This window comes from Streptococcus infantis (assembly GCF_001579645.1).
GTDB classification, from domain to species: domain Bacteria; phylum Bacillota; class Bacilli; order Lactobacillales; family Streptococcaceae; genus Streptococcus; species Streptococcus infantis_E.
Genome location: NZ_KQ970824.1, coordinates 63595 through 106246 on the forward strand (window position 1 = coordinate 63595; position 42652 = coordinate 106246).

The 42652-nt window shown below is 40.6% G+C and carries 42 protein-coding genes and 1 pseudogene; 31 read left to right on the forward strand and 12 right to left on the reverse strand.

Annotated features, from left to right (window positions below; translation table 11 throughout):
* A pseudogene (locus SINDD18_RS09035) lies at window positions 1-210 on the reverse strand (GH92 family glycosyl hydrolase); the annotation flags it as partial.
* 172 nt (window positions 211-382) lie between these two features.
* Between SINDD18_RS09035 and SINDD18_RS09040 the strand changes: the two are divergent.
* The 10 genes from SINDD18_RS09040 (at window position 383) to SINDD18_RS09085 (ending at window position 13830) form a co-directional block, all read left to right on the forward strand.
* Window positions 383-1663, forward strand: coding sequence for a glycoside hydrolase family 125 protein (locus SINDD18_RS09040; RefSeq protein ID WP_061863883.1), 1281 nt, complete (start codon window positions 383-385; stop codon window positions 1661-1663).
* 76 nt (window positions 1664-1739) lie between these two features.
* Window positions 1740-4385 carry an alpha-mannosidase gene (locus SINDD18_RS09045; protein WP_061863884.1) on the forward strand — a complete coding sequence of 882 codons (2646 nt, stop codon included), beginning with the start codon at window positions 1740-1742 and terminating at the stop codon, window positions 4383-4385.
* Between the two features lie 84 nt (window positions 4386-4469).
* Window positions 4470-5339 carry an ROK family protein gene (locus SINDD18_RS09050; protein WP_061863885.1) on the forward strand — a complete coding sequence of 290 codons (870 nt, stop codon included), beginning with the start codon at window positions 4470-4472 and terminating at the stop codon, window positions 5337-5339.
* Window positions 5333-7213: a beta-N-acetylhexosaminidase gene (locus SINDD18_RS09055; RefSeq protein ID WP_061863886.1), complete on the forward strand. Its 1881-nt coding sequence runs from the start codon at window positions 5333-5335 to the stop codon at window positions 7211-7213. Before SINDD18_RS09050 ends, SINDD18_RS09055 begins: the two co-directional genes overlap by 7 nt.
* Before the next feature lie 205 nt (window positions 7214-7418).
* Window positions 7419-8348, forward strand: a complete 930-nt coding sequence (locus SINDD18_RS09060; RefSeq protein ID WP_001032156.1) for an ABC transporter permease — start codon at window positions 7419-7421, stop codon at window positions 8346-8348.
* A 13-nt stretch (window positions 8349-8361) separates the two neighbouring features.
* Complete coding sequence (locus SINDD18_RS09065) at window positions 8362-9282, forward strand: carbohydrate ABC transporter permease (RefSeq protein WP_006149055.1); 921 nt, start codon at window positions 8362-8364, stop codon at window positions 9280-9282.
* A gap of 109 nt (window positions 9283-9391) precedes the next feature.
* The gene (locus SINDD18_RS09070) at window positions 9392-10879 is read left to right on the forward strand and encodes an ABC transporter substrate-binding protein (protein ID WP_061863887.1); all 1488 of its coding nucleotides are present in this window, start codon (window positions 9392-9394) and stop codon (window positions 10877-10879) included.
* A 158-nt stretch (window positions 10880-11037) separates the two neighbouring features.
* Window positions 11038-11727 carry a CPBP family intramembrane glutamic endopeptidase gene (locus SINDD18_RS09075; protein ID WP_061863888.1) on the forward strand — a complete coding sequence of 230 codons (690 nt, stop codon included), beginning with the start codon at window positions 11038-11040 and terminating at the stop codon, window positions 11725-11727.
* Window positions 11728-11858: 131 nt separating this feature from the next.
* Window positions 11859-12845: an oxygen-dependent tRNA uridine(34) hydroxylase TrhO gene (locus SINDD18_RS09080; RefSeq protein ID WP_061863889.1), complete on the forward strand. Its 987-nt coding sequence runs from the start codon at window positions 11859-11861 to the stop codon at window positions 12843-12845.
* Between the two features lie 124 nt (window positions 12846-12969).
* Window positions 12970-13830: a DUF4299 family protein gene (locus SINDD18_RS09085; protein ID WP_061863890.1), complete on the forward strand. Its 861-nt coding sequence runs from the start codon at window positions 12970-12972 to the stop codon at window positions 13828-13830.
* 63 nt (window positions 13831-13893) lie between these two features.
* On the opposite strand, the gene SINDD18_RS09090 is transcribed toward SINDD18_RS09085, so the two are convergent.
* From SINDD18_RS09090 to SINDD18_RS09120, 7 genes are all read right to left on the reverse strand, one after another.
* Window positions 13894-14907, reverse strand: a complete 1014-nt coding sequence (locus SINDD18_RS09090; RefSeq protein WP_061863891.1) for a DUF6574 domain-containing protein — start codon at window positions 14905-14907, stop codon at window positions 13894-13896.
* A gap of 50 nt (window positions 14908-14957) precedes the next feature.
* On the reverse strand, window positions 14958-15902 hold the full coding sequence (locus tag SINDD18_RS09095) for a DUF4097 family beta strand repeat-containing protein (RefSeq protein WP_061863892.1): 945 nt from the start codon (window positions 15900-15902) through the stop codon (window positions 14958-14960).
* Complete coding sequence (locus SINDD18_RS09100) at window positions 15895-16488, reverse strand: DUF1700 domain-containing protein (protein WP_061863893.1); 594 nt, start codon at window positions 16486-16488, stop codon at window positions 15895-15897. The genes SINDD18_RS09095 and SINDD18_RS09100 overlap by 8 nt, the downstream gene beginning before the upstream one ends.
* Window positions 16475-16801, reverse strand: coding sequence for a PadR family transcriptional regulator (locus SINDD18_RS09105; protein WP_006149048.1), 327 nt, complete (start codon window positions 16799-16801; stop codon window positions 16475-16477). The genes SINDD18_RS09100 and SINDD18_RS09105 overlap by 14 nt, the downstream gene beginning before the upstream one ends.
* 173 nt (window positions 16802-16974) lie before the next feature.
* Window positions 16975-17400 (reverse strand): hypothetical protein, encoded by a 426-nt coding sequence (locus tag SINDD18_RS09110; protein WP_061863894.1) that lies wholly within the window; start codon window positions 17398-17400, stop codon window positions 16975-16977.
* A gap of 41 nt (window positions 17401-17441) precedes the next feature.
* Window positions 17442-18938 carry a hypothetical protein gene (locus SINDD18_RS09115; RefSeq protein WP_061863895.1) on the reverse strand — a complete coding sequence of 499 codons (1497 nt, stop codon included), beginning with the start codon at window positions 18936-18938 and terminating at the stop codon, window positions 17442-17444.
* A 586-nt stretch (window positions 18939-19524) separates the two neighbouring features.
* Complete coding sequence (locus tag SINDD18_RS09120) at window positions 19525-20691, reverse strand: CynX/NimT family MFS transporter (protein ID WP_061863896.1); 1167 nt, start codon at window positions 20689-20691, stop codon at window positions 19525-19527.
* Window positions 20692-20910: 219 nt separating this feature from the next.
* Here SINDD18_RS09120 and SINDD18_RS09125 point away from each other — a divergent pair, with 219 nt between their 5' ends.
* The 4 genes from SINDD18_RS09125 (at window position 20911) to SINDD18_RS09140 (ending at window position 24920) form a co-directional block, all read left to right on the forward strand.
* The gene (locus tag SINDD18_RS09125; RefSeq protein ID WP_061863897.1) at window positions 20911-21741 is read left to right on the forward strand and encodes a glycosyltransferase; all 831 of its coding nucleotides are present in this window, start codon (window positions 20911-20913) and stop codon (window positions 21739-21741) included.
* A gap of 70 nt (window positions 21742-21811) precedes the next feature.
* Entirely contained in the window at window positions 21812-23662 is a 1851-nt protein-coding gene (locus SINDD18_RS09130) for a nucleoside-diphosphate sugar epimerase/dehydratase (protein WP_061863898.1), read from the forward strand.
* Window positions 23663-23925: 263 nt separating this feature from the next.
* Window positions 23926-24351, forward strand: a complete 426-nt coding sequence (locus tag SINDD18_RS09135; protein WP_061863899.1) for a DUF805 domain-containing protein — start codon at window positions 23926-23928, stop codon at window positions 24349-24351.
* A 152-nt stretch (window positions 24352-24503) separates the two neighbouring features.
* On the forward strand, window positions 24504-24920 hold the full coding sequence (locus SINDD18_RS09140) for a DUF805 domain-containing protein (RefSeq protein ID WP_081108301.1): 417 nt from the start codon (window positions 24504-24506) through the stop codon (window positions 24918-24920).
* A gap of 86 nt (window positions 24921-25006) precedes the next feature.
* On the opposite strand, the gene SINDD18_RS09145 is transcribed toward SINDD18_RS09140, so the two are convergent.
* From SINDD18_RS09145 to sdaAB, 3 genes are read right to left on the reverse strand one after another with little or no spacing between them, the layout of a single operon-like run.
* Entirely contained in the window at window positions 25007-25648 is a 642-nt protein-coding gene (locus SINDD18_RS09145) for an HAD hydrolase-like protein (protein ID WP_061863900.1), read from the reverse strand.
* 23 nt (window positions 25649-25671) lie between these two features.
* The gene (gene sdaAA / locus SINDD18_RS09150; RefSeq protein WP_061863901.1) at window positions 25672-26544 is read right to left on the reverse strand and encodes an L-serine ammonia-lyase, iron-sulfur-dependent, subunit alpha; all 873 of its coding nucleotides are present in this window, start codon (window positions 26542-26544) and stop codon (window positions 25672-25674) included.
* Between the two features lie 8 nt (window positions 26545-26552).
* Window positions 26553-27224, reverse strand: coding sequence for an L-serine ammonia-lyase, iron-sulfur-dependent subunit beta (sdaAB, locus tag SINDD18_RS09155; RefSeq protein WP_001191178.1), 672 nt, complete (start codon window positions 27222-27224; stop codon window positions 26553-26555).
* A 241-nt stretch (window positions 27225-27465) separates the two neighbouring features.
* Here sdaAB and SINDD18_RS09160 point away from each other — a divergent pair, with 241 nt between their 5' ends.
* Window positions 27466-28074, forward strand: coding sequence for an aggregation-promoting factor (locus tag SINDD18_RS09160; protein WP_061863902.1), 609 nt, complete (start codon window positions 27466-27468; stop codon window positions 28072-28074).
* A 51-nt stretch (window positions 28075-28125) separates the two neighbouring features.
* Here the strand turns inward: SINDD18_RS09160 and SINDD18_RS09165 are convergent, their stop codons facing one another.
* Window positions 28126-28989, reverse strand: a complete 864-nt coding sequence (locus tag SINDD18_RS09165; protein WP_061863903.1) for a helix-turn-helix domain-containing protein — start codon at window positions 28987-28989, stop codon at window positions 28126-28128.
* A gap of 889 nt (window positions 28990-29878) precedes the next feature.
* Between SINDD18_RS09165 and SINDD18_RS11450 the strand changes: the two genes are divergently transcribed.
* The 16 genes from SINDD18_RS11450 to rplD form a co-directional block, all read left to right on the forward strand.
* Window positions 29879-30094 (forward strand): hypothetical protein, encoded by a 216-nt coding sequence (locus SINDD18_RS11450; protein ID WP_153014456.1) that lies wholly within the window; start codon window positions 29879-29881, stop codon window positions 30092-30094.
* Window positions 30095-30251: 157 nt separating this feature from the next.
* Complete coding sequence (gene mnmA / locus SINDD18_RS09170; protein ID WP_061863904.1) at window positions 30252-31373, forward strand: tRNA 2-thiouridine(34) synthase MnmA; 1122 nt, start codon at window positions 30252-30254, stop codon at window positions 31371-31373.
* Window positions 31374-31392: 19 nt separating this feature from the next.
* A complete protein-coding gene (locus tag SINDD18_RS09175) occupies window positions 31393-32007 on the forward strand; it encodes a MarC family protein (RefSeq protein ID WP_061863905.1) in 615 nt (204 codons plus the stop codon).
* A 145-nt stretch (window positions 32008-32152) separates the two neighbouring features.
* Window positions 32153-32608: an NUDIX hydrolase gene (locus tag SINDD18_RS09180; protein ID WP_061863906.1), complete on the forward strand. Its 456-nt coding sequence runs from the start codon at window positions 32153-32155 to the stop codon at window positions 32606-32608.
* 8 nt (window positions 32609-32616) lie between these two features.
* Entirely contained in the window at window positions 32617-33048 is a 432-nt protein-coding gene (locus tag SINDD18_RS09185) for an NUDIX hydrolase (RefSeq protein ID WP_061863907.1), read from the forward strand.
* On the forward strand, window positions 33038-34954 hold the full coding sequence (gene mnmG / locus SINDD18_RS09190) for a tRNA uridine-5-carboxymethylaminomethyl(34) synthesis enzyme MnmG (protein ID WP_061863908.1): 1917 nt from the start codon (window positions 33038-33040) through the stop codon (window positions 34952-34954). The genes SINDD18_RS09185 and mnmG overlap by 11 nt, the downstream gene beginning before the upstream one ends.
* Window positions 34955-35150: 196 nt before the next feature.
* A complete protein-coding gene (locus SINDD18_RS11570; RefSeq protein ID WP_261673714.1) occupies window positions 35151-35285 on the forward strand; it encodes a hypothetical protein in 135 nt (44 codons plus the stop codon).
* 44 nt (window positions 35286-35329) lie between these two features.
* Window positions 35330-36883, forward strand: coding sequence for a hypothetical protein (locus SINDD18_RS09195; RefSeq protein ID WP_061863909.1), 1554 nt, complete (start codon window positions 35330-35332; stop codon window positions 36881-36883).
* A gap of 118 nt (window positions 36884-37001) precedes the next feature.
* Window positions 37002-39209, forward strand: a complete 2208-nt coding sequence (gene nrdD, locus SINDD18_RS09200; protein ID WP_061863910.1) for an anaerobic ribonucleoside-triphosphate reductase — start codon at window positions 37002-37004, stop codon at window positions 39207-39209.
* An 11-nt stretch (window positions 39210-39220) separates the two neighbouring features.
* Window positions 39221-39361 carry a hypothetical protein gene (locus SINDD18_RS10915; RefSeq protein ID WP_000521611.1) on the forward strand — a complete coding sequence of 47 codons (141 nt, stop codon included), beginning with the start codon at window positions 39221-39223 and terminating at the stop codon, window positions 39359-39361.
* 37 nt (window positions 39362-39398) lie between these two features.
* Window positions 39399-39899, forward strand: a complete 501-nt coding sequence (locus SINDD18_RS09210; RefSeq protein ID WP_061863911.1) for a GNAT family N-acetyltransferase — start codon at window positions 39399-39401, stop codon at window positions 39897-39899.
* 4 nt (window positions 39900-39903) lie between these two features.
* A complete protein-coding gene (gene nrdG, locus SINDD18_RS09215) occupies window positions 39904-40500 on the forward strand; it encodes an anaerobic ribonucleoside-triphosphate reductase activating protein (protein ID WP_061863912.1) in 597 nt (198 codons plus the stop codon).
* On the forward strand, window positions 40497-41120 hold the full coding sequence (locus SINDD18_RS09220; RefSeq protein WP_061863913.1) for a uridine kinase family protein: 624 nt from the start codon (window positions 40497-40499) through the stop codon (window positions 41118-41120). The genes nrdG and SINDD18_RS09220 overlap by 4 nt, the downstream gene beginning before the upstream one ends.
* A 264-nt stretch (window positions 41121-41384) precedes the next feature.
* Window positions 41385-41693: a 30S ribosomal protein S10 gene (rpsJ, locus tag SINDD18_RS09225; RefSeq protein WP_061863914.1), complete on the forward strand. Its 309-nt coding sequence runs from the start codon at window positions 41385-41387 to the stop codon at window positions 41691-41693.
* Window positions 41694-41775: 82 nt separating this feature from the next.
* Entirely contained in the window at window positions 41776-42402 is a 627-nt protein-coding gene (rplC, locus tag SINDD18_RS09230; protein WP_000160197.1) for a 50S ribosomal protein L3, read from the forward strand.
* Window positions 42403-42426: 24 nt separating this feature from the next.
* Window positions 42427-42652, forward strand: a 226-nt coding sequence (gene rplD, locus SINDD18_RS11455; RefSeq protein WP_241497368.1) for a 50S ribosomal protein L4, incomplete at its 3' end; no start/stop codon positions are given.

The following is a 42652-nucleotide window of genomic DNA, read 5'->3' on the forward strand; positions in this document are numbered from 1 at the left end:
CCAAGGGCTAGGCTGATGGGTTAGTCGAATACCCTGAAAGATAGGAAGATGGGGATCAAAAAACCAAGACCCTTCCTGGTCACTAGTTTGTGAAACAAAGTAATTCATCCCAAAAGGCACTCCAGCGTAAGGTAGTGTATTTCCCCGAGAAAAGGCATGCTTGCTCGCGGTGCCAAAGCGGGTATCAATGGTTTCAAGTATAGGTTTCATAGCGATTTCCTTCAGTAGTTTTCTACATTATATCAGAAAAAGGATACTTTTAGAAAATGACTTCAAAATATAACAATTTTGTAGAATAATGACTAACATTTGTGTATATATTTTCTGGGCTAAAAGCTATATACTGAAAATGAAAATTTGTTTGAAAGAGGCAAAATAGTTTATGGTTTATTCAAAAGAAATTGTCAGAGAGTGGCTAGATGAGGTAGCGGAGAGTGCCAAAGAACATCCTGAATGGGTGGATGTCTTTGAGCGTTGCTATACAGACACTTTAGACAATACAGTTGAAATTTTAGAAGACGGCTCGACCTTTGTGCTAACTGGGGATATCCCAGCTATGTGGCTTCGGGACTCGACTGCTCAGCTTAGACCATACCTTCATGTGGCAAAAAGAGATCCTCGTTTGCGCCAGACCATTGCTGGTTTGGTTAAACGCCAGATGACTTTGATTCTCAAGGATCCCTATGCCAACTCTTTCAATATTGAGGAGAACTGGAAGGGTCACCACGAGACCGACCATACAGATCTCAATGGCTGGATTTGGGAACGTAAGTATGAAGTGGATTCGCTTTGCTACCCATTACAGTTGGCTTATCTCCTTTGGAAAGAAACTGGCGAGACTAGTCAGTTTGATGAGACTTTTGTTACAGCGACCAAGGAGATTCTCCATCTCTGGACGGTGGAACAAGACCACAAGAACTCACCATACCGTTTCGTCCGTGATACCGATCGTAAGGAAGACACCTTGGTAAATGACGGCTTTGGTCCTGACTTTGCCGTGACAGGAATGACCTGGTCAGCCTTCCGTCCAAGTGATGACTGCTGTCAGTACAGCTACTTGATTCCATCAAATATGTTTGCGGTGGTTGTTTTGGGTTATGTCCAAGAAATCTTTGCAGAATTGAATCTAGCTGATAATGAAAGCATCATTGCAGATGCAAAACGCCTGCAAGCTGAAATCCAAGAAGGGATCGAAAATTATGCCTACACCACTAACAGCAAGGGCGAGAAGATCTATGCCTTTGAAGTGGATGGTCTAGGAAATGCTAGCATCATGGATGACCCTAACGTACCAAGTTTGTTAGCTGCTCCATATCTTGGTTACTGTGATGTCAATGACGAAGTGTATCAAGCAACTCGTCGCACCATTCTCAGCCCTGAAAATCCCTACTTCTACCAAGGTGAATACGCTAGCGGTCTCGGAAGCTCTCATACCTTCTATCGTTATATCTGGCCGATTGCCCTATCAATTCAAGGCTTAACAGCTACAGATAAAGCTGAGAAAAAATACTTGCTAGACCAACTAGTTGCATGTGATGGCGGAACAGGTGTTATGCACGAAAGCTTCCACGTAGATGATCCGACTCTCTACTCTCGTGAATGGTTCTCATGGGCCAACATGATGTTCTGCGAATTGGTCTTGGATTACCTAGATATTCGCTAATGAGCCTTAGCTCAATAGGTTCTTGCAAAGAATCACAAATATATTTTTAAATTTAAGTTAGAATGAGGTTTTACTCATGGAAAATGTTGTTGTACATATCATCTCTCACAGTCACTGGGATCGTGAGTGGTATCTACCTTTTGAAAGTCACCGTATGCAATTGGTGGAACTTTTTGACAATCTGTTTGATCTTTTTGAAAATGATCCTGAGTTCAAGAGCTTCCACCTAGATGGACAAACCATTGTCCTCGATGACTATTTAGAAATTCGCCCTGAAAACCGTGACAAGGTGCAGCGTTATATCGACGAAGGCAAATTGAAGATTGGGCCTTTCTATATCTTGCAGGATGATTACTTGATTTCCAGTGAAGCTAATGTCCGCAATACCTTGATTGGACAAGCGGAATGTGCCAAATGGGGCAAATCTACTCAAATTGGTTATTTCCCAGATACTTTTGGAAATATGGGGCAGGCTCCTCAAATCCTTCAAAAATCAGGTATTCACGTAGCAGCCTTTGGTCGCGGTGTCAAGCCAATCGGATTTGACAATCAAGTCCTTGAAGATGAACAGTTTACCTCTCAATTTTCTGAGATGTACTGGCAAGGTGCTGATGGTAGCCGTGTACTCGGTATTCTCTTTGCTAACTGGTACAGTAACGGGAATGAAATTCCAGTGGATAAAGATGAGGCCTTGGTTTTCTGGAAGCAAAAATTAGCAGATGTGCGTGCCTACGCTTCGACCAATCAATGGTTGATGATGAACGGTTGTGACCACCAGCCTGTACAGAGAAATATTAGTGAAGCGATTCGTGTGGCAAATGAACTCTTCCCAGACGTGACCTTTATTCACAGTTCTTTTGATGAATATGTTCAAGCACTGGAAAGTGCCCTTCCTGAACACCTATCAACGGTGACAGGTGAGTTAACCAGTCAGGAAACGGATGGTTGGTATACTCTTGCCAATACTTCTTCTTCACGCGTTTACCTCAAACAAGCCTTTCAAGAGAATAGCAACTTGTTAGAGCAGGTCGTGGAACCATTAACGATTCTTACTGGCGGTCATAACCACAAGGACCAATTGACCTATGCTTGGAAAGTACTTCTGCAAAATGCACCGCACGATAGTATCTGTGGTTGTAGTATTGATGAAGTTCACCGTGAAATGGAAACTCGTTTTGCAAAGGTTAATCAAGTCGGGAATTTTGTTAAGACTAACCTTCTCAACGAGTGGAAGAGCAAGCTAGCTACTCAAAATGCGCAAAGCGACCACCTCTTTACCGTTGTCAACACAGCTTTACATGACAAGGTTGATACAGTTAGTGTTGTAGTGGATGTTGTGACTTGTGATTTTAAAGAATTGCATCCGACTGAAGGTTACAAGAAGATGGCAGCCGTGACCTTACCAACCTACCATGTTGAAGATTTGGATGGCCATGTCCTTGAAGCCAAGATTGAAGACTTGGGAGCAAGTTTTGGCTATACTTTGCCTAAGGATAAATTCCGCCAACCCTATATTGCTCGCCAAGTGCGCGTGACAATCCCAGTTCACCTTGCTCCTCTTTCTTGGGCAAGTTTCCAATTGGTTGAAGGTCAAGTAGATTACCGAGATGGTATTTATCAAAATGGAGTCATTGATACACCATTCGTAACTGTCAGTGTAGATGAAGGAATCACAGTCTATGACAAGACAACAAACGAAGCCTACGAAGATTTCATCCAATTCGAGGACCGTGGAGATATTGGTAACGAGTACATTTACTTCCAGCCGAAAGGAACTGAGCCAATTTATGCTCAACTGAAAGGTTATGAAGTCTTAGAAAACAATGCTCGCTATGCCAAAATCTTGCTCAAACATGACTTGACTATTCCAGTTAGTGCAGATGAAAAATTGGATGCGGAACAAAGAGGTATCATCGAGTTCATGAAACGGGATGCAGGTCGTTCAGAAGAGTTGACAACCATTCCTCTTGAAACGGAGATGACCGTCTTTGTGGACAATCCACAGATTCGCTTCAAGACTCGCTTTACTAACACAGCCAAGGATCACCGCATCCGTCTCTTGGTGAAAACTCATAATACTCGTCCAAGCAATGCTTCTGAAAGCATCTATGAAGTTGTGACAAGACCAAATAAACCAGCAGCTTCTTGGGAAAATCCTGAAAATCCACAACACCAACAAGCTTTTGTCAGCTTGTATGATGATGTAAAAGGAGTGACAGTATCTAATAAAGGATTGCACGAGTATGAAATCCTTGGAGATGACACCATGGCTGTAACCCTTCTTCGTGCTTCAGGCGAACTTGGTGACTGGGGTTACTTCCCAACGCCGGAAGCTCAGTGCTTGCGTGATATCGAAGTTGAATTTGCAGTAGAATGTCACCAAGCAGGGGAACGCTTCTCAGCTTTCCGTCGTGCCAAAGCCTTTCAGGTGCCATTTACAGCTCTTCAAGTTGCAAAACAAGAGGGTAGCGTTGCAGCAACGGGTAGCCTCTTTAACAATCCGGCACTCAGTTTGCCACAAGTCTGCCCAACAGCCTTTAAGGTGGCTGAGAATGAAGAAGGTTATGTCCTTCGTTACTACAACATGAGTCAAGAAAATATCCGTGTGTCTGAAAAACAACAAACCATTCTTGACTTGTTGGAACGCCCATACCCAGTCCATTCAGGACTATTGGCACCACAGGAAATTCGTACAGAATTCATTCAAAAAGAAGAAATTTAATTTCAAAAAGAAAACATAAACAGAAAGGAGGAGCGAAAAAGTAAGAACCAACTACTGACTCGCTCCTTTTTACAGGTGAAAGCAATGACCATTGCAACAATTGATATCGGAGGGACTGGCATTAAGTTTGCTAGTCTAACTCCTGATGGAAAGATTTTAGATAAGACCAGCACCCCAACTCCAGAAACTCTAGAAGATTTATTGGCTTGGTTGGACCAACGCTTGTCAGAACAGGACTATCGTGGGATTGCTATGAGTGTTCCAGGAGCGGTCAATCAAGAAACAGGAGTGATCGAGGGAATTAGTGCCATTCCTTATATTCATGGTTTTTCTTGGTACCAGGCCCTTTCTCATCACCAACTCCCTGTCCATCTAGAAAATGATGCCAACTGTGTTGGACTTAGTGAACTGCTAGCTCATCCTGAGATTGAAAATGCAGCCTGTGTTGTGATTGGTACAGGGATTGGTGGAGCCATGATTATCAATGGAAAGCTTCACCGAGGTCGTCATGGCTTGGGCGGTGAGTTTGGCTACATGACAACCATCGAACCAGCAGAAAAACTCAATAACTGGTCACAACTAGCTTCTACAGGAAATATGGTTCGTTATGTGATTGAAAAATCAGGTCAGTCAGACTGGGATGGCCGTAAGGTTTATCAAGAGGCTGTAGCAGGCAATGCCCTTTGTCAAGAAGCTATTGAGCGCATGAATCGTAATCTAGCTCAAGGACTACTCAATATCCAGTATCTGATTGATCCAGATGTCATTAGCCTAGGTGGCTCTATCAGTCAGAACCCAGATTTTATCAAAGGGGTGCAAAAAGCGGTAGACGTCTTTGTGGAAAGATATGAAGAGTATACAATTGCGCCAGTCATCCAAGCCTGCACCTATCAGGCAGATGCCAATCTCTACGGTGCCCTTGTCAACTGGTTACAGGAGGAAAACCAATGGTAAGATTTATAGGACTTAGTCCCAAACAAGCCCAAGCTGTTGAAGCATTAAAAAATCACATTTCTCTATCAGATGTAGAAGTGGCAGTCACCCAGTCTGATCAATCTTCTATTTCTATCAAGGGTGAGGGCGGAAACTATCAATTGACTTATCGCAAACCTCATCAGCTTTACCGTGCCTTATCGGTTCTCGCAACAGCATTAGCAGAAGGTGATAAGGTGGAGATTGAGGAGCAAGCGGCTTATGAAGATTTAGCCTACATGGCGGATTGTTCCCGTAATGCGGTTCTAAATGTTGCATCAGCCAAACAGATGATTGAAGTCTTGGCTCTCATGGGTTATTCAACCTTTGAGCTCTACATGGAAGACACCTATCAGATTGAAGGGCAACCCTATTTTGGTTATTTCCGCGGGGCTTATTCAGCTGAAGAATTACAAGAAATTGAAGCCTACGCCCAGCAGTTTGACATGAATTTTGTACCTTGTATTCAGACCTTGGCCCACTTGTCAGCCTTTGTCAAATGGGGTGTCAAAGAAGTGCAAGAACTCCGTGATGTAGAGGACATTCTCCTCATCGGCGAAGAAAAAGTTTACGACCTAATCGACGGCATGTTTGCTACTTTGTCTAAGCTACAAACTCGCAAGGTCAATATCGGCATGGACGAAGCTCACTTGGTTGGTTTAGGGCGTTATCTTATCCTGAACGGTGTGGTGGATCGGAGTCTCCTCATGTGTCAACACTTGGAGCGCGTGCTGGATATCGCAGACAAGTATGGCTTCCACTGCCAGATGTGGAGCGACATGTTCTTCAAGCTCATGTCAGCAGACGGCCAGTACGACCGTGAGGTGGAAATTCCAGAGGAAACGCGTGTTTACCTAGATCGTCTCAAAGACCGTGTCACCTTGGTTTATTGGGATTATTATCAGGATAGCGAAGAAAAATACAACCGCAACTTCCGGAATCACCACAAGATTAGCCAGGATATCGCCTTTGCAGGTGGTGCTTGGAAGTGGATTGGTTTCACACCACACAACCATTTCAGTCGTCTCATCGCTATCGAAGCAAACAAAGCCTGCCGTGCCAATCAGATCAAAGAAGTCATTGTGACTGGATGGGGAGACAATGGTGGTGAAACAGCCCAGTTCTCTGTCCTACCAAGTTTGCAAATTTGGGCAGAACTCAGCTACCGAAATGATTTAGAGCGTTTGTCTGCTCATTTCAAGACCAATACAGGTCTATCGGTTGAGGACTTTATGCAGCTTGATTTGGCCAATCTTTTACCAGACCTACCAGATAATCTCAGTGGTATCAATCCCAACCGCTACGTCTTTTATCAGGATGTTCTCTGTCCAATTCTTGATAAGCACATGACTCCTGAACAGGACAAGCCTCACTTTGCCCAAGCAGCTAAAACTCTCTCTGACATTAAAGAGAAAGCTGGGAACTATGCCTATCTCTTTGAGACTCAGGCCCAGTTGAATGCTATTTTAAGTGGCAAGGTTGATGTGGGACGACGCATTCGTGAGGCTTATCAAGAGGATGATAAAGACAGCTTGCAACAAATCGCTAGAGAAGAACTGCCAAAACTCAGAAGTGAGATTGAAAACTTCCACAAGCTCTTTAGCCACCAATGGTTGAAAGAAAACAAGGTCTTTGGTTTGGATACGGTCGATATCCGCATGGGTGGGCTCTTGCAACGCATTAAGCGAGCAGAAAGCCGTATCGAAGATTATCTAGCTGGTTCTATCTCTCGTATTGACGAACTAGAAGTAGAGATTCTTCCATTTACTGACTTCTACGCAGACAAGGACTTCGTAGCTACAACAGCCAACCAATGGCATACCATTGCGACAGCTTCGACCATTTATACGACCTAGAAAAACTCTATTCAGGAAGAAAGTTTCTCGTGAAACACACTTCTTATTATAAAAAAGTTCTCCACATAAAATAATTTGTGGAGTTTTTTCTATAATTAGTAGTTTAAACTATCCTTAAAATAGGAGTATACTATTTTTGTAAACGTTATCAAGTCTAAAAATTGTGAGATTATCAAGTTTTAGAAAAATAAAAAGGGAGGAAATTATGAACAAGTTTTCAAAAACTTTGAGAGATAATTGGATATTTCTCTTAATGGTTTTACCAGGGACACTTTGGTTGATCTTATTCTTCTACATCCCAGTATTTGGAAATGTGGTTGCCTTCAAAGACTACCATATGACTGGTGAAGGATTCGTTCACAGTATTATAAATAGTAAATGGGTTGGACTAGATAACTTCAGATTCTTATTTAGTTCAAAAGATGCCTTTGTCATCACTCGAAACACTGTCCTTTACAACCTTGGATTCATCTTTATTGGTTTGATCGTATCGGTTGGGATTGCCATTATCCTTAGTGAACTTCGCTCTAAGCAAATGGTTAAAATCTACCAAACTTCTATGTTATTCCCTTACTTCCTATCTTGGGTTATCATCAGTTTCTTTACAGATGCTTTCCTAAATATCGATAAAGGGCTTATCAATCACACCTTAGAAGCTCTTGGTATGAAGGGAATTAACTTCTACGCTGACATCAGTATCTGGCCTTATCTTCTCCTCTTCCTAGGAATTTGGAAAGGCTTTGGATACAGTAGTGTTATGTACTATGCAACAATCATGGGTATTGATCCAACCTACTACGAAGCAGCGACAGTGGACGGTGCTAGCAAATGGCAACGTATCCGCAACGTAACCATCCCTCAGTTAACACCACTTGTGACAGTATTGACCATCCTTGCAGTCGGAAACATCTTCCGTGCAGACTTCGGTCTCTTCTACCAAATCCCTCACAATGCTGGTCAGCTCTATAGCGTAACAAACGTATTGGACGTCTACGTCTTTAACGGTTTGACTCAGACAGCAGATATCGGTATGGCATCAGCAGCCGGTCTCTATCAGTCAGTCGTTGGTTTGATTCTGGTTATTCTATCAAACTTACTTGCAAGACGTGTTGATCCTAACTCAGCACTATTCTAGAAAGGAGGAGCATATGGCAAAAAAAATTCAAAAAGAAAAAATTGATAATGTTGGCATACACTCCTTCAGCAAGAAAGCAGATATCTTCTTTAGTATCATTTCTGGTTTGCTGGCCTTCTCTTGTATCTTGCCTTTCATCTTTGTAATCATTATCTCAGTTACAGATGAGAAGAGTATCGTTCAATATGGATATAGCTTCTTCCCATCACAGTTTGGATTAGATGGTTTTGAGTTTTTGGCTCAGTTCAAAGATAAGATTTTACAAGCGCTCTTTATCTCAGTGTTTGTGACAGTTGTCGGTACATTGACAAACGTCTTTATCACGACAACTTACGCTTATGCCATCTCACGTTCAACATTTAAGTATCGTAAATTCTTTACAATCTTCGCTCTTCTTAGTATGTTGTTCAACGCTGGTTTGGTACCAGGCTATATCGTAGTGACACAATTGCTTCACCTTGGTGATACCATTTGGGCCTTGATTGTTCCAATGCTTCTATCACCATTCAACATCATGTTGATGCGTTCTTTCTTCAAGAAAACCATCCCAGAAGCAATCCTCGAATCAGCTCGTATCGATGGAGCTAGTGAAGCTCGTATCTTCTTCCAAATCTGTTTGCCACTGTCACTACCAGGTATCGCAACGATTACACTATTGACAGCGCTTGGCTTCTGGAATGACTGGTTTAACGCCCTTCTTTACATCAAGAGTGATAACTTGTATCCGTTGCAATATTTGCTCATGCAAATCCAGAACAACATGGATTACATTGCTAAGTCAGTTGGTATGTCAGGACAACTTGCGGTTGCCCTACCAAAAGAAACAGGTCGTATGGCCATGGTCGTTGTTGCGACTGTTCCGATTGCGATCCTCTACCCATTCTTCCAACGCTACTTTGTAAAAGGTTTGACTATCGGTGGTGTTAAAGAGTAAGGATATTTAAGAAACAATGTTTCTTTTCTAACTCTGATTTTTCTGGCAAAGGAAAATTAAGAATCTAATTTTGTTAATAACTTTAAAAATAAAAAAAGGAGTTTTTATAATGAAAAACTGGAAAAAATATGCTTTTGCATCTGCTAGCCTTGTCGCTTTAGCTGCTAGCCTTGCAGCTTGTGGAAACCTTAAAGGAAACAACCAAAAAGCTGCTGAATCATCATCATCAGGTGATACAACTGTTATCAAAATGTACCAAATCGGTGACAAACCAGATAACTTGGATGAATTGCTAGAAAATGCAAACAAAATCATCGGAGAAAAGGTTGGCGCTAAATTGGATATCCAATACCTTGGTTGGGGTGACTACAGCAAGAAAATGTCAGTTATTACTTCATCAGGTGAAAACTATGATATCGCCTTTGCAGATAACTATGTCGTAAACGCTCAAAAAGGTGCTTATGCTGACTTGACAGAATTGTACAAGAAAGAAGGTGCTGAGCTTTACAAAGCGCTTGACCCAGCTTACATCAAAGGTAACACTATAAACGGTAAGATTTATTCTGTTCCAGTTGCAGCTAACGTTGCATCTTCACAAAACTTTGCTTTCAACGGCCCACTTCTTGAAAAATATGGAATTGATATCTCAGGTGTAACTTCATATGAAACACTTGAACCAGTATTGAAACAAATCAAAGAAAAAGCTCCAGACGTAATGCCATTCGCTGTTGGTAAAAACTTTATCCCATCAGAAAACTTTGACTACCCAGTTGCAAATGGTCTTCCATTCGTTATCGACCTTGAAGGTGACACTACTAAGATCGTAAACCGTTACGAAGTTCCTCGTTTCGTAGAACACTTGAAGACTCTTCACAAATACTATGAAGCAGGATACATTCCAAAAGACGTAGCAACAAGTGAAACTTCATATGACCTTACTCAAGATACTTGGCTTGTTCGTGAAGAAACAGTAGGACCAGCTGACTACGGTAGCAGCTTGCTTTCTCGTGTTGCTAACAGAGACATCCAAATCAAACCATTTACTAACTTCATCAAGAAAAACCAAACAACTCAAGTTGCAAACTTTGTAATCTCAAACAACTCTAAGAACAAAGAAAAAGCAATGGAAGTGTTGAACCTCTTGAACACTAACCCAGAACTCTTGAACGGGCTTGTTTATGGACCAGAAGGCAAGAACTGGGAAAAAGTTGCAGGTAAAGAAAACCGTGTTAAAGTCCTTGACGGATACAAAGGAAACACTCACATGTCAGGATGGAACACTGGTAACAACTGGATCCTTTACATCAACGAAAATGTTACAGATGAACAAATTGCACAATCTAAGAAAGACTTGGAAACTGCAAAAGAATCTCCAGCGCTTGGATTCATCTTCAACACTGACAACGTGAAATCTGAAATCTCAGCTATTACTAACACTATGCAACAATTCGATACAGCTATCAACACTGGTACTGTAGACCCAGAAAAAGCTATTCCAGAATTGATGGAAAAACTTAAATCTGAAGGTGCTTACCAAAAAGTATTGGATGAAATGCAAAAACAATACGACGAATTCTTGAAAAACAAAAAATCTTAAGATAGATTGATTTCGTGTATTCATTCCTAAAAAGAGCGATCACTGCCTTGTCTGGATATTTCCAGACGGGGTGGTGATTCTTTTTAGGGTAAGTGCATATAATTATCTGTATTTCTATCTAGATATTTGCTCTTACATATAACATTGGACGCAGACACATGAAAAAATACCATCTACTCTTTAAAATCAGTGCAATCTTATCTTACTTATTTTTCATATATGGACTCTCTCAGCTAACACTTGTGGTCCAAAATTACTGGCAATTTTCTTCTCAGATTGGGAATTTTTTCTGGATCCGAAACCTTGTCAGTCTTGTCTTTATTGGCCTCATGATTTGGATTTTAACCAAGGCAGGCCATGGATATCGTTTTGTTATTCCAAAGAAAAAATGGCTATGGTATACAGTTTTGACGGTTTTCGTAACTGTACTTTGCATATCTTTTAATTTTCAAACGGCAAGACATGTACAGTCAACCTTTGAAGGCTGGGCTGTACTAATCGGCTATAGTGGGACAAATTTTGCTGAGTTGGGTCTCTACCTGACCTTATTTTTCCTAGGTCCTCTGATGGAAGAGTTGATTTATAGGGGTTTGTTCCAACACGCCTTCTTTAAAGATTCGAAGCTTGGACTTGACCTGATTCTTCCTTCGGTTTTGTTTGCTCTTCCTCACTTTTCTAGCTTTCCAAATTTCTTAGATATTCTTGTTTTTTCGACATTTGGAGTATGTTGTGCTGGATTAACTCGTTATACCAAGAGTATCTATCCTAGCTATGCAGTCCATGTGATTAATAATATTGTCGCAACCTTACCATTTTTGTTAACTTTTCTTCACCGAATATTTAGTTGAAACAAGATCTGAAAATGGTCTTGTTTTCAATTTTCAGTCAAATAAATTGCATTCGCTTTCTTGGGGGAGTATACTGGTATAGTTGAATGAAAAATTCTGATAATTTAATCTTAGAAAAGAGAATCAATCTTATGTCAAAAGATATTCGTGTCTTACTATACTACCTTTATACTCCAATTGAAAATGCAGAGCAATTTGCTGCAGACCACTTGGCTTTCTGTAAATCAATCGGCCTCAAAGGTCGTATCCTAGTCGCTGATGAAGGGATCAACGGAACCGTTTCTGGTGACTACGAAACAACGCAAAAATACATGGACTACGTTCACAGCCTTCCAGGGATGGAAGACCTCTGGTTCAAGATTGACGAAGAAAGTGAGCAAGCCTTCAAGAAGATGTTCGTTCGCTACAAAAAGGAAATCGTTCACCTTGGTTTAGAGGATGAGAACTTTGATAACGACATCAATCCTCTTGAAACAACAGGTGCTTACTTGTCACCAAAAGAATTCAAAGAAGCCCTTCTTGACGAAGATACTGTTGTCCTTGACACACGTAACGATTACGAGTACGATCTTGGTCACTTCCGCGGAGCTATCCGTCCAGACATCCGCAACTTCCGTGAATTACCACAATGGGTTCGTGATAACAAGGAAAAATTCATGGACAAGCGCGTCGTAGTTTACTGTACTGGTGGAGTCCGCTGTGAGAAATTCTCAGGTTGGATGGTACGTGAAGGTTATAAAGATGTCGGTCAATTGCATGGAGGAATTGCGACTTACGGGAAAGATCCAGAAGTTCAAGGGGAACTTTGGGATGGGAAAATGTATGTCTTTGACGAACGTATTGCAGTCGATGTCAACCATGTCAATCCAACCATTGTAGGGAAAGATTGGTTTGATGGAACACCATGTGAACGCTATGTCAACTGTGGAAATCCATTCTGTAACCGCCGTATCTTGGCATCAGAAGACAACGAAGACAAATATCTTCGTGGTTGCTCACACGAGTGTCGTGTTCACCCACGTAATCGCTATGTTTTAGAACATGAATTGACACAAGATCAAGTCATCGAGCGTCTAGCAGAAATTGGTGAGAGCCTAGATCATTCTGAAGTTGTATAATAAACATTAACAGTCCTAAAGGGCTGTTTTTCTATGCTTTTGACTAAAAAATCTTAAATTTGTTTCTGCATCTTTCAGGAAAATGGTGTATACTATATGTAAACGATTTCAAAGGAGACCATTTATGGTGAAAACATTTTTTATTCCCAATAAACAAAGTATTTTAGGACAACAGGAGATTCTTACAGCTAAGTCAGTCTTGGCCTTGGTAGATGGCTTAGAGTCACATAGTTATGATGCTGTCTACCTCCGTCAACCCCTCAATCGCCTTGAGTATATCGAGTGTGGAATCGTAGGCAAGTCTCAATTTCTCTTTAAAGTTCGTTATGCAGATGCTCAAAAAGGCTATCAAGTGATCATTCCTGACCTGATTACAAGAGCTGACTGGGAGATTGTAGAAGGGCTCTTGCGGGCTTTGTCTAGCAAGGTTGGTGAAGCGGTTGAAGGCTTGGCAGACTTTGATTTGGAAAACTATTTCCAAGAAACGGTTAAGAACTATCTAGCGGATAAGGATGCTCGTTTGGCCTTTTGCCAAGGAATTCTATCAACTATTTACTTTGATAAGAAGGATTTGGAAGGTTTCTTGGAAGAAGATGGCTTGGCACGTTTTGAAGAGCTAGTTAAGAGAGTTCAAGGGTCAGATGCTTATCCTTCCAGCGCTAAATTTTATCCAGATGGTGAGGGTAAAGTTCATGGCATCTACCATCTAGCCCAGGGAGTTAAGACTGTTTTGCCGAAAGGGCCTGTTGTTCCTGCTCCTTACATTGAGCAGTTGGCTGGTAAGAACCTTATCTGGGAGATTGACTTGGTGAAAATATCTGGAGATGGTTCTAAACCTGAAGACTATGAAGCAGTAGCCAGACTAGATTATGCAAGATTATTAGAAGCTCTTCCAAAGGAACTTTGTCAGGATTTGGATGCCAACCAAATAGTGGTAGGACCTGTTTTAGGGGAAGATTTTGAAGCATTAGCAACTGAAAAATAAAACAAGCCGTTCGGCTTGTTTTTGTGTACAAAAAATCCTGTCAAGAGCTGACAGGATTTTATCTTACATAAAAGCTAGGATTCGGAGATAATCAAAAACCAGTGCCATTTCTGCTAGGAAAAAGAGAAATAGGATGCTTCCGTTGACTAGGAAGGCCAAGAGAAGGCGATAGAAGGAGTCGGTTTGGCTATCTTTACTTGGTCTTGAGATGGTATAGAGGTTGGCAAGAAGTGCCATACCAATGCTAATGAGGCAAAGAAGAGCTGCAAAACGTAGACTATTAAAGAAGGCAAAGAAACTCGCAATACCCGTGAGCAGGATAGGAAGGGCGAAGAGTCTGCTATACTCTTGCAAGGCTTTTTCCAGTGTCCAGTTACGGTCTTGGTCGACAAAGCGTTTGACTACAAATCCACCCATGAGGATTGAAAAGAAGAAGAGACTTGTAGCTACCAAGATAGAGAAGATAGAAAAGAGATTCAGTGAAGGGAAATGCTGGAGAGCTTTAGAGTCGATGGCTGCCATATGGCCGTAGTAGGCTTGCTTGATGTGATAGATGCTAAAGAAGAAACTCGTAGCAGAAAAGATAGATAGGAGCGCAAAGGCGGTATAACTGTGTTTTTTATCTGTGTAAACACTAGAGGTCGGTTCTTTAATAGCACCCTGTAACCAAGTCCAAAATTCAGCCATTTCTTCCCTAAAAATTGCAGTTTTTGTAGGAACAGGGTCTGGGACAAATGGACTTTCCAAAGATTTGCTAGGCTGAGGTGCTTCCTTAACTGGTTTTTCTGCTTGGTCTGTCTTTGTTGCCAGTTCTTCTTGTTCTTCAGTCTCTACAGGTTCTTCTGACTTGTCTATCTTTTCTGTATTTTCCACGAGTTCTGCGTGTTCGTCATTCTCTACTTTTTCTAGGTCAGCTTCTTGTTCTTCAGGATTGACTTGAAGACTTTCTTCAACCACTGGCAACTCTTCTTTTTCTTTTAACTCTTCTTGGGGAATGACTGGGTCAGATGGATGTTCTTTTTTCTCATTGTTGGCTGTTTTCTCGAAATCAGCACTTTCGAACCATTCTTGAGTCATGATGGGACCTCCTTTTTATTTCTTGTTTGAGTAGTAATGATTAACTATTATTAATGATCTCTCGAATTGGGTGAGCGATCCGGTTCGTCTGGAATGTTGATATCTTGACCTGCCTTTGCGACGAGGAGATCTTGCGTATCTTTTTTTTCTGTTTTGTAAGGGTTCGCTAATGCTTCACCTTTACTACCTCCCGTAGGTATGTCACGTCTGTCTCGATGCCAACGATAGATATCACCATGTTCAGCAGAAAACTCAACATTGATTCGATCAAGTTCCTTTTGAGATAACTCGAGTGAGATATCTTTTCTTGCCTCGAATTCTACCTTACCGTGCACTTGGATGTCGTCAGCAGAGATATGTTCATGTTCTGTTTGGATACGGCTATCTGTTAGACTGGTTCCAAATACATTGACGATTCCAGCTGTGGTCAGTTGGCTATTTTTTATCTCGCTATTAGTGATACGAAGAAGATAGCCATTTGACTGGATCTTGGCATTGCTGACTTTTACATCGGCAATCGAAAGGACACCGTGGTCGACCTGGGCGGTTAGATCTTTTAATTCTCTTCCTTTTGGTAGTGATAGAACGACTTCATTATTGCGACTTGAGAATTCACTTGCGATAAATAGGATTCCCTCGATACTAGAACCTACAGAACGACGTGTCGTTGACTTGGTGTCAGAAATCTCAAGAGTTTTTTCTTTGATAGAATGCTGGAGGTTTTCTTTTTCAGAGATGGTCGGGTGATACTGAAGGTGAATCTTGTCATCGCTAGATTCTCTAATGACCAACGAATGTTCTGTCAGTGACATGTGAAGATTTTCAATATCTTGATCAAAAACGAGCTCTTCCATTCGGCTCTCAAAAACTGGTTTTTGTGACATTGCAAGGAGGCCTCTGATACCGTCTGTTTGGATGCCGATGATCATCATGGCAAAACCGATGATACTAGTAACAACACCAAAGATAAGAAATCCTTTTGTTAATTTACGCATGACTTTCACCTCTCTTTCCTCTATTAAGAATCCACTGAATAAGTCGAAGGATTAGTAATCCAAAGAAACGTGTTACATAGGACGTTGCCAGCAGAACTAAAGATGAAGCTCCAATAGCTAGCAAACCTCCACCAAAAATTAGCATAAAAGCAGATGTCGATTCAGCCAGAACGTAGAAGCTTTCAAATAGGAGAACGCCTCCTAGGATTAGTCCAGCAGCTGATACAGCAAAGAAGGCTAAAAGTACACTAACCGTAGCGATAAAAATCCCGATGATAGCCATGAGAAGACCAATCCCGACTGGAATCCCAATAGGTGCAGCCAGAAGTGCGAGGATTGCGATTTGTAAAACCTGACGGTTGTTCTTATTGGAATTTTCTTCGTTGATTTTTTTATCAAGAAGTGTAGTCAGGATGTCATGGGCAGCCTCTTTTGGACTTCCCAGGCTAGCTATGAGTTCTTCCTCACCTTCTGGACCAGCATCATCAAAGAGTTCTTTGAAGTAGTCCATGGCTTCGATGCGATCAGATTGAGGAAGCTTCATCAGATAGGCTTCAAGCTGATTCAAATATTCAGTTCTTGTCATGGCGAATGCTCCCTTCTATGATGCCGTTGATAGTGTCAGTGTAGAGTGTCCACTCTTCTCTGAGTACAAATAGTTGCTCCTCCCCAATCTCTGTTAAGGAGTAGTATTTCCGCATCCGACCTTGGTATTCGCGAGAGTATGTAGTCAGATAGCGGTTGGTATCCAGTTTTTTCAAGATGGGGTAGAGGGTAGATTCCTTGATTTTGGCAATGAGTTTAATGGTTTGGCTAATCTCATAACCATAGGAATCCCCTTGTTCTAGGATGGCCAAGATGAGAAATTCAATCAAGGCCGCTGATGTTGGGAAATACATGGGGCACCTCCTTTTTTAGTATGTAAAAATTTTATATATAATTATTCTACACATACATCATACATCTATTTGTAAGCCCTGTCAAGTAATATGTGTAAAATTTTTATATATAAAAAATCTTCTAGCAAAAACTAGAAGATTGGAGGCTGTTTTGCATTACTTTGAGGCAATGCTTATCTGTAATCCTCATCATAAATGGGCGGAAGATAAAAATACTTGTCTTCAATCTTGATTCTAGCACAGAGGATGCCGTTTTGATAGACATATCCATTAAATGGAGGATAGCTATCCAAGTTTTCTAGGATATTTTCAGGCAAAGAACTGAAATTGTAATCCCTCAAGGCATCAGAACCAATCAATCTTTCAGTCCGATAAACCTTGATTTCTTTGTCATATTTTTTGAGAAATTCTTCTCGTTTGCTTTCAAAGAGAGCCAAATCTCCGTCATCTAACTCGTAATAGCGTTCGTAACCAGCAATCCAAGAAATATAAACACACAGTAAAGATTTTTCTATCTCAGGAGAGTAGCCAATTGTAAAGTAATTCTCTTTGTCGACCTGCCGATTTTCGACTGTGATAGTCTGTATAAAGTTAGTCATGATAATCTCCGTTTCAAGAATGAACTAGAAAGGTTTCTCATTTAAAAATCTTTTAGCTCATCAAAGATTTCTATAAATTTTTCTTTGTCCATCCCTAAATCTTCAGGTAGTAAATCTAAGATCTCAACTAGGGCACTATAGATATCCTCTCTCTCGATTGTTTCAATAAAACAGTTACGTTTGTCCATTTTATTGAAACCTTGAGTATATTCTCTTATGAGAACTTCTACGTTTGTCATAGTGTTCTCATTGGGGTTTTCTAGAAGCTTTATAAGGCTTGCTCTAGTCTTTCTATATAGAGAGGCTGCTTTTTTTGCATTTGCGGTTGAAATATTTTCTTGTCCATCCCATGAGCGAAATGGATTATCTAGGTTTTGGGCTAGCCATTCAGCTTTCCTCGGTTTTGTTATCCAAAGATTCAGTCCCTTGTCCTGCAGTTTTTTATAATATTTTTTGGCTACTTTAGCTGCATCTTCTGGTAAGCTACTCATCCAAAACATGCTTAATTGAGGTAAATCTTCTGGTTTTGGGATATCCTCTGCAGTAAAGCCAAACAAATCAACGGTTGAAAAATTGACTAACTCTTTGAACTCTGATAATTTATGGAAATTAAGAATATGACCAGGTTTCCCCCACAATCTCAATTCCCTAAGCCTTGGATAGTTATTCAAGATTTGTGCAAAGTCTATTTCAAGGATGTTCGAACAATGGATGGCTCCTAAATCTTTTAATCCCAGTACCCTAGGTAGAGAACTATCAAGTTGTAATCGTAAGCTGGCTCCATGGTCCTTTACAAGTATCTGACAATTGTCGCTCATGTCTCCTAATAAGACTAGCTCCTCCAAATCATCGTTCAGTCTAAGTTCCTCTACGCCTGTCAAATCAATGGAAAGCCGATGTATGGATGTCTTAGAAAAATCCAGTTTTGTTTGTCCATGATTTTCAAGAACTAGTTCTGTAATAAAAGGAGTTGACTGTAAATATTCATATAAATTTTTGTGCCATCTCGTTAATGCCAATTTAGATAAACAAGGAAAGACCTTTAATTCTAATGCGTCTTCAAAAGGCGTCCACTCGTCATTGATATTGTGTTTAGAAATACGGCACTCATTTCCTGCAAATGAAACTTTTTCCTTGCTTTTATCTGCTTTCTTAAATAAATCTCTTTTTTCTTTTGGTATTTCTTGCCATTTCACTTGCCTATAAATATCGTAACCATTTCCCCAAAACATAGCATAAGTATTGGTGCTTTCAGTTGTTAATGGTGTTGTATTACCAATAAAAATATAATTTGACGGTACATGAATATCAACATTACTAAGATGTAAGTTTCTTTCCCAGTACATAAAATCTATATAGAGTGGCTTCAAAGAAGATAGTTCTTCTTCTCTAAGAGGTTGTTCTCCTGACCAGTCTAATGACAGTAGGACGGCCTGCGACTTTTTCTCCCCCTCTTCGATTTTGGTTATCTGGCAAGCTATGTATTTTTTTAGATGGAAATTGTAAACACAATAGACGTCGCCTGCTTTTGCTAGCATATAAATTTCTCATTAAATGTTACTACATTTTCAATAGTCTTTTTAGACTTTTAAATAAATACTTGTTTGTAATTGAGTTAAAACAAGTAAAGTTCTTTAAGGTTTTATTTTAGATAGATTTCTGGTTTCTCAATGACTGAGCCATCCTTCAATTTTGGGAATTGAAGGATTTTATGATGCAAAAGGTTAACCTCCTTGGAAGGTTTGATTGTTAGATATTCTAGCTTTATCAGATTAATGATTGAAGTTGCGTCCTTACTTTTTAGGATACCAGTAAAAAAGTTGAAATAGCGTAACTATGGTATATCATTTAAAAAGTTAGAGGAATCTACATGGATGTTTTTAGGGGCAAAACAATCCCCTTCAATTGAGAGAGTTTCGACTTCTTTGAGAGATAAATTGTATAGTTGTTTCCATCATGGTCTTCTTTATCAAATTTAAACGATAAATCTTCCTATGTATATTATAGCATGTTTTAGCTTAACGAAAGTCTTGTGAGGAGGCCTTTCAAACCTTTGTAAAAGAAAAAAGCCAGACAGATGTCTAGCTTGAAAAGTGAGTTTATTGTAGTAAATTCTAAAATTTTTTAGAGTATTTTATCCGCTCGATCCACCATAAAGAGGGCGATTGTCATGATGATATCAATTACTAGAAGAATCAGTACCGCTGGAACCCAAGACTGGAACATGTTAAAACTGTAACCAAAGAGAGTTGGTCCAAAGGCCGCTAGAATGTAACCACCGGTCTGGGCAAGACCAGACAATTGAGCCGTCTTTTCAGGAGAGCTGGTTTTGATGGAGAAGCAAACCATGAGATAAGGGAAAAGAGCGCTACAGGCAGTACCAATCAAGAGATGGGCAACCAACCAATACAAGAAACTGTTGCTCGGGTATAGAAGCATGGCAATTCCTAACATACCAGCCAGAGAGATGATTGTTAACATGATTTGACGGTGACGATTTGACAAACGCGTCGTTAAACTTGGAATTGTCATCGAGAAGGGAATGCTAATTAGTGAAAAGATAGAGGCGAGAAGTCCAGCGTCTGTATGAGCTAATCCTGCACTAATTGCCATGGTTGGTAGCCAGGTCATACTGGTATAGAAGAGTAAGGACTGAAGTCCACCGAAGACAATAATAGCCCAAACTTGCTTGCTTTTTAGGATATTCTCTTTTTCTTTTTTCTCTTCATGCCCTTCTAGAAAATGATTGTGGCCATGGTTGGGGAACCAGACCAATAAGGTTAGCAGGCAGACCAAGGATAGGCAGAGGATCAGCCCCTTCCAAGATGTTGCCTGAGTAATGGGTACAGAGAGGTAGGAAGCTAGTGCTGTCGCGATTCCCATAGTCGTCACATAAACCGTTGTCAGGAAGCTAATCTTTTGTGGGTAGTTTGCCTGAATCATACTAGGAAGCAGTACGTTAAAAATAGCGACACTTGCTCCGATGAGTAAGGTTCCCAGATAGAGAAGGGGAAGATTGAAGATACGAATCACTGAACCGACGGTTAAGACGAGGAGACTATAGGTGAAAAGATGCTCAAGTCCAATTTTTTGAGCCAAACGCGTCGCAAAAGAGGAGAAAAGAGCAAACATCAAGAGAGGAAGGCTGGTCAAAACCCCAAGTGAACTGACTTCAACTCCTAAACCTTGAGCAATATCTCCCAAAACAGTTGGTAAGGCCGTAAAAGGAGCTCTTAAGACCGCTCCGATTAAGATAATTCCTAGAATAAAAAAGAGTGATCGTTTTTTTATGTGAACCTCAATAAGCTGATTTTAATAACAGCTTATTTTAAGGCTTTTTCCAATAGATGTCAAGATGGTGTGAGAAAATCCGCTCCTTAGTTGAGCGAAATCATGGGGAAAAAAGAAGGATAGATTTACTAGTTTTTTTCTGGGATTCAAATAAAAATAGGAAAGTCTGGGAATTTGTGATAAAATAGTGAAAGAAAATCTATACATTGGAGAACTGCTGTGTCTGAAAATCGGAAATTTAGTGTCTTGATGTCAGTCTATATCAAAGAAAATCCTACCTTTCTAGAAGAAGCGGTAGAGAGTATCTTACATCAAACGCTTAAGCCTAGTGAAGTGGTTATCGTTGAAGACGGTCCATTGACACCTGAACTATATCAAGTTTTGGATAAATTGACAGCACAGTCAAGTATTCCAATCAAACGTTGTCCACTGGAGCAAAACCGTGGCCTGGGCTTGGCACTACAGTATGGTGTTTTGCAGTGCCAGTATGACATCATTGCCCGTATGGATACGGATGATATTGCTGTTGAAGATCGTTTTGAACAGCAGTTTGACTTGATGGAAAAGGAAAACTTGGATCTACTAGGCGGTCATATTGCAGAATTCATCGATCAACCTGATGAAATTGTTTCTTACCGTCGTGTGCCGATTAAGCACGAAGAGATTATCGCCTACCAACGTATGAGAAGTGCCTTTAATCATATGACGGTTATGTTTAAAAAAGAGATGGTTCTTAAGGCAGGTAACTATGAAGATGGGCTCTATATGGAAGACGATTTGCTCTGGCTTAATATGATTAGCGCTGGTGCTCGGACTGGAAATGTGGATCAGATTCTTTGTAAGGTACGCGTGGGAGCGGGGATGTTTGAACGCCGTGGTGGCCTTCGCTATCTTAAACTCTATCGCCAGGCACGTCAAAGAATGCACGCGCGTGGACAAATTTCTTATGGTGAATATCTGAAAAGTGTTTTAATCCAAGTTGTCGTTGCCCTCTGTCCAGGCTTTTTGCGACAGTTTATCTTTTTAAAACTATTGAGAAAAAGTAAATAGCTCATCAGTTTTAAAAAAATGTCTTGTAATTACTAGAAAATGTGATTTTGTGTAGGAGGATACCATTCACATGAATAAAAAAATGACAGATTATGTAATTGATCTGGTTGAAGTGTTAAATAAACAACAAAAACAAGTCTTTTGGGGGATTTTTGATGCTGCCAGCATGATTTCCTCAATCATTGTTTCTTATATCTTGTTTTATGGATTGATCAATCCAGCTCCTGTGGACTATGTCATCTATACAAGCTTGACCTTCCTTTTCTATCAAATCATGATTGGATTCTGGGGGCTCAATGCTGGTATTAGTCGCTATAGCAAAATCACAGACTTTATGAAGATATTCATCGGAGTAAGTATCAGCAGTGTCTTGTCTTATGTTATTTGCTACGCTTTTCTACCACTCTTTTCTGTGCGCTTTATTGTCCTCTTTATCTTGTTGACAACCTTCTTGATTCTCTTCCCTCGTATCACTTGGCAGTTGATCTATTCTAGACGTAAAAAGGGTGATGGAGAAGGGGAACACCGTCGTACCTTCTTAATTGGTGCTGGGGACGGTGGAGCTCTCTTTATGAACAGCTACCAACATCCTACGAGTGATCTTGAGTTAGTCGGTATTTTGGACAATGATGAAAAGAAAAAAGGTCAGAAGCTAGGTGGTATCCCAGTTTTAGGTTCCTATGATCAATTGCCAGAATTGGCCAAACGTCATCAGATTGAGAAAGTCATTGTTGCGATTCCTTCTCTTGATCCGTCAGAGTATGAGCGTATCCTAAAAATGTGTAACCAACTTGGCTTGAAGTGTTATAAGATGCCCAAGATTGAGTCGGTTGTACAAGGATTGCATCCTCAGGTAGGTGGTTTCCAAAAAATCGATATTACGGACCTTTTGGGACGTAAAGAAATTCAACTAGATGAGTCACGCCTAGGCTCAGAAATTACTGGAAAAACCATCTTAGTAACAGGTGCAGGAGGTTCTATCGGGTCTGAGATTTGCCGTCAGGTTAGTCGCTTTAATCCAGAGCGCGTGGTTCTCTTGGGTCATGGGGAAAACTCCATTTATCTGATCTATCATGAATTGATTCGTAGCTTCCAAGGAATTGACTATGTTCCTGTGATTGCAGACATCCAAGACTACGATCGCTTGCTTCAAGTATTTGAGCAGTACCAACCAGCCATTGTTTACCATGCTGCTGCCCATAAGCACGTGCCAATGATGGAACGTAATCCAAAAGAAGCCTTTAAGAATAATATCCTCGGAACTTACAATGTTGCCAAGGCAGTTGATGCTGCTAAGGTACCGAAGATGGTCATGATTTCGACCGATAAGGCTGTTAATCCACCAAACGTAATGGGAGCTACCAAACGTGTGGCAGAGTTGATTGTTACAGGATTTAACCAACGTAGCCAGTCTACCTATTGTGCGGTTCGTTTTGGGAATGTTCTCGGTAGCCGTGGTAGTGTGATTCCAGTATTTGAGCGTCAGATTGCAGAGGGTGGTCCAGTGACTGTGACAGACTTCCGTATGACTCGTTACTTTATGACCATTCCAGAAGCTAGCCGTTTGGTGATCCATGCAGGAGCTTATGCTAAAGATGGGGAAGTCTTTATCCTTGATATGGGCAAACCAGTTAAGATTTATGATTTGGCCAAGAAAATGGTTCTTCTTAGTGGACGTACTGAAAATGAAATTCCGATTGTAGAAGTGGGGATTCGTCCAGGTGAGAAACTCTATGAGGAATTGTTGGTATCTACTGAATTAGTTGATAATCAAGTCATGGATAAAATTTTTGTTGGTAAGGTTAATGTCATGCCACTTGAAGTTATCAATCAAAAGATTGAAGAATTCCGTGCCTTGCAAGGTTCAGAGTTGAAGCAAGCTATTATCGGTTTTGCTAACGAAACAACTCACATTCATTAAAAAAGTAAAAAGGTATGATTCCTAGCTTCATGTTAGAGGTGAGTGGAATTATACCTTTTCTTGATAACTGCTACTCCTTTACCAATTTTTTGAACAAACTTGTCATTGTTGAACATTTATGGTAAACTAAATTTATACTATTTGAAAATCAAAGTAAATGAGGTCTGCATCGTTTGACTGTACTTAGATATGGTTTATAACGAACTTTCTAATTTGCTCTTTCATTTTCATTTCGTATGAATTAAAAAAATAGGGAGTAACTTATGATTAACGCATATAAGAATTTCTTTAAAGGTTATGTAGATTTTACAGGCTGTTCAACACGCTCAGAGTATTGGTGGATTTGGTTAACAAATATGATCCTCCTTGTCCCTTTTTACTCAGCATATTTTAAGGTGCTCGCAAATCCAAGAAATGAGGCGGCTCTTATGGCCTTGGGGGGAATTGCTATTATCTATATGATCTTCGGTATAGCACTTTTCTTACCTGGACTTGCATTGACAGTTCGTCGACTACGTGATGCTGGTTTCCACTGGGCTCTAATCTTTATCATTTTTATTCCGATGGTTGGACCTCTTGCTCTTTTAGTTTTGTTAGCCATGCCATCGAAACAAGTAGAAGTAGTAACCATCAATGAAACTGAAGAAGTTGTAGAAGTTTCACCATTCGAAGAATCAGACAAAAACTAAGAAGTTTAGGTTTTACAAGTGAAACTGTTTTAGAGTTTTCTTTATATTGTTAAGCAAATATCTAACACTCCCATATCTAAAAATAGATTTGGGAGTGTTTTAAAACTATGTGGATGCTTGCTGGTATACCATTGTTAAAAAGGAGAAATATCTTGTTTAGGGCTTATATAAATTTTTTAAAAGGTTATGTAGATTTTGTAGGACGCTCAACACGTCCAGAATATTGGTGGGTTTGGCTGATGAATCATATCTTGTTCCTACCCCTGTATATCCTTATCTTCAATGAAGAGATAAACCAAGGTCCTGCTCTGAACTTTACTTTAGTTATATTGGTTGTCAGTATTTATGCCATTTTGGCTCTACTCCTTTTGTTGCCTACTTTAGCGTTAAAGATTCGCCGTTTGCGTGATGGAGGTTTTCACTGGGCCTTTATCTTCCTTCACTTTGTTCCAATGGTCGGACGTTTTGCTCTATTAGTTCTGCTAGCCATGCCAAGTAAGGAAGTAGAAATAGTAACAATCAATAGACCTAAAGAAGTTGAAAGCGAAGAAGTTTCCCCTTTTGAATAATTGGACGAGTACGGGGAATGTCATTCTCCTCATTAAGATCAGACAAAAAGCTCCCAAACCTAACTTTTAGGCTGGGAGTCTTTTGTTTAACGTTTTAATTGTAGATGCTGTAAAATGTCTGTTGGGTGGTGAGCAACCCAGTCAGGATTATAGCCCATGAGGTCTTTCTCCTCACCGAATCCCCAGGTTACCGCTAATTTTTTAATGCCAGTTTCTTGGGCACCAATCATATCAAACTTGGTATCTCCGACAATAACGACTGTTTCGGGAGTTAGATGATGAGTTTCCAGAGCCTGACGAATAACATCTGCCTTGTGTAGGGCTTGAGGGCTTGAACCATAAATGCTATCAAAGAAGTGGTCAATCCCAAAATTGCTAGTCATGTCAACTGCGGTTGGTGTATTCTTCGTAGTAGTGATATAAAGAGGATAATGCTCAGCTAGTTCTACGAGTAAATCTTTGATATCTGGAAAGAGTTGGGCTTCGTAAACACCCTTTTCCTTATAATAAGAACGATAGAGCTGGATGGCTTCCTCTATTTGCTCAGCTGGTAAACAACTAGCAAAGCTGGTTTCTAGTGGGGGCCCCATAAAACCTCGAATGGTTTTGGCACCAGGACTAGAAACTCCAAGTTGGTCAAAGGTATAGGTGAAACCATTATGGATACCGATAGAACTATCAACTAGCGTTCCATCTAAGTCAAAAAAGATAGCAGATATAGATGACATTGATTCTCCTCATAATGATGAAATTATTCGCCGAAGATCTCTTTTTGAAGGCGACGACCTGTAGGTGTGGCAGCGAGCCCCCCTTCAGCAGTTTCACGAAAGGCAGTTGGTAAGCTAGATCCTACTTGATACATGGCGTCAATGACCTCATCAACTGGAATTTTTGATTCGATACCAGCCAGAGCCATATCGGCTGCGATGAAGGCAAAACTTGCTCCCATGGCATTCCGCTTGACGCAAGGAACTTCAACCAAACCTGCAACTGGGTCGCAAATGAGACCGAGCATGTTTTTGATAACGAAGGCGATAGCCTGGCTCGCTTGATAAGGCGTTCCGCCTGCAGCTAGGGTTAGGGCAGCGGCACTCATGGCTGAAGCTGAACCGACTTCGGCCTGGCAGCCACCTTCGGCTCCCGAGATAGAAGCGTTGTTAGCAATCACGAGTCCAAAAGCACCTGCAGCAAATAAGAAGTCTAGTTGTTGGTCATGAGTTAAGTCCAACTTTTGAATAGCAGCAGTGAGAACGGCTGGAAGGCAGCCTGCACTACCAGCAGTAGGTGTTGCACAGACCAGTCCCATCTTGGCATTGTGTTCATTAACGGCGATAGCATTACGGGCTGCAGACAAGACAGTAAAGTCTGATAGGGTCTTTCCTTTTTTGATGTAGTGGTCAAGCTTGGCAGCATCTCCACCTGTTAAGCCACTACGAGATTTTTTTTCACTAAGACCAAGCTCAACTGAAGCTTTCATGACTTCAAGGTTGCGTTCCATGAGAAGGAGAACTTCTTCACGTTCACGACCGGTTAGCTCAAATTCGGTCGTAATCATGAGTTCAGCAACATTGCCTTGAAAATCAAGTTCGGCTTGTTTGACTAATTCTTTGATAGAGTAAAACATATTTTCTCCTATTGAAAGAAATTGACATTGTGCAGATGAGGAATTTTACGAATCTCTTCGATAGATTCATCACAGTTGCGACTATCAACTTCGATAATCATAATGGCTTTCTCGCCAGCTTTTTCGCGAGTTACATTCATCTGAGCGATATTGATGTCAAAGCGAGAGAGGGCCTCTGTTACGTGAGCAATCATACCTGGAACATCCTGATGAACGATGATGATGGTAGGAGTGTTCATGTTGAGGGATACCGCAAAACCATTGAGCTCTGTCACTTGGATATTACCACCCCCGATTGAAATTCCTGTTACACTGATGGTCTTGTGTTCATTCTTAACAGTGATTTTCGTAGTGTTTGGGTGAGGGGCATTACTGTCTTTCTGGATAGTCCAGACTATTTTGATGCCACGCTTGTGGGCGATTTCTAAACTATTTGGAATTTCTGGATCATCTGTGTCCATTCCCAGAATTCCAGCGACAAGGGCTAAATCGGTTCCATGCCCGCGATAGGTTTTTGCAAAAGAATTAAAAAGCTGGAACTCAACCTCGGTTGGAGTATCGTCAAAGATAGAAGAGACGATTTTACCGATACGAACAGCTCCTGCCGTGTGACTACTAGATGGGCCAATCATGACTGGTCCAATGATATCAAAGACAGATTGAAAACGAAGTGATTGCATCTGTTTCCCCTTAAAAAGATTCTTAACTCTATTATATCAAAGATTAGATGCAAGCGCTCAATTCCATGATCAAATATCTAAAATCCCTATAAAGCCCCTAAAATCAAGCCTTTTGTAACAAAAAGAGGCTATTTAAGTGAAATAAAACATAGTCTTGTAACATTTCTACATAAAACCGTCAAGAAACAGTAATAATAGTAGGGTATGATGGAAATATAAGAAAGAAGGAGAATCTTTTAATATGAAATCAACAACTAACAAAATTAAAACAGGACTTGTAGGAGTAGCAGCAGCGCTTGCTTTCCTTGCACCATCACTTGCTTTTGCACAAGAAACAACAACTTACACAGTAAAATCAGGTGACACTCTATCAGGAATCGCTGAAAAATACAATACAACTGTTGAAAAATTGGCAGAAAAAAATAAGATTAAAGATATTCATTTGATCTATGTAGACCAAGTATTGGTTATTGATGGTGAAGCACCAGCAACTTCAACTACTTCAGCTGCGCCAGCAGAAGCTCCAGTAGCAGCACCTGCAGCTACTGAAGCAACAACTTATGAAGCGCCAGCAGCAAGCGTAACTGTAGCAGAAGAAACTTCAGCATCAACTTCAACCGTCAGCGGATCTGAAGCAGAAGCTAAAGAATGGATCGCTCAAAAAGAATCAGGCGGTAGCTACACAGCTACAAACGGACGTTACATCGGACGTTACCAATTGACAGATTCATACTTGAACGGTGACTACTCAGCGGAAAACCAAGAACGTGTAGCAGATGCTTACGTTGCAGGACGTTACGGTTCATGGGCAGCTGCTAAGAACTTCTGGCTTAACAACGGTTGGTACTAAGAACTAACTAGCAGAATAAGATGCAAAAGTCGAGGGATTTCCTCGACTTTTTTATATTTCCTTTGCTTGATAACAGGTCTCTACTTCCTTTTTGAGGTAAGATAGCATTGAGGTTTCATCAGTTAACTCCAGAAGGGAGAAGCCCTTTTGAATCAGATGATCATTACTAGTACAAATACCTATTCGAACATGGGCAATAGCCAAAATATCGTATCTTTTCTTTTTCTTAGCATCCTCTAGTAAGGTGTAGCAGATTTGTTGACAGGTATTTTTATCTTGATTGTACAAGTAAATGGTGGACAGATTGAGTAGGATTGCCATTCGTAATTCATATAAATGCCGATAGTTTTTATATTCTTCCAAGCGCTGCAAGATTTGTTCAGTGATCAGATGGAGGTGTTCAATGGGAAAGCTGAAAAGGATGGTATTGAGGATTTTTAGGTCACTTTCATACCATGTATCTTGTTTTTCAATTTTTTCCCAAAGCTTTTTGACCGTTTGTTCCACTTGGATTGAAAGTTGTCCTGTTCCATGTTGACGGATATAAATAACAACTTCCAGCATATCTCTGATTTCCTCTATAGGGAGATCGTGATGGACCTTGAGATAGTCTTGGCATGTTTCAAATAAGTTGACTAGACTACTGGTACCAAAGATGGAACTCGTATTGAGATAGGTTTGCATGATTTCTGTTCGCTGGCTTGGCTGATAGAGATGGCAGATGTATTCAAACTCTTCAAAACTCATATTGATTTGACGGAGAAGAAACTCCATGTTTTCATATTTGGGAGTTGCCTTGCCACTTTCAAACTTGGAAAGGCTGGTTCTTGAAAGGCCATTTCCACAGACCTCTTCTTGTGTCAATCCTTTTGACTCACGTATGTCTTTATATACTTTCCCGAAATCATAGCGCATGATTTCCTCCTTTTCGTGAAAAAAGTTAACAGTAAATAGAATTCTATTAAATATATTGTATCATAAGAATATAGAAAGTAAATAAGAGGTATCATGTAGCTAGAAAATAATAGATTGGAGGTTGTTTCAATGCGTAAAAATAAAGATCTATTTCGGGTAATCATTGTCTTTGTGGCAGGGGTTATTTTGATTCTAGCAACCCCAGTGTTATTTAGAGTTGTTATAGAACTACTGTCAAAATAAAATCTGCATTGGTTAGATTCATTAGGATTTAAAATCATTACATGAGAGCTTCTGGATAAATTTAATTTGCTGTAAGATTTGCTTATTTCATCAATTGCTTTTAGTTAGAATCCTGATTTTTAATTTACCATATTTATATTCACAGAAGTTCTAATCAAGACATTAAAGTGGATATCATGAGAAGAAAATAAGAAAGGTGATTTTATCTATAGTAGGTAGAATCTAAAAAATAAATTATGATTCATTTAAAATTTTATATCAAATCCGTTCTTTGTTCATTGGTATTTTTTATCCTTTTAATTCTTTTTATTAAAAATATATATTACCCTGCTCTAAAGATAACTATTGAAGTTATTATGACGTTTTCGATAGGTAGTCTTTGTTATGCCATTTTTTGTAAAACAAATCGTGCTGCTTTTCTGCCAATTTCGGTTGTTTTATTTTTGCTGACACTCTATTTGATGGGAGGATAGTGTTTTAGCAGGAACTTTGCCAGTTTATATTTTTCTCTTGGAGAAATTATAACGATTGAAATTTTAGTGGCTTTAAGTGGAGTAAATTTGCTATCAAGATTTTTCAAAAAAAGAGAAGTCAATAGATTTGCTAGTGGATTATTAAGACGAAAGGTAAAATTGGGATATTTAAAATGAAACATTTTTTTGCAGGAATTGGTGAGATTCATTTTTTGTTATTTTTATTATATCTAAGCATGTCTACTAGTCCAATTATTGGACTAGTGATTGGACATACTAAAATAAATCTAATAAATTCTATTATTATGGCTCTTTGTACGATATGGGCATTAATTTTGATATTATCAAGGGTGTATAGAAAATATTTTTATAGAGACGATGATGACTAAAGTTTTTATCAATAAAACCAGAGGTTGGTAGATTATCAGCCTCTTTCTTGTCTTCTCCAACCAAGCATGTTATAATGAAAACTGCTCAAACGACCTTCAATCGTGGATGCAAACACGACCTTCAATCGTGAATAAACGAATAGATGGGAGAACTACCATGAGTGATAACTCTAAAACACGTGTTGTCGTGGGGATGAGTGGTGGTGTTGATTCGTCGGTGACGGCTCTCTTGCTCAAGGAGCAGGGCTACGACGTGATCGGTATCTTCATGAAGAACTGGGATGACACAGATGAAAACGGCGTCTGTACGGCGACCGAAGATTATAAAGATGTGGCTGCAGTGGCAGACCAGATTGGCATTCCTTACTACTCTGTCAATTTTGAAAGAGAGTACTGGGACCGCGTTTTTGAGTATTTCCTAGCGGAATACCGTGCAGGACGCACGCCAAATCCAGATGTGATGTGTAACAAGGAGATCAAGTTCAAGGCCTTTTTGGACTATGCCATGACCTTGGGTGCAGACTATGTAGCGACTGGGCATTATGCTCGAGTAGCGCGTGATGAGGATGGCATCGTTCACATGCTTCGTGGTGTGGACAATGGTAAGGATCAGACTTATTTCCTCAGCCAACTTTCGCAAGAACAACTCCAAAAAACCATGTTCCCACTGGGACATTTGGAAAAACCTGAAGTACGAAAAATAGCTGAAGAAGCAGGACTTGCGACGGCTAAGAAGAAAGACTCGACAGGGATTTGCTTTATCGGAGAAAAGAACTTTAAAGAATTTCTCAGCACCTACCTGCCAGCTCAACCTGGTCGCATGATGACAGTGGATGGTCGCGATATGGGCGAACATGCAGGTCTTATGTACTATACGATTGGTCAGCGTGGTGGCCTAGGTATTGGTGGACAACACGGCGGGGACAATGCCCCTTGGTTTGTTGTTGGAAAAGACCTGAGCAAGAATATCCTCTATGTCGGCCAAGGATTCTACCATGATTCGCTCATGTCAACTAGCCTAGAGGCGAGTCAAGTCCACTTTACTCGTGACATGCCAGAGGAATTTACGCTCGAATGTACAGCTAAATTCCGCTACCGTCAGCCGGACTCGAAGGTGACTGTACATGTCAAAGGAGACAAGGCAGAGGTCATTTTCGCAGAGCCGCAACGCGCCATTACACCAGGACAGGCAGTTGTCTTTTACGATGGTGAAGAATGTCTCGGTGGTGGTTTGATTGATAATGCCTACCGCGATGGCAAGGTTTGTCAGTATGTCTAACTGGAGTTAAGTAAAAACGATGAGTTCTCAATTTTTTTATGCATTTATGGCATTTTTCGCTATAATGAACCCAATTTCAAATCTTCCTGCTTACATGGCTTTAGTAGCAGATGATAGTCAAAAAATTTCACGAAAAATTGCTTTTAGGAGTCTTTTGATTGCCTTTGTTATTGTAGCTGTTTTTATCTTTTCAGGAGATTTCATTTTTAAAGTATTTGGAATTACAATTGTTTCTTTCAGAATTGCTGGTGGAATATTAGTGGCCGTTATCGGTTATCATATGATTAATGGTAATCATTCACCCAGCTATAAAGGAATGGAGCAGCAAGCAGTAAATTCAGATCCAATGTCTATTGCTATTTCTCCTCTTGCAATGCCACTTTTTGCGGGACCAGGTACAATTACAACTGCTTTAAGTCTGGCTAATGGAGGTTTGCAGAATCAACTGATAACCGTAGTTGCTTTTGCTCTACTATGTGTCATCACTTATCTCCTGTTAAGAAGTGCAAAACAAATTGCAGGCTTCTTGGGAGAAAATTTGATGAAAATTATAACGAAAATGATGGGACTTTTACTATTCTCGATAGGAATACAGATGATTATCGTCAGTGTGCAGACCTTGCTCAAACAGTGATTTGCATTGACAAAATGATTTGATTTGATAAAATAACTTTAACAATAGTCATGATGGTCAAAGCTCATGGATGTTGCAGGCTTTTTTGTCCTGCACTTCTTACGAGTTTTGACTGTTTTTGTGTCGTTTAAGGGAAAGGACAAAAATGACTCAACAAGACTTTCGGACAAAAGTGGGTAGTACGGTTTTTGGTGTTCGGGCGACAGCTTTGATTCTCCAAAATCGCAAGCTTCTAGTTACCAAAGATAAGGACAAGTATTACACCATTGGCGACGCTATTCAAGTCGATGAGAGAACGGAAGATGCGGTAGTCCGCGAAGTGAGGGAAGAACTGGGTGTCAAAGCTCAAGCTGGACAACTAGCTTTCGTGGTTGAAAATCGCTTTGAACAAGCTGGGATCCACTATCATAATATCGAGTTTCATTATCTGGTGGACTTATTTGAGGGTGCCCCATTGATCATGCAGGAAGATGAGAAATCGCAGCCCTGCGAGTGGATTGACTTGGATCAGCTCCAGAATATTCAGCTAGTTCCGGCATTTTTAAAAATCGCCTTACCAAATTGGGACGGACAATTACGACACATCCATCTTAACGAATAGGAGAGAAAATGATGGTTAAGCTCATTGCCCATGTGCTTGTTCATAGTGGTGGTGATTATTTACTCATTCAGCGTTCGGAAATTAAAAGAGGACAACCCAACGTTTATCCAACTTACTGGGATATTCCTGGTGGCGGGGTTGAAAAGGGTGAACTTCCGCGAGATGGAGCTCTTAGAGAATGTGTTGAAGAAGCGGGAGTTAGGCTAGACAGCGGTTCGCTCAAACTTCTTCACGAAGATAGTCAACTGGATATCTCTAAGGATACTGTCTTTACTCGCTTAGTTTATAAAGCAGAGTGGGTTGGGGAGAAGCCAATTATCAGGTTAGATCCTGAAGAGCATACACACTTTAAATGGGTTACTATGGATCAAGCTCTAGAGGAGGAGAAGATAGTTCCTTATTTGCGGGAAATTTTTGAAAGGTTAAGAAATGACTTATAATTTTATAGAAGAATACGATATTATAGTTATCGGTGCGGGACACGCTGGGGTAGAAGCATCCCTAGCAGCTAGCCGTATGGGTTGCAAGGTCTTGCTTGCGACTATCAACATTGAAATGTTGGCTTTCATGCCATGTAATCCCTCTATCGGTGGTTCTGCCAAGGGAATTGTTGTGCGTGAAGTCGACGCTCTCGGTGGAGAAATGGCTAAGACCATTGACAAGACTTATATCCAGATGAAGATGCTTAACACTGGGAAAGGTCCAGCAGTTCGAGCTCTTCGTGCGCAGGCTGACAAGGAGCTTTACTCTAAGGAAATGCGCAAAACGGTTGAAAATCAAGAAAATCTCACCCTTCGTCAGACAATGATTGATGAGATTCTGGTAGAAGATGGCAAGGTTGTCGGTGTGCGTACGGCGACTCATCAAGAGTATGCTGCTAAGGCTGTTATCGTGACTACAGGGACGGCCCTCCGTGGGGAAATTATCATTGGAGACCTTAAGTATTCATCAGGTCCTAACCACAGCCTGGCTTCTATTAACCTAGCTGATAATCTCAAGGAACTTGGACTCGAGATCGGTCGTTTCAAGACAGGAACCCCTCCACGTGTCAAGGCTTCCTCTATCAACTACGATGTGACAGAGATTCAGCCAGGAGACGAAGCACCTAATCACTTCTCATATACTTCACGTGATGAGGACTATGTTAAAGACCAAGTACCGTGCTGGTTGACCTATACCAATGGTACTAGTCATGAGATTATCCAAAACAACCTCCACCGTGCGCCTATGTTTACAGGTGTGGTCAAGGGAGTGGGGCCTCGTTACTGTCCATCGATTGAGGATAAGATTGTGCGTTTTGCGGACAAGGAACGCCACCAACTCTTCCTAGAGCCAGAAGGTCGCAATACAGAAGAAGTTTATGTCCAAGGGCTTTCAACCAGCCTTCCTGAGGATGTCCAACGTGACTTGGTACATTCCATCAAAGGTTTGGAAAATGCTGAGATGATGCGAACTGGTTATGCAATTGAGTATGACATGGTCTTGCCTCACCAGTTGCGTGCGACTTTGGAAACCAAGAAAATCTCAGGTCTCTTCACTGCTGGTCAGACAAATGGAACGTCAGGTTACGAAGAGGCAGCAGGCCAAGGTATTATCGCGGGTATCAATGCGGCTCTGAAAATCCAAGGCAAGCCTGAGTTGATTTTGAAGCGTAGTGACGGTTATATTGGGGTCATGATTGATGACTTGGTGACCAAGGGAACCATTGAACCTTACCGTCTCTTGACTAGTCGTGCTGAATACCGCCTCATTCTCCGCCATGACAATGCCGATATGCGTTTGACTAAGATGGGGCGCGAGATTGGGCTTGTTGACGATGAACGTTGGGCTCGTTTTGAAATCAAGAAAAATCAATTTGACAATGAAATGAAGCGCTTAGACAGCATCAAACTCAAGCCGGTCAAGGAAACTAACGCCAAGGTCGAAGCGATGGGATTCAAACCATTGACTGATGCAGTCACTGCCAAGGAGTTCCTCCGTCGTCCAGAAGTCTCTTACCAAGATGTGGTTGCCTTCATCGGACCTGCTGCTGAAGAATTGGATGACAAGATTATCGAATTGATTGAAACGGAAATCAAGTACGAAGGATACATCTCAAAAGCCATGGATCAGGTTGCCAAGATGAAACGCATGGAAGAAAAACGCATTCCAGCTAATATCGACTGGGATGACATTGACTCTATCGCGACTGAAGCTCGCCAGAAGTTCAAACTCATTAATCCAGAAACCATCGGTCAAGCCAGCCGTATCTCAGGAGTAAACCCAGCAGATATCTCCATTCTTATGGTGTATCTGGAAGGGAAAAATCGAAGCATTTCAAAAAACTTAGAAAAAAAGGCTGACTAATACTCAATGAAAATCAAAGAGCAAACTAGGAAGCTAGCCGCAAGCTGTACTTGAGTACGGTAAGGCGACGCTGACGTGGTTTGAATTTGATTTTCGAAGAGTATAAAGACAAAGTGCTGAATTCTCTTTTAGGGAATTCAGCTTTTTTGATAGAATCGTCCTCTATTTTCGAATAAAGAGAAAAGGAGGAATGATTATGCTGACGGTAGAAGAAAAAAATTTTTTAGACCACTATAAAAATGCTTCCTATCATCGTTTTTATGAGATTGAACGCTTCGCTAGTCTCTGTCAAAAGTTAGACAAATGGCCACCACAGGCTGACAAGCTTTAGACTTTTTGATATACTAGAACAAATTAAAACATAGGAGAGAATGAATGAACGTATATGGCAGATTAGAAGAGGAACCAACTCCATCTTGGACGGGAATTCAGGATGATTTAGTTGGGAGAGAGGAGCGCTTCGAGGATGAACCAAGTTCATTTGCTCCCTTACCATTATTTAAGATCCTAATCTGGAGCACTCTAGTTGTACTTGTATCTGTAGTTCTTCCTTTTTTGCTAGGACTAACTAGCCCAGAGCAGGCACAAGATTTTTATATGGGATGGGCGATGCACCAGGGGGGAGATATCTACACAGACTATTTTGGAACGAGTGGTCTTCTCTATTACTTTTTACAGTATCTAAGCAAGGGTAGTATTTTGTTTGCAGCCTTTACTTGGCTTGCTCTAGTGGGTGCTGGGATTTTTCTTTTCCGTTCAACTTATACCTTGACGGAGGAGAACAAGCAGTCGCAACAAGTGTTGACCATCTTTTATCTTCTTGTTGGAGGACTTAGCTTTGGCGGTGGTTATGCCACCATTTTGGCCCTTCCATTCCTGTTTTACGCTCTTAGTTTAGTAACAAGGTATTTGTTAGAGTATAATCATGACAAAGGTTTCGTGCGTATCGGGATTAGCCTGGCTCTAGCATTTTTCTTCGCCCCTCTCGTCACAACTTTATATGCTCTAGTCTTATTCTTTGCTTTGTTAGCCTTTAATATTGGGCGTGGTCGCTTGGCTCATGGGCTCTATCAATTCTTTGCAGCTGGTCTTGGGTTCTCACTTTTCTTTTATCCAATTGGTTACTATACGGCTTATAACGGGAGTTTCGGGAATGCTATTAGTCAAATTCTCTATCCAGTAGATAGTTTGAAGTTTATGTCCAATCCAGCCTTGCTGGACAACCTCCTTTTTTATGGATTATTAACAATTGGTCTTGGAGGATTGAAATTCGTATTTACAGGACTTTTCCAGTCTAAACCAAGCAAGCAATATGTCTTATCTATTTTTTCTTCAGTAGCTATCCTATTGTTAGCAGGTTTGGAAATTTTCTCTACTGAACCGATCCATGGAAGTCGTCTAGCTACTTTTCTTCCTTTCTTGTCCATTCTTCTATTGACTCACATTCGAACTGGGAAATTAGAAGGAGCCAATCGCCGTAGAAGACATCGAGAAGTACCTTCAATATGGGCAATATTTCTTCAGGGTAATGTCTATTTGCCGATTTTAGCTTTGGCCTACCTATTTTTGGCTCCTCTGGTCGCCCGTTATGTTCTTCACTCAGAACAATATCAAGAACGAACTCGTATCGAAACTACGGTTAAAGGACAAACACAGGCAACAGATCGTATTTATATATGGGATGATCTTACTAATGGTTATAAGACTAGTGAACGTTTAGCAGCTAGTCAGTTGCTATCACCAAAATTATATACTGGCCTTGATGCAAATCGTAACAAACTTGTTAATGATTTACGTGATAATCAGCCTAAAATGATTGTGGTCAATACCAAAACAGCTCTGTGGACAGAAGTAGAACAGCTTCTGGCAGAAAGTTATCAACCAGTTCAAAGTGAATTCAAAGACTTTAAACTTTACAAATTAAAATAAAATAATCAATATCTAGTGTAAATTTTATGAAAATATGAATTTTGATACTAGATATTGATTTTTATTTTTATAGTGATATAATACTTTAAGAAAGAATATTTAAGAAAAGAGCCTGGATATGATTGTATTGGAAGAGAAAACAAACCCTGATCCAACCTTATTTGTTGAAAAGCGCGACGGTAGACGCGTCATTTTTGATGTAGACAAGATTGACAAAGCCTTGCATAAGGCTGCGGAAAAAGTCATGGATGTAACCCCCTTGGTCGAAAAGCGTCTTAATACTCTAGTTGAACGTATTGTAGAAGAGATTCATAGTCGCTTTCCTCAAGGTGTAAAAATCTATGAAATCCAAAATATCGTAGAACATGAGTTATTGGAAGCTAAAGAATATGCCTTGGCAGAGGAATATATCACTTACCGAACTCAAAGGGATTTTGAGCGCTCAAAAGCAACAGATATCAACTTCAGTATCCATAAACTTCTCAACAAAGACCAGGCAGTTGTCAATGAGAATGCTAATAAAGATAGTGATGTTTTTAATACCCAGCGTGATTTGACGGCGGGGATTGTTGGGAAATCAATCGGTCTTCAAATGCTTCCTAAGCATGTGGCTAATGCCCACCAAAAAGGGGATATCCACTATCACGATTTGGACTATAGCCCTTACACTCCGATGACCAACTGCTGTCTGATTGATTTCAAGGGCATGTTGGAAAATGGTTTTAAGATTGGGAATGCTGAGGTAGAGAGTCCTAAGTCTATTCAGACTGCGACTGCTCAGATATCGCAAATCATCGCCAACGTCGCATCTAGTCAGTATGGAGGATGTTCAGCAGACCGTATTGATGAAGTTTTGGCTCCTTATGCAGAGAAAAATTACCAAAAACACCTTAAAGATGCAGAGGAATGGGTCCTAGCTGATAAACGCGAAGAATATGCTTGGAAGAAAACCCAAAAAGACATCTATGATGCTATGCAATCATTGGAGTATGAAATCAATACCCTCTTCACTTCAAATGGGCAAACACCCTTTACTTCCCTTGGTTTCGGTCTAGGAACCAATCGTTTTGAACGCGAAATTCAAAAGGCAATCCTGAACATTAGAATCAAAGGGTTAGGTTCAGAACACCGCACAGCTATCTTCCCTAAACTCATCTTCACTCTTAAAAGAGGACTTAACTTGGAGGAAGGCTCACCTAACTACGATATCAAGCAGTTGGCCCTTGAGTGTGCAACTAAGCGCATGTATCCAGATGTCTTGTCTTATGATAAGATTATTGAGTTGACAGGTTCTTTCAAGGTTCCGATGGGATGTCGTTCATTCCTTCAAGGATGGAAGGATGAAAATGGAGTAGAAGTCAATTCTGGTCGTATGAACCTAGGTGTGGTAACAGTCAATCTTCCTCGTATCGCCCTCGAGTCTGAAGGCGACCTGAACAAGTTCTGGGAAATCTTCAATGAGCGGATGAATATCGCTGAAGATGCTCTAGTTTATCGTGTGGAAAGAACCAAGGAAGCCACTCCAGCTAATGCGCCTATCCTTTATCAATACGGAGCCTTCGGACGTCGTCTTGGTAAGGAAGAAAGTGTTGACGAGCTCTTTAAGAATCGCCGTGCTACTGTTTCGCTTGGCTACATTGGACTTTATGAAGTAGCGACAGTCTTCTTTGGCAACAATTGGGAAACCAATCCAGAAGCTAAAGAATTCACCCTTGATATCATTCGAGATATGAAACATCGAGTAGAAGAGTGGTCAGACCAATACGGTTACCACTTCTCAATCTACTCAACACCATCTGAAAGTTTAACAGACCGCTTCTGTCGCCTGGATACAGAGAAATTCGGTTCTATTCCAGATATAACGGATAAAGAGTACTACACCAATTCCTTCCATTATGATGTCCGTAAGAATCCAACACCGTTTGAAAAATTAGATTTTGAAAAGGTCTATCCAGAAGCGGGTGCATCAGGTGGCTTTATCCACTACTGTGAGTATCCGGTTCTTCAACAAAATCCAAAGGCCTTGGAAGCTGTTTGGGACTATGCTTATGATCGTGTAGGTTATCTAGGAACTAATACTCCGATTGATCGTTGCTACAAGTGTGATTTTGAAGGAGATTTTGATCCAACTGAGAGAGGCTTTGCTTGTCCCAACTGTGGCAATAGTGATCCTAAAACAGTAGATGTTGTTAAACGGACCTGTGGCTATCTAGGAAATCCGCAAGCTCGTCCGATGGTTAACGGACGTCACAAGGAAATTGCTGCGCGTGTGAAACACATGAACGGTTCTACTATCAAAGCAGCAGGACATGAAGTAAGAAATTAGAAAGAGATAGCATGGGAAAATATCAATTAGATGATAAGGGCAAGGCCTTGGTTCAACGATTCCACGAAAAACATTCAAAGGGTGGAGTCAATAAAAAAGACCGAGTGGCTAGCCTAAGAGAGCAATTTTTAAATAAGAATAAAAAAAAGTGAGAGTCCGCTCTCGCTTTTCTCTTAGTTGGAGGTGAAAATGATACTACGCAGACCAAGATTAGCAGATAAAGAAACAGTTTTAGAGATGATGGCAGAGTTTGAAAAGAGCCAATCAGCCCACGATGGCGGCTTTTGGGATACTGAGAACTTTGACTACGAAAAGTGGTTGGAAACTAACCATAATAAAGAAATGGGAATAAATTTGCCTGAAAATCGCGTTCCATCAATTCAGTTCGTATTGTTTGATAAATCAGGCCATGCTTTAGGTTTTTTGAATCTACGGCTGAGACTAAATGAGGGCTTGCTGAATCATGCTGGCCATATTGGCTATTCCATCCGACCGTCTGAAAGAGGCAAGGGCTACGCCAAAGAGTCCCTCCGACAAGGTCTACAAATTGCTAAGGAAAAGAATATCAAACGAGCGCTTGTGACTTGTAGCACGGAAAATCCTGCCAGCCGAGCTGTTATCTTAGCTAACGGCGGTGTCTATGAGGATGTTCGTAATGGAACGGAGCGCTATTGGATAGAGTTGGAGTAGAAGGATGACATGGAATACACCAAAGCCTGGCGAGTGGAAAAGTGAAGAACTCAGTCAGGGGCGCATCATTGACTATAAGGCTTTTAACTTTGTCGATGGAGAGGGAGTGCGCAACTCCCTTTACGTATCAGGTTGTATGTTTCACTGTGAGGGCTGTTACAACGTAGCGACCTGGTCTTTCAATGCTGGTATCCCATATACGCCAGAGTTAGAAGAACAAATCATGGCAGATCTTGCCCAACCCTATGTTCAAGGATTGACTTTATTAGGAGGAGAACCTTTCCTCAATACAGGAATCCTCTTGCCTCTCGTGAAACGTATACGGAAAGAATTGCCAGAAAAAGATATCTGGTCATGGACGGGATACACATGGGAAGAGATGATGTTGGAGACACCTGATAAACTGGAGCTTTTGTCGCTGATTGACATCCTTGTCGATGGTCGTTATGATCGAACTAAGAGAAATCTTATGCTCCAGTTCCGAGGCTCTTCTAATCAGCGGATTATCGATGTGCAAAAATCTCTGCAAAGTGGGCAGGTAGTGATTTGGGACAAGCTTAACGATGGAAAAGAAAGCTATGAACAGGTGAAGAGAGAATGAAGAAAAAAGAGTTAGTAGAAAGACTAGTATCAGAAATAGAGTCTGGAAAAGTAAAAACGCTCGGTATTTACGGTCATGGGGCTTCAGGTAAATCAACTTTTACTCAAGAATTGTACCAAGAACTTGATTTCAAAAAGGTAAATTTACTAGAGACAGATCCCTATATTACTTCGGAACGACATTTAGTGGTACCTAAAGAGACACCGGACCAAAAGGTGACAGCATGTTTACCAGTAGCGCATGAGCTAGCAAGTTTACAAAGAGATATCCTCGCTTTGCAGGCAGGTATGGATGTCTTGACAATAGAAGAACCTTGGAAGGCTAGTGAGGTCTTATCGGGAGCAAAACCAATTCTGATAGTCGAAGGGATGTCTGTGGGTTTTCTGCCCAAGGAACTCTTTGACAAAACCATTTGTTTCTACACGGATGAGGAGACCGAATTAAAAAGGCGACTAGCTCGAGATACGACTGTGAGAAATCGGGATACAAAATTTATATTGGCTAGTCAGCAGATGAGACGGATGCAGTATCTACAATACTATAAAGAAACCGAATCAAGAGCAGATATCTTGATAGATCAATCAGATGATAAATTTCAAATTAAAACTAAGATTATATAGAAGAAAAGTCAGATAATCCAGCATTTAAATATGCAAATTCATTAAAATGGAATAAGAAAACAGTTTCATCTAAAAAATTAAAAAAATCCTGTCAAATCCCTTGCAATCGCAGGGGCTTTGTGTTATTCTATTATGGTGCTGTAAATTACAGCTTTAGCTTTGATGCAAGAGGTTGCGACACGCTCGGTTGCATTGCCACGCAACGCGCATCGGTTTTCTTGTGGAGCTAGCCTATTATCTTAAATAGACGAAAAGGAGAAAAAGATGGCAAACAAAAAAATCCGTATCCGTTTGAAAGCTTACGAACACCGTACGCTTGACACAGCGGCTGCAAAAATCGTAGAATCAGCTACTCGTACAGGTGCAGAAGTTGCAGGTCCAATCCCACTTCCAACTGAGCGTAGCCTCTACACAATCATTCGTGCGACTCACAAATACAAAGACTCTCGCGAACAATTTGAAATGCGTACACACAAACGTTTGATCGATATCGTTAACCCAACTCAAAAAACAGTTGACGCTTTGATGAAATTGGATCTTCCAAGTGGTGTAAACGTAGAAATCAAACTTTAATCTAAAGCTTGATAACTTGAGCATAAAAAACGCTCGTTAAAAACTTTTTGAATAAAAAATATAGAAAAGGAACTATTTTCTCATGACAAAAGGAATCTTAGGGAAAAAAGTGGGAATGACTCAAATCTTCACTGAAGCTGGCGAATTGATCCCTGTAACAGTTATTGAAGCAACTCCAAACGTTGTTCTTCAAGTTAAAACTGTTGAAACAGACGGATACAACGCTATCCAAGTTGGTTTCGATGACAAACGCGAAGTATTGAGCAACAAACCTGCTAAAGGACATGTAGCAAAAGCTAACACGGCTCCTAAGCGCTTCATTCGTGAATTCAAAAACGTTGAAGGCTTGGAAGTTGGTGCTGAAATCACAGTTGAAACATTCGCAGCTGGAGACGTTGTTGACGTAACTGGTACTTCTAAAGGTAAAGGTTTCCAAGGTGTTATCAAACGCCACGGACAATCACGTGGACCTATGGCTCACGGTTCTCGCTACCACCGTCGTCCAGGTTCTATGGGACCTGTTGCACCTAACCGCGTATTCAAAGGTAAAAACCTTGCAGGACGTATGGGTGGCGACCGTGTAACAATTCAAAACCTTGAAGTTGTACAAGTTGTTCCAGAAAAGAACGTTATCCTTATCAAGGGTAACGTACCAGGTGCTAAGAAATCTCTTATCACTATCAAATCAGCAGTTAAAGCTGGTAAATAATAAGGAAAGGGGAATACAGTCAAAATGGCAAATGTAACATTATTCGACCAAACTGGTAAACAAGCGGGCGAAGTTGTTCTTAACGATGCAATCTTTGGTATCGAACCAAACCAATCTGTTGTGTTTGATGTCATCATCAGCCAACGTGCTAGCCTTCGTCAAGGAACTCACGCTGTTAAAAACCGTTCAGCCGTTTCAGGTGGCGGACGCAAACCATGGCGTCAAAAAGGAACTGGACGTGCTCGTCAAG

Bases quoted from the DNA above. Each gene is read 5' to 3' on its own strand.
- SINDD18_RS09040 (WP_061863883.1), top strand. From the start codon at position 383: ATGGTTTATTCAAAAGAAATTGTCAGAGAGTGGCTAGATGAGGTAGCG.
- SINDD18_RS09045 (WP_061863884.1), top strand. From the start codon at position 1,740: ATGGAAAATGTTGTTGTACATATCATCTCTCACAGTCACTGGGATCGT.
- SINDD18_RS09050 (WP_061863885.1), top strand. From the start codon at position 4,470: ATGACCATTGCAACAATTGATATCGGAGGGACTGGCATTAAGTTTGCT.
- SINDD18_RS09055 (WP_061863886.1), top strand. From the start codon at position 5,333: ATGGTAAGATTTATAGGACTTAGTCCCAAACAAGCCCAAGCTGTTGAA.
- SINDD18_RS09060 (WP_001032156.1), top strand. From the start codon at position 7,419: ATGAACAAGTTTTCAAAAACTTTGAGAGATAATTGGATATTTCTCTTA.
- SINDD18_RS09065 (WP_006149055.1), top strand. From the start codon at position 8,362: ATGGCAAAAAAAATTCAAAAAGAAAAAATTGATAATGTTGGCATACAC.
- SINDD18_RS09070 (WP_061863887.1), top strand. From the start codon at position 9,392: ATGAAAAACTGGAAAAAATATGCTTTTGCATCTGCTAGCCTTGTCGCT.
- SINDD18_RS09075 (WP_061863888.1), top strand. From the start codon at position 11,038: ATGAAAAAATACCATCTACTCTTTAAAATCAGTGCAATCTTATCTTAC.
- SINDD18_RS09080 (WP_061863889.1), top strand. From the start codon at position 11,859: ATGTCAAAAGATATTCGTGTCTTACTATACTACCTTTATACTCCAATT.
- SINDD18_RS09085 (WP_061863890.1), top strand. From the start codon at position 12,970: ATGGTGAAAACATTTTTTATTCCCAATAAACAAAGTATTTTAGGACAA.
- SINDD18_RS09090 (WP_061863891.1), bottom strand. From the start codon at position 14,907: ATGACTCAAGAATGGTTCGAAAGTGCTGATTTCGAGAAAACAGCCAAC.
- SINDD18_RS09095 (WP_061863892.1), bottom strand. From the start codon at position 15,902: ATGCGTAAATTAACAAAAGGATTTCTTATCTTTGGTGTTGTTACTAGT.
- SINDD18_RS09100 (WP_061863893.1), bottom strand. From the start codon at position 16,488: ATGACAAGAACTGAATATTTGAATCAGCTTGAAGCCTATCTGATGAAG.
- SINDD18_RS09105 (WP_006149048.1), bottom strand. From the start codon at position 16,801: ATGTATTTCCCAACATCAGCGGCCTTGATTGAATTTCTCATCTTGGCC.
- SINDD18_RS09110 (WP_061863894.1), bottom strand. From the start codon at position 17,400: ATGACTAACTTTATACAGACTATCACAGTCGAAAATCGGCAGGTCGAC.
- SINDD18_RS09115 (WP_061863895.1), bottom strand. From the start codon at position 18,938: ATGCTAGCAAAAGCAGGCGACGTCTATTGTGTTTACAATTTCCATCTA.
- SINDD18_RS09130 (WP_061863898.1), top strand. From the start codon at position 21,812: ATGAATAAAAAAATGACAGATTATGTAATTGATCTGGTTGAAGTGTTA.
- SINDD18_RS09135 (WP_061863899.1), top strand. From the start codon at position 23,926: ATGATTAACGCATATAAGAATTTCTTTAAAGGTTATGTAGATTTTACA.
- SINDD18_RS09145 (WP_061863900.1), bottom strand. From the start codon at position 25,648: ATGTCATCTATATCTGCTATCTTTTTTGACTTAGATGGAACGCTAGTT.
- sdaAA (WP_061863901.1), bottom strand. From the start codon at position 26,544: ATGTTTTACTCTATCAAAGAATTAGTCAAACAAGCCGAACTTGATTTT.
- sdaAB (WP_001191178.1), bottom strand. From the start codon at position 27,224: ATGCAATCACTTCGTTTTCAATCTGTCTTTGATATCATTGGACCAGTC.
- SINDD18_RS09160 (WP_061863902.1), top strand. From the start codon at position 27,466: ATGAAATCAACAACTAACAAAATTAAAACAGGACTTGTAGGAGTAGCA.
- SINDD18_RS09165 (WP_061863903.1), bottom strand. From the start codon at position 28,989: ATGCGCTATGATTTCGGGAAAGTATATAAAGACATACGTGAGTCAAAA.
- SINDD18_RS11450 (WP_153014456.1), top strand. From the start codon at position 29,879: ATGAAACATTTTTTTGCAGGAATTGGTGAGATTCATTTTTTGTTATTT.
- mnmA (WP_061863904.1), top strand. From the start codon at position 30,252: ATGAGTGATAACTCTAAAACACGTGTTGTCGTGGGGATGAGTGGTGGT.
- SINDD18_RS09175 (WP_061863905.1), top strand. From the start codon at position 31,393: ATGAGTTCTCAATTTTTTTATGCATTTATGGCATTTTTCGCTATAATG.
- SINDD18_RS09180 (WP_061863906.1), top strand. From the start codon at position 32,153: ATGACTCAACAAGACTTTCGGACAAAAGTGGGTAGTACGGTTTTTGGT.
- SINDD18_RS09185 (WP_061863907.1), top strand. From the start codon at position 32,617: ATGATGGTTAAGCTCATTGCCCATGTGCTTGTTCATAGTGGTGGTGAT.
- mnmG (WP_061863908.1), top strand. From the start codon at position 33,038: ATGACTTATAATTTTATAGAAGAATACGATATTATAGTTATCGGTGCG.
- SINDD18_RS11570 (WP_261673714.1), top strand. From the start codon at position 35,151: ATGCTGACGGTAGAAGAAAAAAATTTTTTAGACCACTATAAAAATGCT.
- SINDD18_RS09195 (WP_061863909.1), top strand. From the start codon at position 35,330: ATGAACGTATATGGCAGATTAGAAGAGGAACCAACTCCATCTTGGACG.
- nrdD (WP_061863910.1), top strand. From the start codon at position 37,002: ATGATTGTATTGGAAGAGAAAACAAACCCTGATCCAACCTTATTTGTT.
- SINDD18_RS10915 (WP_000521611.1), top strand. From the start codon at position 39,221: ATGGGAAAATATCAATTAGATGATAAGGGCAAGGCCTTGGTTCAACGA.
- SINDD18_RS09210 (WP_061863911.1), top strand. From the start codon at position 39,399: ATGATACTACGCAGACCAAGATTAGCAGATAAAGAAACAGTTTTAGAG.
- nrdG (WP_061863912.1), top strand. From the start codon at position 39,904: ATGACATGGAATACACCAAAGCCTGGCGAGTGGAAAAGTGAAGAACTC.
- SINDD18_RS09220 (WP_061863913.1), top strand. From the start codon at position 40,497: ATGAAGAAAAAAGAGTTAGTAGAAAGACTAGTATCAGAAATAGAGTCT.
- rpsJ (WP_061863914.1), top strand. From the start codon at position 41,385: ATGGCAAACAAAAAAATCCGTATCCGTTTGAAAGCTTACGAACACCGT.
- rplC (WP_000160197.1), top strand. From the start codon at position 41,776: ATGACAAAAGGAATCTTAGGGAAAAAAGTGGGAATGACTCAAATCTTC.